General features: G+C 73.6%; 53 protein-coding genes and 1 tRNA gene (2 of these 54 only partly in view). 28 read left to right on the top strand and 26 right to left on the bottom strand.

What is annotated here, in order from left to right:
• Both treY and G5V58_RS21420 read right to left on the bottom strand, forming a co-directional pair.
• Positions 1-1,046, bottom strand: partial view of a malto-oligosyltrehalose synthase gene (treY, locus tag G5V58_RS21425; protein ID WP_165237100.1) — the beginning only. The gene continues 1,189 nt to the left of window position 1, outside the view; 1,046 of the gene's 2,235 nt are visible here — the first part of the coding sequence; it begins with the start codon at positions 1,044-1,046; the stop codon falls past the left edge of the window.
• A gap of 503 nt (positions 1,047-1,549) precedes the next feature.
• Entirely contained in the window at positions 1,550-3,250 is a 1,701-nt protein-coding gene (locus tag G5V58_RS21420) for a glycogen debranching protein (RefSeq protein ID WP_456237793.1), read from the bottom strand.
• A gap of 162 nt (positions 3,251-3,412) precedes the next feature.
• Here G5V58_RS21420 and G5V58_RS21415 point away from each other — a divergent pair, with 162 nt between their 5' ends.
• The 9 genes from G5V58_RS21415 to G5V58_RS21375 all read left to right on the top strand — a co-directional run bounded on the left by G5V58_RS21415 (position 3,413) and on the right by G5V58_RS21375 (position 11,070).
• Positions 3,413-3,847 (top strand): hypothetical protein, encoded by a 435-nt coding sequence (locus tag G5V58_RS21415; protein ID WP_165237098.1) that lies wholly within the window; start codon positions 3,413-3,415, stop codon positions 3,845-3,847.
• A gap of 63 nt (positions 3,848-3,910) precedes the next feature.
• Positions 3,911-5,356: an MDR family MFS transporter gene (locus tag G5V58_RS21410; RefSeq protein WP_230486821.1), complete on the top strand. Its 1,446-nt coding sequence runs from the start codon at positions 3,911-3,913 to the stop codon at positions 5,354-5,356.
• Positions 5,357-5,408: 52 nt separating this feature from the next.
• Positions 5,409-6,152 (top strand): VIT1/CCC1 transporter family protein, encoded by a 744-nt coding sequence (locus G5V58_RS21405; RefSeq protein WP_165237094.1) that lies wholly within the window; start codon positions 5,409-5,411, stop codon positions 6,150-6,152.
• Positions 6,153-6,725, top strand: a complete 573-nt coding sequence (gene thpR, locus G5V58_RS21400; RefSeq protein ID WP_165237092.1) for an RNA 2',3'-cyclic phosphodiesterase — start codon at positions 6,153-6,155, stop codon at positions 6,723-6,725.
• Between the two features lie 4 nt (positions 6,726-6,729).
• Positions 6,730-7,848, top strand: coding sequence for an MFS transporter (locus G5V58_RS21395; RefSeq protein ID WP_165237090.1), 1,119 nt, complete (start codon positions 6,730-6,732; stop codon positions 7,846-7,848).
• Between the two features lie 42 nt (positions 7,849-7,890).
• Positions 7,891-9,021, top strand: coding sequence for an NAD(P) transhydrogenase subunit alpha (locus G5V58_RS21390; RefSeq protein ID WP_165237088.1), 1,131 nt, complete (start codon positions 7,891-7,893; stop codon positions 9,019-9,021).
• Positions 9,018-9,332: an NAD(P) transhydrogenase subunit alpha gene (locus G5V58_RS21385; RefSeq protein ID WP_165237086.1), complete on the top strand. Its 315-nt coding sequence runs from the start codon at positions 9,018-9,020 to the stop codon at positions 9,330-9,332. Before G5V58_RS21390 ends, G5V58_RS21385 begins: the two co-directional genes overlap by 4 nt.
• A complete protein-coding gene (locus tag G5V58_RS21380) occupies positions 9,329-10,720 on the top strand; it encodes an NAD(P)(+) transhydrogenase (Re/Si-specific) subunit beta (RefSeq protein WP_165237084.1) in 1,392 nt (463 codons plus the stop codon). Before G5V58_RS21385 ends, G5V58_RS21380 begins: the two co-directional genes overlap by 4 nt.
• 137 nt (positions 10,721-10,857) lie before the next feature.
• The gene (locus G5V58_RS21375; RefSeq protein ID WP_165237082.1) at positions 10,858-11,070 is read left to right on the top strand and encodes a Flp family type IVb pilin; all 213 of its coding nucleotides are present in this window, start codon (positions 10,858-10,860) and stop codon (positions 11,068-11,070) included.
• Between the two features lies 1 nt (position 11,071).
• On the opposite strand, the gene upp is transcribed toward G5V58_RS21375, so the two are convergent.
• Both upp and G5V58_RS21365 read right to left on the bottom strand, forming a co-directional pair.
• Positions 11,072-11,713 (bottom strand): uracil phosphoribosyltransferase, encoded by a 642-nt coding sequence (gene upp, locus G5V58_RS21370; protein WP_165237080.1) that lies wholly within the window; start codon positions 11,711-11,713, stop codon positions 11,072-11,074.
• A gap of 10 nt (positions 11,714-11,723) precedes the next feature.
• Positions 11,724-12,572, bottom strand: a complete 849-nt coding sequence (locus G5V58_RS21365; protein WP_165237078.1) for a family 16 glycosylhydrolase — start codon at positions 12,570-12,572, stop codon at positions 11,724-11,726.
• Positions 12,573-12,653: 81 nt separating this feature from the next.
• Between G5V58_RS21365 and G5V58_RS21360 the strand changes: the two genes are divergently transcribed.
• The 4 genes from G5V58_RS21360 (at position 12,654) to G5V58_RS21345 (ending at position 14,366) form a co-directional block, all read left to right on the top strand.
• Positions 12,654-13,139, top strand: coding sequence for a tRNA adenosine deaminase-associated protein (locus tag G5V58_RS21360; protein WP_165237076.1), 486 nt, complete (start codon positions 12,654-12,656; stop codon positions 13,137-13,139).
• A gap of 34 nt (positions 13,140-13,173) precedes the next feature.
• Positions 13,174-13,605: a nucleoside deaminase gene (locus tag G5V58_RS21355; RefSeq protein WP_165239442.1), complete on the top strand. Its 432-nt coding sequence runs from the start codon at positions 13,174-13,176 to the stop codon at positions 13,603-13,605.
• A 29-nt stretch (positions 13,606-13,634) separates the two neighbouring features.
• A complete protein-coding gene (locus G5V58_RS21350) occupies positions 13,635-14,117 on the top strand; it encodes a TIGR03086 family metal-binding protein (RefSeq protein WP_230486820.1) in 483 nt (160 codons plus the stop codon).
• A 159-nt stretch (positions 14,118-14,276) separates the two neighbouring features.
• Positions 14,277-14,366: transfer RNA gene (locus G5V58_RS21345), tRNA-Ser, on the top strand.
• A 373-nt stretch (positions 14,367-14,739) separates the two neighbouring features.
• On the opposite strand, the gene G5V58_RS21340 is transcribed toward G5V58_RS21345, so the two are convergent.
• The 5 genes from G5V58_RS21340 to G5V58_RS21325 form a co-directional block, all read right to left on the bottom strand.
• Complete coding sequence (locus G5V58_RS21340; protein WP_165237074.1) at positions 14,740-15,756, bottom strand: hypothetical protein; 1,017 nt, start codon at positions 15,754-15,756, stop codon at positions 14,740-14,742.
• Positions 15,757-15,903: 147 nt separating this feature from the next.
• Positions 15,904-16,305 (bottom strand): MFS transporter, encoded by a 402-nt coding sequence (locus tag G5V58_RS21335; RefSeq protein WP_165237072.1) that lies wholly within the window; start codon positions 16,303-16,305, stop codon positions 15,904-15,906.
• A gap of 611 nt (positions 16,306-16,916) precedes the next feature.
• Positions 16,917-17,045 (bottom strand): hypothetical protein, encoded by a 129-nt coding sequence (locus G5V58_RS26480; RefSeq protein ID WP_268991242.1) that lies wholly within the window; start codon positions 17,043-17,045, stop codon positions 16,917-16,919.
• The gene (locus G5V58_RS21330) at positions 17,042-17,308 is read right to left on the bottom strand and encodes a GlsB/YeaQ/YmgE family stress response membrane protein (protein WP_165237070.1); all 267 of its coding nucleotides are present in this window, start codon (positions 17,306-17,308) and stop codon (positions 17,042-17,044) included. Before G5V58_RS21330 ends, G5V58_RS26480 begins: the two co-directional genes overlap by 4 nt.
• Complete coding sequence (locus tag G5V58_RS21325) at positions 17,305-17,859, bottom strand: hypothetical protein (protein ID WP_165237068.1); 555 nt, start codon at positions 17,857-17,859, stop codon at positions 17,305-17,307. Before G5V58_RS21325 ends, G5V58_RS21330 begins: the two co-directional genes overlap by 4 nt.
• A 197-nt stretch (positions 17,860-18,056) precedes the next feature.
• On the opposite strand from G5V58_RS21325, the gene G5V58_RS21320 reads away from it, so the two are divergent.
• On the top strand, positions 18,057-19,187 hold the full coding sequence (locus G5V58_RS21320) for a fatty acid desaturase family protein (RefSeq protein WP_230486819.1): 1,131 nt from the start codon (positions 18,057-18,059) through the stop codon (positions 19,185-19,187).
• 3 nt (positions 19,188-19,190) lie between these two features.
• Here G5V58_RS21320 and G5V58_RS21315 read toward each other — a convergent pair whose 3' ends face one another.
• Together G5V58_RS21315 and G5V58_RS21310 are read right to left on the bottom strand one after the other, a co-directional pair.
• Entirely contained in the window at positions 19,191-22,928 is a 3,738-nt protein-coding gene (locus tag G5V58_RS21315; RefSeq protein ID WP_165237066.1) for a SpoIIE family protein phosphatase, read from the bottom strand.
• An 82-nt stretch (positions 22,929-23,010) separates the two neighbouring features.
• Entirely contained in the window at positions 23,011-23,265 is a 255-nt protein-coding gene (locus G5V58_RS21310; protein WP_165237064.1) for a hypothetical protein, read from the bottom strand.
• Between the two features lie 92 nt (positions 23,266-23,357).
• On the opposite strand from G5V58_RS21310, the gene G5V58_RS21305 reads away from it, so the two are divergent.
• On the top strand, positions 23,358-24,110 hold the full coding sequence (locus tag G5V58_RS21305; RefSeq protein ID WP_230486818.1) for a crotonase/enoyl-CoA hydratase family protein: 753 nt from the start codon (positions 23,358-23,360) through the stop codon (positions 24,108-24,110).
• Positions 24,111-24,113: 3 nt separating this feature from the next.
• Here G5V58_RS21305 and G5V58_RS21300 read toward each other — a convergent pair whose 3' ends face one another.
• Positions 24,114-24,434: a hypothetical protein gene (locus G5V58_RS21300; RefSeq protein WP_165237060.1), complete on the bottom strand. Its 321-nt coding sequence runs from the start codon at positions 24,432-24,434 to the stop codon at positions 24,114-24,116.
• A gap of 58 nt (positions 24,435-24,492) precedes the next feature.
• Here G5V58_RS21300 and G5V58_RS21295 point away from each other — a divergent pair, with 58 nt between their 5' ends.
• Both G5V58_RS21295 and G5V58_RS21290 read left to right on the top strand, forming a co-directional pair.
• The gene (locus G5V58_RS21295; RefSeq protein WP_230486817.1) at positions 24,493-25,359 is read left to right on the top strand and encodes an AAA family ATPase; all 867 of its coding nucleotides are present in this window, start codon (positions 24,493-24,495) and stop codon (positions 25,357-25,359) included.
• Entirely contained in the window at positions 25,328-26,749 is a 1,422-nt protein-coding gene (locus G5V58_RS21290) for a vWA domain-containing protein (RefSeq protein WP_230486816.1), read from the top strand. The genes G5V58_RS21295 and G5V58_RS21290 overlap by 32 nt, the downstream gene beginning before the upstream one ends.
• Here the strand turns inward: G5V58_RS21290 and G5V58_RS21285 are convergent.
• From G5V58_RS21285 to G5V58_RS21275, 3 genes are read right to left on the bottom strand one after another with little or no spacing between them, the layout of a single operon-like run.
• The gene (locus G5V58_RS21285; protein WP_165237056.1) at positions 26,746-28,032 is read right to left on the bottom strand and encodes a hypothetical protein; all 1,287 of its coding nucleotides are present in this window, start codon (positions 28,030-28,032) and stop codon (positions 26,746-26,748) included. The two genes, G5V58_RS21290 and G5V58_RS21285, sit on opposite strands and share 4 nt — an antisense overlap.
• Positions 28,029-28,967 (bottom strand): hypothetical protein, encoded by a 939-nt coding sequence (locus G5V58_RS21280; protein WP_165237054.1) that lies wholly within the window; start codon positions 28,965-28,967, stop codon positions 28,029-28,031. Before G5V58_RS21280 ends, G5V58_RS21285 begins: the two co-directional genes overlap by 4 nt.
• Entirely contained in the window at positions 28,967-29,347 is a 381-nt protein-coding gene (locus G5V58_RS21275) for a WXG100 family type VII secretion target (RefSeq protein WP_165237052.1), read from the bottom strand. Before G5V58_RS21275 ends, G5V58_RS21280 begins: the two co-directional genes overlap by 1 nt.
• A 70-nt stretch (positions 29,348-29,417) precedes the next feature.
• Between G5V58_RS21275 and G5V58_RS21270 the strand changes: the two genes are divergently transcribed.
• The gene (locus G5V58_RS21270; RefSeq protein ID WP_165237050.1) at positions 29,418-30,248 is read left to right on the top strand and encodes an aldo/keto reductase; all 831 of its coding nucleotides are present in this window, start codon (positions 29,418-29,420) and stop codon (positions 30,246-30,248) included.
• 5 nt (positions 30,249-30,253) lie between these two features.
• Here G5V58_RS21270 and G5V58_RS21265 read toward each other — a convergent pair whose 3' ends face one another.
• Genes G5V58_RS21265 through G5V58_RS21245 form a run of 5 tightly spaced genes read right to left on the bottom strand, consistent with a single transcriptional unit; the run spans position 30,254 to position 35,161 of the window.
• Complete coding sequence (locus tag G5V58_RS21265) at positions 30,254-31,510, bottom strand: lipase family protein (protein WP_165237048.1); 1,257 nt, start codon at positions 31,508-31,510, stop codon at positions 30,254-30,256.
• Complete coding sequence (locus G5V58_RS21260; protein WP_165237046.1) at positions 31,507-31,788, bottom strand: WXG100 family type VII secretion target; 282 nt, start codon at positions 31,786-31,788, stop codon at positions 31,507-31,509. Before G5V58_RS21260 ends, G5V58_RS21265 begins: the two co-directional genes overlap by 4 nt.
• Before the next feature lie 43 nt (positions 31,789-31,831).
• Entirely contained in the window at positions 31,832-33,028 is a 1,197-nt protein-coding gene (locus tag G5V58_RS21255) for a pyridoxal phosphate-dependent aminotransferase (protein ID WP_165237044.1), read from the bottom strand.
• Complete coding sequence (locus G5V58_RS21250) at positions 33,025-33,702, bottom strand: DinB family protein (protein ID WP_165237042.1); 678 nt, start codon at positions 33,700-33,702, stop codon at positions 33,025-33,027. Before G5V58_RS21250 ends, G5V58_RS21255 begins: the two co-directional genes overlap by 4 nt.
• 4 nt (positions 33,703-33,706) lie before the next feature.
• Positions 33,707-35,161, bottom strand: a complete 1,455-nt coding sequence (locus tag G5V58_RS21245) for an FAD-binding protein (protein ID WP_165237040.1) — start codon at positions 35,159-35,161, stop codon at positions 33,707-33,709.
• Between the two features lie 37 nt (positions 35,162-35,198).
• Between G5V58_RS21245 and G5V58_RS21240 the strand changes: the two genes are divergently transcribed.
• Complete coding sequence (locus G5V58_RS21240; RefSeq protein ID WP_407939761.1) at positions 35,199-36,176, top strand: redoxin domain-containing protein; 978 nt, start codon at positions 35,199-35,201, stop codon at positions 36,174-36,176.
• Here G5V58_RS21240 and G5V58_RS21235 read toward each other — a convergent pair.
• Positions 36,158-36,604 carry a hypothetical protein gene (locus G5V58_RS21235; protein WP_165237036.1) on the bottom strand — a complete coding sequence of 149 codons (447 nt, stop codon included), beginning with the start codon at positions 36,602-36,604 and terminating at the stop codon, positions 36,158-36,160. The genes G5V58_RS21240 and G5V58_RS21235 overlap by 19 nt on opposite strands.
• Before the next feature lie 122 nt (positions 36,605-36,726).
• On the opposite strand from G5V58_RS21235, the gene G5V58_RS21230 reads away from it, so the two are divergent.
• A complete protein-coding gene (locus tag G5V58_RS21230) occupies positions 36,727-38,217 on the top strand; it encodes a potassium/proton antiporter (RefSeq protein WP_165237034.1) in 1,491 nt (496 codons plus the stop codon).
• Here the strand turns inward: G5V58_RS21230 and G5V58_RS21225 are convergent, their stop codons facing one another.
• Together G5V58_RS21225 and G5V58_RS21220 are read right to left on the bottom strand one after the other, a co-directional pair.
• The gene (locus tag G5V58_RS21225) at positions 38,218-38,745 is read right to left on the bottom strand and encodes a LytR C-terminal domain-containing protein (RefSeq protein WP_165237032.1); all 528 of its coding nucleotides are present in this window, start codon (positions 38,743-38,745) and stop codon (positions 38,218-38,220) included.
• A 10-nt stretch (positions 38,746-38,755) separates the two neighbouring features.
• Positions 38,756-39,052: a type II toxin-antitoxin system VapB family antitoxin gene (locus tag G5V58_RS21220; RefSeq protein ID WP_165237030.1), complete on the bottom strand. Its 297-nt coding sequence runs from the start codon at positions 39,050-39,052 to the stop codon at positions 38,756-38,758.
• A gap of 62 nt (positions 39,053-39,114) precedes the next feature.
• On the opposite strand from G5V58_RS21220, the gene G5V58_RS21215 reads away from it, so the two are divergent.
• On the top strand, positions 39,115-40,815 hold the full coding sequence (locus G5V58_RS21215; protein ID WP_165237028.1) for a helicase HerA-like domain-containing protein: 1,701 nt from the start codon (positions 39,115-39,117) through the stop codon (positions 40,813-40,815).
• Positions 40,816-40,877: 62 nt separating this feature from the next.
• On the opposite strand, the gene G5V58_RS21210 is transcribed toward G5V58_RS21215, so the two are convergent.
• Both G5V58_RS21210 and G5V58_RS21205 read right to left on the bottom strand, forming a co-directional pair.
• A complete protein-coding gene (locus G5V58_RS21210; RefSeq protein ID WP_165237026.1) occupies positions 40,878-45,056 on the bottom strand; it encodes a S8 family serine peptidase in 4,179 nt (1,392 codons plus the stop codon).
• Positions 45,057-45,190: 134 nt separating this feature from the next.
• A complete protein-coding gene (locus tag G5V58_RS21205; protein WP_165227624.1) occupies positions 45,191-45,391 on the bottom strand; it encodes a hypothetical protein in 201 nt (66 codons plus the stop codon).
• Positions 45,392-45,545: 154 nt separating this feature from the next.
• On the opposite strand from G5V58_RS21205, the gene G5V58_RS21200 reads away from it, so the two are divergent.
• Positions 45,546-46,046 carry a nuclear transport factor 2 family protein gene (locus tag G5V58_RS21200; protein ID WP_165237024.1) on the top strand — a complete coding sequence of 167 codons (501 nt, stop codon included), beginning with the start codon at positions 45,546-45,548 and terminating at the stop codon, positions 46,044-46,046.
• 164 nt (positions 46,047-46,210) lie between these two features.
• Here G5V58_RS21200 and eccCa read toward each other — a convergent pair whose 3' ends face one another.
• Complete coding sequence (eccCa, locus tag G5V58_RS21195; RefSeq protein WP_165237022.1) at positions 46,211-50,305, bottom strand: type VII secretion protein EccCa; 4,095 nt, start codon at positions 50,303-50,305, stop codon at positions 46,211-46,213.
• Positions 50,306-50,475: 170 nt separating this feature from the next.
• Between eccCa and G5V58_RS21190 the strand changes: the two genes are divergently transcribed.
• The 6 genes from G5V58_RS21190 to G5V58_RS21165 form a co-directional block, all read left to right on the top strand.
• Positions 50,476-51,849 (top strand): hypothetical protein, encoded by a 1,374-nt coding sequence (locus tag G5V58_RS21190; RefSeq protein ID WP_165237020.1) that lies wholly within the window; start codon positions 50,476-50,478, stop codon positions 51,847-51,849.
• 126 nt (positions 51,850-51,975) lie between these two features.
• Positions 51,976-52,305 carry a WXG100 family type VII secretion target gene (locus tag G5V58_RS21185; protein ID WP_165237018.1) on the top strand — a complete coding sequence of 110 codons (330 nt, stop codon included), beginning with the start codon at positions 51,976-51,978 and terminating at the stop codon, positions 52,303-52,305.
• A 31-nt stretch (positions 52,306-52,336) separates the two neighbouring features.
• The gene (locus tag G5V58_RS21180; protein WP_165237016.1) at positions 52,337-52,645 is read left to right on the top strand and encodes a WXG100 family type VII secretion target; all 309 of its coding nucleotides are present in this window, start codon (positions 52,337-52,339) and stop codon (positions 52,643-52,645) included.
• A gap of 104 nt (positions 52,646-52,749) precedes the next feature.
• Complete coding sequence (gene eccD, locus G5V58_RS21175; RefSeq protein WP_165237014.1) at positions 52,750-54,108, top strand: type VII secretion integral membrane protein EccD; 1,359 nt, start codon at positions 52,750-52,752, stop codon at positions 54,106-54,108.
• Positions 54,109-54,111: 3 nt separating this feature from the next.
• Entirely contained in the window at positions 54,112-55,569 is a 1,458-nt protein-coding gene (locus G5V58_RS21170; protein ID WP_165237012.1) for a type VII secretion protein EccB, read from the top strand.
• A gap of 7 nt (positions 55,570-55,576) precedes the next feature.
• Positions 55,577-56,765, top strand: the 5' portion of a protein-coding gene (locus G5V58_RS21165) for a S8 family serine peptidase (protein ID WP_165237010.1). Its footprint extends 107 nt past the window's final position; 1,189 of the gene's 1,296 nt are visible here — the first part of the coding sequence; the start codon lies at positions 55,577-55,579; the stop codon falls past the right edge of the window.

Raw genomic sequence — 56,765 nt, 5'->3', positions numbered from 1 at the left:
TCGGCCACCGCGTCGCGCAGCTCGTCGGTGGACGGCTCGAGGGTCGGCAGCTCGCGCACGATGCGCCGGACCTCGGCCTGGAGCGAGCCGTCGGCCACCGCCCGCTTGGTGTCGTGGACCATCGCCACGTAGTCGGCGTCGTCCAGCGCCGCGAGCGGCGCCTCGCCGGCCGGGTCGGTGAGCACCCGGTCGACCAGCGCGAGCACGTCGTACCCCGTCGTGCCTGCGGTCGCCCAGGAGGCGGGCAGCGACTCGCCGGGCTCGAGGATCTTCTCGACCAGGACGTAGGACCCGTCGGTCAGCGTGGCCAGGTCGGCGAGGTAGCGACCGGGGTCGCGCAGCCCGTCGGGGTGGTCGACGCGCAAGCCGTCGACCAGCCCCTCGGAGAACCACCGGCCGATCTCGCGGTGCGAGGCGTCGAAGACCTCCCGCTCCTCCACGCGTACGCCGGCCAGGGTCGTCACGGTGAAGAAGCGGCGGTAGTTGAGGTCGGTGTCCCCGCGCCGCCAGTCCGCCAGCTCGTAGTGCTGCTCCTCCAGCGTCGAGGTGTCGGGCGCCATCGGCAGCCGCAGGTCGTGGTAGACCACCTCGCGCCGGGAGGCGTCGACGGAGATCGAGCCGAAGTCGTCCGAGCCCACGACCGGGAGCAGCACCTTGTCGCCGCCGGCCTCCCAGTCGATGTCGAAGTACGACGCGAAGCGGGACGAGCGGCCGTGCTCGAGCACGTCCCACCACCAGGTGCCGGGCGCCGGGGCGGCCACGCCGACGTGGTTGGGGACGATGTCGACCAGCACCCCCATCCCGAGCCGCCGCGCCTCCGCGGAGAGCGCGGCCAGCCCGTCGGCGCCCCCACGCGAGGCGTCGACGCTCTCGTGGGTGCGCACGTCGTAGCCGTGCTCGCTGCCGTCCTCGGCGGTCAGGATGGGCGAGAGGTAGACCCAGTCCACCCCCAGGTCGTGCAGGTAGGGCAGACGCCGGGCCGCCTCGTGCAGGTCGAACGACGAGGTGAGCTGGAGCCGGTAGGTGCTGCGTGGTGTGCGGGTCACGGCGGTGCAGGTACCCCGTCAGGTGCGCGCCGCCGCAGCGGCGACCGAGGCGGCCACGGAGTGGTCGGGCTCGACGGCCGGGGCGAGGTACTCGCGGAGCACGACCAGGCTGCGCGACTGCATCGGCAGCTGGGTCCCGGCGGCCAGCACCTCGACCTGGTCGGGCGTGCCGCCGGTGTCGATGACGACGTCCCACGACTCGGCGTACTCCGCCGGCGGCAGCGTGATGGTCGCGTCGCCGTCGGCGTTGAAGTAGATGAGGAAGTGGTCGTCGGTGACCTGGTCACCCCGCGCATCGGGACCAGCGATGCCGTGGCCGTTGAGGTACATCCCCAGCGCCTGCGTCTCGCCGCCCCAGTCGTCGTCCTCCATCGGCCGGCCGTCGAGGTGCAGCCACACGATGTCGTTGAGCCGGTCGCCGCCCCCGGGCTGCTCGGCCCGCACCGTGCGACCGTTGAAGAAGCGGCGCCGCCGGAACGTCGGGTGGTCGCGCCGCAGCTGGATCAGCGCCGCGGTGAACTCGATGAGCGGCTCGTCGGCGCGGTCCCAGTGCATCCAGGCGATCTCGGAGTCCTGGGCGTAGGTGTTGTTGTTGCCGTCCTGGGTGCGGCCCATCTCGTCGCCGTGCAGCAGCATCGGCGTGCCCTGGCTGAGCAGCAGCGTGGCCAGGAAGTTGCGCTGGGCGCGGGCCCGCATGGCCAGCACGTCGGGGTCGTCGGTCGGCCCCTCGACGCCGTAGTTGTAGGAGCGGTTGTGGCTCTCGCCGTCGTTGTTGTCCTCGCCGTTGGCCTCGTTGTGCTTCTCGTTGTAGGAGACCAGGTCGCGCAGGGTGAAGCCGTCGTGCGCGGTGACGAAGTTGATCGAGGCCACGGGGCGGCGCCCGGTGTGCTCGTAGAGGTCGGAGGAGCCGGCCAGCCGCGAGGCGAAGTCGCCCAGCGACGGCTCGCCGCGCCAGAAGTCGCGCACGGTGTCGCGGTAGGCGCCGTTCCACTCCGTCCACTGCGGGGGAAGCCGCCGACCTGGTAGCCGCCGGGGCCGATGTCCCACGGCTCGGCGATCAGCTTGACCTGCGACACGATCGGGTCCTGCTGCACGAGCTCGAAGAACGTCGCCAGGCGGTCGACGTCGTAGAACTCGCGGGCCAGGGTCGAGGCCAGGTCGAAGCGGAAGCCGTCGACGTGCATCTCGGTGACCCAGTAGCGCAGTGAGTCCATGATCAGCTGCAGCGAGTGCGGGTGCCGGACGTTGAGGGAGTTCCCCGTGCCGGTGTAGTCCATGTAGTAGCGCGGGTCGTCCTCGACCAGGCGGTAGTACGCCGCGTTGTCGATGCCCTTCATCGACAGCGTCGGGCCCATGTGGTTGCCCTCGGCGGTGTGGTTGTAGACCACGTCGAGGATCACCTCGACGCCCGCCTGGTGGAAGGTCTTCACCATGGTCTTGAACTCTTGGACCTGGTTGCCCGGGATGCCGTTGGGCGAGACGCCCGCGGCGGCGGCGTACTCGTTGTGCGGGGCGAAGAAGCCGAGGGTGTTGTAGCCCCAGTAGTTGCGCAGGCCCCGGTCGAGCAGCACCGAGTCCTGGATGAACTGGTGGACCGGCATCAGCTCGATCGCGGTGATGCCGATGCGCTGGAGGTGGCTGATGACCGAGGGGTGCGAGAGCCCGGCGTAGGTGCCGCGGATGTCCTCCGGTACGCCGTCGTGCAGCTGGGTCATGCCCTTGACGTGGGCCTCGTAGATGACCGACTCGTTGTAGGGCACGTCGAGGCGACGGTCGCCCTCCCAGTCGAAGAACGGGTTGATGACCACGCCCTTGGTCATCTGCTGGCCGGAGTCCTCGTCGTTGCGCGAGTCCTCCTCGCCGAAGGTGTAGCCGAACAGCGGCTGACCCCAGTCGATGTCGCCGGTCGTGGCCTTGGCGTAGGGGTCGAGGAGCAGCTTGTTGGGGTTGCAGCGCAGCCCCTGCTCGGGCTCCCACGGGCCGTGCACGCGGTAGCCGTAGCGCTGGCCGGGCTGGATGCGCGGCAGGTAGCCGTGCCAGACGTAGGCGTCGACCTCGGTGAGGGGCACCCGCGTCTCCGCGCCGGCCTCGTCGAACAGGCAGAGCTCGACCCGCTCGGCCACCTCGCTGAACAGGGCGAAGTTCGTGCCGCTGCCGTCGAACGTCGCGCCGAGGGGGTAGGGGCGTCCGGGCCAGATCTCCACAGCGCTCTCCCCGTCCGGTGCCGCCGGCGCCAGGGTCTCGGCTGGCGTTGGATCGATCAAAGCACACTCCTATGGGTGACGCAGCGGGCGGGGCAGGACCCGGGAGTACCCGATCCCTCGGCCTTCCAGCGGCGCCAGAAGAGATCGCATACCGTCTGCGGCGTGACCTCCCTCATGCCGCGTCTCGCGCTCGCCCTCGTCGGGCTCGCCGCCCCCGTCCTCCTGTCCGGCCCGACGTCCGCCGCGCCGGCCGACGACGCCGCGCCCACCGGGGTGCGGGCCCTGGAGCCGGCGCAGCGCTACCTCACCATCAAGTTCAGCAAGAAGGCGGTCCGCAAGGGCAAGAAGGTGGCCTTCTCCGGCGCCCTGGTCGCTCCGGACGCGCCGGCCTGCTCGGGGGGCGTCGAGGTCACCCTCGAGCGCTCGACCAAGGGCGCGGTCTACCACGCCCTGGACCAGGTCACGACCGACGGCAGCGGCAACTACAAGTTCAAGACGGTGGTCAACAAGAAGGCGCGCTACCAGGTCGCCGTCCCGGCGACCGACGCCTGCATCGCCGCCAAGTCCGCGTCGCTGTCGATCGTGCTGGCCGGCTGACGCCCCTCCCGGTCCCGCCCGCGGCGGGGAATGGATGACGACGGCAACGGGTTGGCGCCGTACGTGACCAGTACGACGCCTGCCGTCAGCCGTGCCGACGTGGGGCTGCGCAGCGAGCGCGGTCCGATCCTGCTCGCGGTGATGCTGAGCGTCGGTCTGGTGGCGATCGACTCCACGATCCTGGCCACCGCGGTGCCGTCGGTGGTCGACGACCTCGGCGGCTTCACGCAGTTCCCGTGGCTGTTCTCGGTCTACCTGCTCGGCCAGGCGGTGTCGGTGCCGCTCTACTCCAAGCTGGCCGACCAGTACGGCCGCAAGCCGATGATGCTCATCGGCGTCGGGCTCTTCCTCCTGGGCTCGCTGCTGTGCGGGTTCGGCTGGAGCATGCTCAGCCTGATCGTCTTCCGCGCCGTGCAGGGGCTGGGCGCCGGTGCGGTCATGCCGATCTCCATGACGATCGTCGGCGACATCTACTCCCTCGAGGAGCGGGCCAAGGTCCAGGGCTACCTGGCCAGCGTGTGGGCCATCGCCGCGGTGGTCGGGCCCACCCTCGGCGGCGTCTTCGCCGACTACGTCTCCTGGCGCTGGATCTTCTTCGTCAACCTGCCCATCGGGGCGGCGGCGGCGTTCATGCTGTGGCGCCGCTTCGAGGAGCGCGTCGAGCGGGCCCACCACCGCTTCGACCTCCTCGGCGCGACGATGCTGACGGGCGGCGGGGTGCTGCTCCTGCTGGCCCTGCTCGAGGGCGGGGTCGAGTGGGGGTGGACCTCCGGCACGAGCATCGTGCTCTTCGCGGTCGCGGTCGCCCTGCTGGCCGGCTTCGTGCTGGTGCAGACCCGCGCCGCCGAGCCGGTGCTGCCCCTGTGGGTCTTCCGGCAGCGCGTGATCCTGTCCGCGATCCTGGTCTCGCTGGTCATCGGCGTGCTGCTCATGGGGCTCACGACCTACATCCCGCTCTTCGCCCAGACCGTGCTCGGCCACGGCGCGGTCACCTCGGGCTTCGCCCTGGCCGCCCTGACCCTGGGCTGGCCGCTCGCGGCCTCCAACGCCGGACGGCTCTACCTGACCATCGGCTTCCGGGCCACGATCGTCATCGGCGCGGTCATCGCCTTGATCGGGACGCTGCTGCTGCTCCCGATCGACGCTCACAGCTCGCTCTGGTACGTCGCGGTGCCGTGCTTCGTCATGGGCTTCGGGTTCGGCTTCGCCGCCGCACCGGCCGTGATCCTCGCGCAGTCGGCCGTCGACTGGCAGTCGCGCGGCGTCACCACCGGCGCGACCATGTTCGCGCGCTCGGTGGGCAGCGCCGTCGGCGTCGCGGTCTTCGGCGCCCTGGTCAACGCTCAGATCACCGACCGGCTCGGCCACGCGACCCAGGACCTCGAGCACCTCTCGGCGAGCGTGCTGGAGCCGTCCATCCACACGACGTTCGTGTGGTCGGCCATCGTCGCGGTCGCCCTCGTCGCGGTCAGCCTCCTCGTGCCGCGGCGGGTCGAGCGGGCCGGATGAGCCCAGCCTGGCCTTCGTTGCGGCGTACCGCCGCGGCGGTCACCATGCGGCCATGACCCTGCCCGACGAGGTCGACGTGTCCGACCTGCACGCGCGCCCCCACGAGGACGAGCCCCACGCGGGCGGGCTCAACAACCGGCTCAACTGGCTGCGTGCCGGGGTGCTCGGCGCCAACGACGGCATCGTGTCCACCGCCGGCATCGTCATGGGCGTGGCCGGCGCCACCACCGACCGCGGCACGATCCTGGTGGCGGGCGTGGCCGGGCTCGCCGCGGGCGCGCTGAGCATGGCGGCCGGGGAGTACGTCTCGGTCAGCACCCAGAAGGACTCCGAGCTCGCCCTGCTCGACAAGGAGCGCCGCGAGCTGCGCGAGGAGCCCGAGGAGGAGCTCGAGGAGCTCGCGGGGCTGTACGTCGAGAAGGGGCTCACCGAGGACCTCGCCCTCGAGGTGGCCAGGCAGCTCACCGCACACGACGCGCTCGGCGCGCACGCCGAGGCCGAGCTGGGCATCGACCCCGACGACATCACCAGCCCCTGGAACGCCGCGCTCGCCTCGATGGTCGCCTTCACCGTCGGCGCCGTCCTGCCGCTGCTGACCATCACGCTGTTCGGCCCGACGCTGCGCATCGTGGTCACCGTGCTGTCGGTGACCGCCGCGCTCGGCGTCACCGGCTGGGCCAGCGCGCGCTTCGGCTACGGGCCGTGGGGCCGGGCCGTGACGCGCAACGTGCTCGGCGGGCTCTTCGCCATGGCCGTCACCTTCGCGATCGGCACCGCGCTGGGCACGCACATCTGAATGCGGGCGTTCGTCGCGCTGGTGCCGCCCGTCGAGGCGCTCGAGGACCTCGACACCTTCCTCGAGGTGCGCCGCGAGGTCGGCGACCTGCGCTGGGTCCAGGCCGACCAGGTGCACGCCACGCTGGCGTTCCTGGGTGACGTGCCGGACCGCAGGCTGGACGACCTCGTCGAGCGCCTCGGCCGGGCCGCGGCGAAGCGGACGGCGTTCCCGACCGCGATCGCCGGGGGCGGCGCCTTCCCCGACGCCGCGCGCGCCCGCGTGGTGTGGGCGGGCCTGCAGCTCGAGGAGGACGGGCGCACCGAGCTGGACCGGCTCGCGACCGGCTGCCGGGCGGCGGCCAACCGGGCCGGCGTACCGGTCGACGGGACGCGCTTCCGCCCGCACCTGACGGTCGCGCGGACGCGCGCGCCGCACGACGTGAGCGCCTGGGTCCGGCTGCTCGACACCTACCGCGGGCCGGCGTGGGTGGCCGAGGAGATGGCCCTCGTGGCGTCGTACCTCGGCGAGGGCGCCCGCGGTCGGCCGCGCCACCAGGTGGTCGAGACCTTCGCGCTGACGCCGGGTACCTGACCCGGTGCCCTACCGCCGCGACCGCACGACGTGGGTGGCGTTCGGCTGTCTGTTCGGCTTCGGGGTGCTCAACGCGGCGCTCGGTCCGGCGCTGCCCTACCTGCGCGCCGAGGAGGGCATCGGCTACCTGACCGCGTCGATCCACCAGGTGGGCTACGCCGTCGGGGGTGGCTGCGCCGGTCTGCTCACCGCGGCGACGAGCCGGCGGCTCTCGCGCCGCCGGGGCATCGCCGTGGGTCTGCTCGTGGCCGCGGTGGCCAGCCTCGGCATCGCGTACGGCGGGACGCCGGTGTTGACGGTGGCGGCGGCCTTCGTCGTCAGCCTGGCCGGCACGTCGGCGCTCATCCGGGTGTGGGCCCTCCTCGCCGACCTGCACCGTGAGCACCGCACGGTGGCGATGAGCGAGGGCGAGGTCTGGGTCAGCCTGGCCGGGATCCTCACCCCGCTGCTCATCGGGGCGGTCGCCGGGACCGCGCTGACCTGGCGGGGGATGTTCCTCGTCGGGGCGGTGCTGGTCGCCGCGACCGCGCTCACCGCGGCGCTCACGCCCCTGCCGGTCGAGGCCCGACCGGCCGCCCCGGCCGCCCGCGGGTGGCGCCAGGCAACGCTGCTGGTCGTCGTGGCCGTCGTGGCGCTGGAGTTCTCGCTGACCTTCTGGCTGGCCAGCTACCTCGACGACGAGGTCGGGCTGGGCCGCGACCTCGCGGCGACGATGGTCAGCCTGCTGTACGCCGCCGCGCTGCTCGGGCGGCTCCTGGTCAGCGCGCTGGCCCGGCGCTGGGGAGCGGCGCCGTTGCTGGTGGCGGCGCTCCTGCTGAGTGTGGCCGGGACGCCGCTCCTGCTCCTCGCGCCGGGGGCCCTGGTGGCCGGCCTCGGCATCGTCGTGGTTGGCGTCGGGATGGGCGCGACGTTCCCGCTGACGTCGTCGCTGCACGTGCAGGCGAGCCCGCTCAGGGCCGACGAGGCGGTGGGCCAGGTGCTCGCCGTGGCCGCGGTCGGTCAGGTGGTCGGACCGCTGACGGCCGGGGTCGTCGCCCAGGTGGCGGACCTGCGGACCGGGCTGCTCGTCGTACCGGTGCTGTGCCTGGTCGCGCTGGCCGGGACGCGGGCCGTTGTGAGATGAGCCTCAGCCGCCCGAGGGCCGGGAGTCGGTAGGGTCCGGCGCGTGAAGATCGCCGTGGTCCGGGAGACCCGCGAGGGCGAGACGCGGGTCGCGCTGGTGCCCGAGCTGGTGGGCAAGCTCACCGCGCTCGGCTACGAGGTCGCGGTCGAGCCCGACGCCGGGCGGCACGCGCTGCTCGCCGACGAGGAGTACGCCGAGGCCGGGGCCGCCGTCGACGCCGACGCGGTCTCGACCGCCGACGTCGTCCTGTCCGTCCAGCCGCTGGACCCCAGCACCGTGCGCCGGCTCCGGCGCGGGGCCGCGACCATCAGCTTCCTGCCGGTCAACCAGGAGCGGGGGCTGGTCGTCGACCTGCGTGACGTCGGCGCGACGGCGTTCGCCATGGAGCTGGTGCCGCGCATCTCCCGCGCGCAGTCGATGGACGCCCTGTCGTCGCAGGCGCTGGTCAGCGGCTACCGGTGCGCGGTCGTCGCCGCCGGGATGCTGCGCCGCTTCTTCCCCCTCAACATGACCGCGGCCGGCACCGTCCAGCCGGCCGAGGTCGTCGTGCTCGGCGCGGGCGTGGCCGGGCTGCAGACCATCGCGACGTGCAAGCGGCTCGGCGCCGTCGTCCGCGCCTACGACGTCCGCGCGGCCGCCGCCGAGGAGATCCGGTCGATGGGCGCCAAGGCCATCGAGCTTGAGCTGGAGACGCTCGAGGGCGCGGGCGGCTACGCCCGCGAGATGACCGAGGACCGCGCCGCCCGGCAGATGGAGCTGCTCGCGCCGTACGTCGCCGCCGCGGACGCGCTCATCACCACGGCCGCCGTGCCGGGCCGCACCGCACCCCGCCTGGTCACCGCCGCGATGGTCGAGGCGATGAAGCCCGGCTCGGTCGTGGTGGACCTGGCCGCGGAGTCCGGGGGCAACGTCGAGGGCGCGGTGGCCGGCGAGGTCGTGCGGATCGGCAACGCCTCGGTGTGGGGCGGCAAGAACGTGCCGTCGTCGATGCCCGGCCCGGCGTCCCGGCTCTACGCGCAGAACGTGGTCAACCTGCTCACGCTCATGACGAAGGACGGGGCGTTCGCGCCGGACTTCGAGGACGAGATCGTGGTCGGCTCGTGCGTGACGCACGACGGCGCGATCCGGCACGAACCCACCAGAGCCGCGATCGAGGGAGGGGCCACGGCATGAGCGAGGGCGTCGTCTGGCTGACGATCTTCATCCTCAGCGTCTTCGTCGGCATCGAGGTGATCTCCAAGGTGTCCTCGACGCTGCACACGCCGCTGATGTCCGGCGCCAACGCGATCCACGGCGTGATCCTGCTCGGCGCGATCCTGGTGACCGGCAGCACCGACAACGACCTCGCGCTCGTCGTCGGGCTGATCGCGATCGTGCTGGCCGCGGTCAACATGGTCGGCGGCTTCGTGGTCACCGACCGGATGCTGCAGATGTTCGTGCGCAAGAAGCCCGCGACCGCTCCCGAGAAGGGCCGCGACGCGTGATCCCCACCTGGGCGCAGCTGCTCTACCTCTTCGGCGCGGTCTGCTTCATCCTGGCGCTCAAGGGGCTCTCCGGGCCCAAGACGGCTCGCAACGGCAACCTGATCGGTGCGTTCGCCGCCGTGCTGGCCTGCGTGATCCCGTTCTTCTACGCCGACCTCGACCACGTCCCGCTCATCGTCGCGGCGATCGCGGTCGGCACGGTCGGCGGCGTGTACGGCGCCCGCCGGGTCCAGATGACCCAGATGCCGCAGATGGTCGCCCTGTTCAACGGCGTCGGCGGCGGCGCGGCCGCGCTGGTGGCCCTGCTCGAGCTGCACGAGCTCGTCGAGCTGCACGACGCCGGCTTCGACACCGAGAAGTTCGTGCTGGTGGCGACGGCCTTCACCGTGCTGGTCGGCTCGGTGTCCTTCGCGGGCTCGGTCATCACCTTCGCCAAGCTCCAGGAGCTGATGACCTCGCGGCCGGTCATCATCCCCGGCTTCCCCGTGCTCTTCGGCGGCGGCTTCCTCGCCGCCCTGGTCCTCGCCGTGCTGCTGGTCCGCGAGCCGACCATGTGGGCCGGGATCGTGATCGCTCTGCTCGGCCTCCTGGTCGGCGTCCTCCTCGTGCTGCCGGTCGGCGGCGCCGACGTGCCGATCGTCATCTCGCTGCTCAACGCCTTCACCGGACTGACCGTCGCCGCGGGCGGCTACGTGCTGTCCAACACGCTGCTGCTCGTCGCCGGCACCCTGGTCGGCGCGTCCGGCACGTTCCTGACCCTGCTCATGGCCAGCGCCATGGGCCGCTCGGTGAGCAACATCCTCTTCGGCGCCCTCAAGGGCGGCTCCACCCTCGGGTCCGGCGAGGCCTCGGACCGACCGGTGAAGTCCGCCGGCCCCGAGGACGTCGGCATCATGCTGGCCTACGCCGAGCGCGTGATCATCGTGCCCGGCTACGGCCTCGCCGTCGCCCAGGCCCAGCACACGCTGCGCGAGCTCGTCGACCTGCTCATCTCCCGCGGCGTCGAGGTCGACTACGCCATCCACCCCGTCGCCGGCCGGATGCCCGGACACATGAACGTGCTGCTCGCCGAGGCCCAGGTCCCCTACGAGCAGCTGGTCGAGATGGACGACATCAACGGCGAGTTCAAGGACGCCGACGTCGTCCTGGTCGTCGGCGCCAACGACGTGGTCAACCCCGCCGCCCGCGACACCCCTTCGGCCCCGATCTACGGCATGCCGATCCTCAACGCCGACGAGGCCAAGCAGGTCGTCTTCCTCAAGCGCTCCATGCGCCCGGGCTTCGCCGGCATCGAGAACGAGCTGCTCTTCAACCCCGAGACAACGCTGCTGTTCGGCGACGCCAAGGACTCGCTGGCCAAGGTGCTCTCGGCGGTCAAGGCGCTCTGAGGCGGACGGTCCACCGACCCCCCGACTGAGAGCGTTCTTGGGGATTAGCCCACACGGGTGGCCTCCTTCCGCGACCATGGTCTGCGACGGATCTGACCACGTGGCGACCACGCCGCAGACCTCTGGGAGCACACACCATGGCCGACCCCACCTGGATCCCCGCGCGCCCTCACGACCGGCGTGCGGACGACGAGCGAGGCGCCTCCGCCGTCGAGTACGGGCTGCTGATCGCGGGCATCGCCGCGCTCATCGTCGTCGTGGTGTTCGCCTTCGGCGGCAGCCTCAAGGGCATCTTCACCTCGACCTGCTCCAAGGTGACCGCCTCGGCGACGGTCAAGAGCTGCTCCTGAGCTAGCCCACCACGCCGTACAACCGGTCGCCGGCGTCGCCGAGGCCGGGGACGATGTAGCCCTTCTCGTTGAGCCGCTCGTCCATCGCCGCGGTCACGATCGTGACCGGCACGTCGACGCCCGCGAGGTCGTTCTCGAGCCGCTGGCACCCCTCGGGGGCCGCGAGCAGGCAGATGGCGGTGATGTGGTCGGCGCCGCGGTCGGTGAGGAAGCGGATCGCGGCGGCGAGCGTGCCGCCCGTGGCGAGCATGGGGTCGAGCACGTAGCACTGGCGGCCGGCGAGGTCCTCCGGCAGGCGCTCGGCGTACGTCGTGGCCTCGAGGGTCTCCTCGTTGCGCATCATCCCGAGGAAGCCGACCTCGGCCGTGGGCAGCAGGCGCATCATGCCGTCGAGCATGCCGAGGCCGGCGCGCAGGATGGGCACGACCAGCGGCTTGGGCGTGGCCAGCTTGACGCCGGTGGTCGGGGCGACGGGGGTGGTGATGTCGTGCGGGTCGACGCGCACCTCGCGGGTCGCCTCGTAGGCCAGCAGCGTGACCAGCTCGTCGGCCAGGCGTCGGAACGTCGGCGAGTCGGTGGTCTCGTCGCGCAGGGCGGTCAGCTTGTGGGCGACGAGCGGGTGGTCGACGACGTGGGTGCGCACGCGCAGAACCCTAGTCGTCGCCCTGGGTGCCGACGCAGGACTGCGTGTACGTCGTCATCTTCGTCTTGGGGGCCTTGGTCGAGCGCTCGTTCTTGGCCTGCAGCGTCCAGTAGCGCAGCCAGTCCATCTGCATGCGCGCCTTGTTCATCTGCTTGCCCTTCTCGGCCTGCATGGTGAACCGGACCTGGAACTTGCGGCCGGTCAGCGCGGCCGGACGGGTCTCGGAGCGGATGACGCGCGAGTCGACGAACCACGAGATCCGCGTGCGGGTGACCTCGACCGCGAAGGTGTGCCACTGGTCCTGGCCGAAGCCGCGCTTCATCGAGGCCTGGAACAGGTGGTCGGGGCGGCTGCGGATGTAGAAGTTGACCTTGTTCTTGCCCATCGTGAACTTGTTGAGCGCGATGTTCTGCTCGCCGCAGCCCTCGCCGGCCTTGGTCACGGGGACGAGCTCGGTGAGCACGCGGTACGGCGCGTGGCCGCGGCCGTACTGCCGCTGGCGCAGGCGGGTCTCCCAGCGGCCGTACGCGCGACCGGGGATCGTCATCTGGGCCGAGACGGTGCCCTTGCTCGCGGTGTTGAGCGTGAGCATGCCGTGCTGGGTGCGGACGTTGCCCGGGCCCTCGACGTGCCAGCGCTTGCGGTTGAGCGGGCCGACGAAGGTCTCGTCGTACACCAGGCCGCCGTGGCCGTACCAGCCGAAGGTGTTGCCGGCGTGGATCGGGCCGGGCGCCTGGCGGGCGGTCTCGGACCGCTCGGCGCCGGCCGGCGAGGCCAGGGGGACGGCCAGCGAGACGGCGGCCAGGACGGCGACGCCGGCGGCGGCGGAACGGGGCAGGGTGGAGAGCCGGTGGAACATGGCATTCGAACCTAGCGAACACCGGTGGAATGGTCGATTCCACGCTGGTGCGGCTCCCCCTCCCTCTGTCACTCTGGGGTCGTGGCCGTGGCGGAGGACGACATCGACTTCGCGGTCGCGGCCTACCGCGACGGCGCGGGGTGGAGCGTGCAGGAGCTCGTCCCCGACCACCTCGAGGACGTCGAGTCCATCGCCGCGGCACTGCGCCGGCTCCCCGGCGACGGCGCGGTGGCCATGGTCGGCGTCGACGAGGACTTCTTCCTCATCGTGCGCACCGTCGGCCCGACCACCCGTGTGCTCCTCTCCGACGCCAGTGCGGCCGACGACTGGGACCTGGCCGAGTCCGCGCTGGACTTCCTGGGCCTGACCGACCTCGAGGTCGACGACGACGAGGCCGTCCCCGCCGGCGACCTCGACCTGCTCGGCGACCTGGGCCTGTCCGACCTGGACCTGACCGAGCTGCTCGAGGACACCGACGCCTACCCGGACGAGCTGCTCTCCGACGTCGCCGCCCGGCTCGGGTTCGGCGAGCAGTTCGACGACGTCGTCGGCTTCACCACCGCCTGATGCCCTGCCGATGACCCGACCCTGGGACGCGGCCATGGGGGCCGCGCTCGACGAGGCGCGCGCCGCGCTGGCCACCGGCGACGTGCCGATCGGCGCGGTGGTCCTCGGACCCGACGGCGCGGTGCTGGCCACCGGTCGCAACGTCCGCGAGGCCGTCGCCGACCCCACCGGGCACGCCGAGGTCGTCGCCCTGCGCGCCGCGGCTGCCGCTCGCGGCGAGTGGCGCCTGGACGGCTGCACGCTCGTGGTCACCCTCGAGCCCTGCACCATGTGCGCGGGCGCCGCCGTCCTGGCCCGCGTGGCCCGGGTGGTGTACGCCGCGCACGACCCCAAGGCCGGTGCCGTCGGCTCGCTCTGGGACGTGGTCCGCGACCGCCGCCTCAACCACCGGCCCGAGGTGGTCACCGGCGTGCGCGCGGAGGAGTCCACCGCGCTGCTCGAGGAGTTCTTCGCCGCCCACCGATGAGTCCGCCCCGTCGCCGGGGTCGGTCCGCCATGGCACACGTCGACTTGCGACCCACCACCGCGGCCCTGGCCGACCTGGTCCGCGGTGTCCGCGACGACCAGCTCGGTGACCCGACCCCCTGCCCGGCGTACTCCGTCGGCGACCTGGTCGACCACATCGGCGGTCTCGCCGTGGCCTTCACCTCGGCCGCCCGCAAGGACTCCCGCGAGGGGCACGCCCCCTCCGCCGACGGTGCCCGCCTCGAGGACGGCTTCCGCGACCGGATCGCCGCCGCGCTCACCGAGCTCGGCGAGGCCTGGCAGGACCGCGCGGCGTACGGCGGGACCACGATGGCCGGTCCCGTCGAGCTCCCCGCCGTCCAGGCCGCCCTCGTCGCCCTGGACGAGGTGACCGTGCACGCCTGGGACCTGGCCGTCGCGACGGGCCAGCCCTACCCGGCCGACCCCGTCGCCGTCGACGCCTGCCGCGCCTTCGTCGCCTCGTTCGAGCCCCCCGCCCGGCGGCGCCGCTGACGACGGCGGCCTGTTCGGCCCGCCCGTCGCCGTCCCGGCCGGCGCGTCGTCCCTCGACCGGCTGATCGGCGCCACCGGCCGCGACCCTGCCTGGACGCCCTGAGCCGCACCCCGCCGCCGGTTTCCGCGGTGCGCCGGCGCTCGGGTACATTCTCCGGCGGTGGCGTGTCCGAGCGGCCTAAGGAGCACGCCTCGAAAGCGTGTGTGGGTGCAAGCCCACCGTGGGTTCAAATCCCACCGCCACCGCCAAGGGCCTTCGACAGATTGTTGGCCAACCGATCGACAGAAAGACATCCGAGGAACGGGTGGCTTTCTGTCGATCCACCCCGGACGGCGTCGTCAGCGCCGGCCGTTGTGTTCTACGTTCGCCATTCGGCGATCCCAAGCCGTGGAGGCCGTCTTGGACCGTGCCGCACCTGGGTCGAGTGCGCGCTCGCTGTTGGCTAGCTCCGCGCTGCGGAGGTCGTCGTCGCGTGACTGGCCGATCCTGAAGGAGATGGACGCCGACGGCGACTTCTCCGAGGTCGTGTGGGACTACGCCGACGCCATGGCGAAGGGGCAGCTGCCGACGGGCTACCGCGAGGGTCTGGGCTGCTAGCCAGGCCCTGTCACCGGCCGGCGCTCAGCAGACCGACACCTTGCTCGAGCCGCCGGCCGACGTGACGTGCAGTGTGCCGTCGACGACGCTGCCGGTCTTCGGGGCCGGCGTGCATCCGTTGGGACCGCCGAGCCGCACCGTGGCTCCGTTGAGGATCGTGGCGGCGCTGGACTCCATCGAGAGGTTGCCGCCGATCTGGGCGGTGAGCGCGGCCTGGACCGTCAGGGCGAACGACTTGGTGATGTCCTGGACGAGGCCGCCGCCGATGGACTGGCTGTAGTCCTTGCCGATCGACACGCTGGCGTTGTTGCCGACCGTCTGGGTGTAGTTGGTACCGATCGACTCGGTGAGACCGGCACCGACGGTCTGGCTCATCGCCGCGCCGACGGTCTGGTTCATCGTCGCGCCGACGGTCTGGGTCATGGCGGCTCCGACGTTCTGCTCCAGCGCGGCGCCCACGGACTCGGTGGAGTTGACTCCGGTCGTCACGGTGCTGTTGAGGCCAGTGGTCTGCGCGAACGAGGCGTCGGTGGTGACCGTCAGGTTGCCACCGCTGTGGACCGTCATCCCCGCGTCGGCCGAGATGGCCAGGCCCTGGTCCGCGGTCAGGTGGGTGCCGTCGAACGTGAGCTGGCCGCTGGGGCCGGTCATGACGATGCCCGCGTTGGTCGCCGTGACCGTGAACTTCCCGTCGGGGCTGGTGACGATCCCGGACGCGCCGGGGTCGCCCTTCGGCCCGGGGTCACCCTCAGGCCCGGGGTCGCCCTTCGGACCGGGCGCACCCTGCGCCGCGACGTTCACGAGCCGCTCGCCCTTGGCGCAGGACCCCTTGGTGAGCAGCCGGAGCTCGCCGGTCCGCTTGGCGGCGCACATCGAGACCTGGTCGGAGCCGGCGCCCCTGTCCCGACCGGTCGTGGCGTACGCCGTCGCGCCACCGAGCACGAGCACGAGCACGAGGGTGGCGACGACGTTGGCGTACGTCAGCCGGGTGGCGACGGTGGCGAGGCTGCGGCGGGCGAGGCTGCGGCGGACGAGAGGCATGGCGGGATCCGTTCGGGAAGGTGGACGCGGGTCGGAGGACAGGAACGTCCCACACGGGTCCACGCGTGCCAATGAGCCGTCCGGGCCAGGGATGACTACGCCGACCCGTCGTTACCGATGAGCAGTAGCGACGGGTCGGCGTACCGGTCAGCGGGCGGAGCGGACCGCGAAGGGCATCAGCAGGAGGCCGGTGCGGAGTGCGGAGTAGCCGAGCCCCTCCTGGAGGTAGACCACGTGCACCAGCCCGGTGTAGCCGGTGAAGTAGAGCGTGCTGACCAGCAGCCCGTTGACGTAGCCGGGCAGCCCGCGCAGGAGGGTGAGGTCGAGCAGTGGCGGGTGCTCGCGGCGTACGAGCCGGTGCTCCCACCGGACGAAGGCGAGCGCGAAGAGAGGCACGCCGACGAGCAGCACGAGCGGCAGCCTGGCGCCGCTCTCGACCCGCACGACGGGATAGAGCAGGCACAGCACCGCGAGGCCCAGCAGCAGGGCACCGACGACGTCGATGCGGGCGTCGGTTTCGCGGTTCTCGATCGCCCGTCGCGGGACCACCCGCCAGACCCGGCGAAGGCGACGACCCCGATCGGCAGGTTGAGGAGGAAGAGCCAGCGCCACTCGTCCTCCGCCCCGGCCGCGGCGACGATCAGTCCGCCGAGCACCGGCCCGAGCGCGGACGCGGCAGGGCTACATGATGAACCACATCCAGACGCTCAACGCTGGCTCGCTGTGGGTCGAGATCACCGCAGGCCGCCCGGCGTGACGCGGCCCGAGCTGCGGCTCCTGATTGGGTATGCACGCAGAAACCAACGTGCATTGGATCAACTCTCTTGCGAGTGAACTCCAACGGACCTCGCCTGGCCCGCACACAGCGCTCTGACCTGCGGAAACGTTGGGATCACGGCTGCACACGCTCAACGGTGTGCACGCGACCGCGCGTTTCGGGTGCACGCATTCCGGACGGTCGAGTGTCGAGCACCTTGCTGACCTGCGCGTTCGTCGAATCTGTCGAAGGCTCGCCACAGCTCAGCCGGCTGCCCGCCGGCGCTCAGCCAGCACGACGCCCCGGACCGTTGCGGTCCGGGGCGTCGCGGTCTGTGGTCAGGAGCCGTCGGTCGTGACCTGTCGGGGCGAGGGTCGGTCCTCACCACCCGCCCCGGCAGGCGTCACGGGGCGACGGCGAGGCCGGCGCTGCCCGACGGGTTGTCCGGCGGGGGCTCGTCGGGACCGTTCGGTCCCGGGTTGTTCGGGGTGCCGCCGCCACCGCGGGCGTCGGGGGTCGTCAGCGCGTTCACGTGCGGGCCCGGGAAGGGTAGAGGCGGGCCGCGATGACCACGCCGACCGCGGCGAGCACGAGCTGCACCACGAGCTCGACCCAGTCGATGCCGTCGGTGTCGCGCAGCGAGCCGACGACGGCCGTGCCGACCAGAGCGGCCACGATGCCGACCACGACGGTGAGCCAGATCGGGATGTGCTGCTCCCCGGGGGCGAGGAGCCGGCCGAGGACGCCGAGGACGGCGCCGATGACGATCGCGGTCAGGATGCCGGCGACGGTCACAGGTTCAGGCCCCGGGTGAGCCGGCCGACGAGCTGCTGGGTCGGGCGCTGCTGCTCGCCCTGCTGAGCGCCGAGGACGACGACCACACCGGTCAGGACCGGGATCGCGAGCTGGATCACCTTGAGCTGGCGCTGGGCCGCGGCGACCTCGTGCGGGGTGGACTCGCCGGGCGTGGTGGCGCCGTCGGCGCCCTCGGGAGCGCCCGACTCGACCTTGCGGCCCAGCACGCCGGCGTACAGCGTCAACCCGGCGGCAGCGATCGTGAGCCCCGCCTTGCTGTAGGTGTTCACGCGCGTCCCGGAGTCCTGGTCCACCCGGCGACGGTTCGCGGCGATCAGGCCGAGCCCGCCGACGCCGTGGGCGGCGATCGCTCCGGCAACCACCGGTGACCACAGCTTCCAGCCGAGGGAGGACAGGCGCAGCCGTTCGCTCGGCTCGTTCGCCTGGCCGGTCGCCCCGTTGAGGCCGACCGCGCCCATGAGGGCGCCGCCGAACCAGGTGGCCAGACCGACGTCGTGGAGGCTGCGCAGGACGGTGTTGCGTTCAGACATGGGGTTCCTCGTGGAAGGGGCCCGTGGCGGGCCGGTGCCGCTGGAGCGGCGGGAGGCGGACGGACGTCCTGCCTCGGTGCGGGGGGCGGCTGGTCCTCGCCAGCGAGGTCGCCCGACCCGAGGACGTCCGGTACCCAGCGGCCCCCGATCCACCCAGAGGGGGCACTCGGGTGGGCGGTGCCGCGCGGGGTACCTGCGTGGTACGTGTCGTCCCGGACCTCGACGGCGTCCTTCCCCGCCTCCCGGAGGTCATCGTGACCGAGATCGTCGACGCCCCGCGCCCCTCCGCACGCTCGAGGCGGGGCTCCAGCAGCTACACCGACCTGGTCCGCGTGGTGCGCGAGTCCGGGCTGATGGCGCGGTGCTACGGCTACTACTGGTCCCGCATCACCATGGCGCTGCTCGCCCTCGCCGCCGTGGTCGTCGCGCTGGTTCTGGTCGGCGACTCGTGGTTCCAGCTGCTGGTCGCCGCCGGGCTGGGGGTCGTGCTGACCCAGCTCGGCTTCCTCGGCCACGACGCGGCGCACCGCCAGGTCTTCCGGAGCGCGGAGTGGAACGAGTGGACGGCCCGCCTGCTGTCGGCCGGCGTCGGGCTCAGCTACGGCTGGTGGCGGGGCAAGCACAACCGGCACCACGCCGGTCCCAACCAGGTCGGCCGTGACCCGGACATCGCCCCCGGCGTGCTGGCCCTGACCCCCGAGGTCGCCGACGCACGGACCGAGGGCGCACGGGGCTGGTTCACCCGGCACCAGGGCTGGCTCCTGCTGCCCCTGCTCACCCTCGAGGGCCTCAACCTGCAGGTGGCCGGGACCCGGAGCCTGCTGGTGCCCGGTGAGCGGCACCGCCTGCTGGAGCTGGGCCTGATCCTGCTGCGGACCGCCGGCTACGTGGTCCTCCTGCTCGTCCTGCTCCCCACGGGCAAAGCCGCGGCCTTCTTCGGTCTCCAGACCGCGGTCTTCGGGCTGCTGCTCGGAGGTGCCTTCGCGCCCAACCACATCGGCATGCCGATCGTGCCGCGCGCGAGCCGCCTGGACTTCCTGCACCGTCAGGTGCTCACCTCGCGCAACATCACCGGCGGGCGGTTCGTGGACGCCGTCATGGGCGGGCTGAACCACCAGGTCGAGCACCACCTGTTCCCGAGCATGCCGCGCCCGCGCCTGCGCCGGGTCCGGCCCGTCGTGCGCGACTACTGCGCGGAGCAGGGAGTGCCCTACACCGAGATGGGCCTCCTCGCGGCGTACGCCGTCGTCATCGACCACCTCAACCACGTGGGCGTGGGCGCCCGCGCGACCTTCGACTGCCCCCTCGCGGCCCGGCTGCGCGGCTGAGCGTCAGCCGCGGTCGGCGTCGAGCACCGCCCACACGACCTTGCCGGAGCCACTCGGACGGGTGCCCCAGTGCGTGGAGAGGGCGGCCACGATGGTCAGGCCGCGGCCGTGCTCGTCGTCGAGGTCGGGGCTGCGGCGCAGCGGCTGGCTGGCCTCGCGGTCGTGGACCTCGATGCGCAGCTCGGTCCGACTGCTGACCAGGCGGAGCTCGACCGGGGCCTCGGCGTGCAGCACGGCGTTGGTGACGAGCTCGCTGGTGACGAGGAGGGCGTCCTCCACGACCTCGCGGGTGGTGACGCCGACGTCCTCGAGGTGGCGCCGCACGGCGTCCCGGGCCTGGGTGGGAGCGGTGTCGGCGTCCTCGAGGACGAGCTCGCGGACGGCCTGGACGCCGGTCTCGGCGACGCGCGCCGCCAGGACGGCGACGTCGTCGTCCGGGCCGTCGGGCAGGCGGAGGCGGACGAGCTCCTCGGGCAGCAGCTCGAGGGGTACGTCGAGGGTGCCGCACAGGTCGCGGAGGGCGGCGATGCCCTCCTCGAGGTCCTCGCCGCGGCGCTCGACGAGGCCGTCGGTGTAGAGCACGACCGTGCTGCCGAGCGGCACGGTCAGCTCGACCTGGGTGAGGCGCCCGGCGCCGGCGCCCAGGGGCGGGTCCTGGGCGAGCGGGGCGAGGCTGGTGGTCCCGTCCGGGGCGACGAGGACGGCGGGCAGGTGGCCGGCGTTGGCCAGGCGGAGCACCTGGTCGGCGGGGTCGAAGATCGCGTAGACGCAGGTGACGATCTGGTCGCCGCCCAGCCAGCGCACCAGCCCGTCGAGGTGCTCCAGGAGGTCGGCGGGAGCCAGGTCGAGGCGGGCGTACGCGCGGGTGGCCGCGCGCAGCTGCCCCATGACGGCGGCGGCGCGCACGCCGCGGCCCATGACGTCGCCGATGACCAGGGCCGTGCGCCCGCCGCCGAGCTCGATCACGTCGTACCAGTCGCCGCCGACCTGGGTGCCCTCGACGCCGGCGCGGTAGTAGGTCGCGACCTCGAGGTCCTCGAGGTCGAAGACGCGGGTGGGGAGCAGGCTCTGCTGGAGCTCCTCGGCGATGAGGTGCTCACGGGTCGCGGCCTCGCGGGCGGCGGTGGCCTCGGCCAGCATCCGCTCGGCCTCGACGCGCTCGGTGACGTCCTGCAGCGAGCCGCGCAGCAGCCCGGGCTCGCCGCCGGGGTGGCGCACGACCTCGGCGTGCACGGTCGCGGTCACCTCGGCGCCGTCGGGGCGGACGATGCGCGCCTCGTAGCGGATGTCGTCGGGGTCGTCGGCGGCCTCCAGCGCGTGCAGCACGGTCGCGCGGTCGTCGGGGTGCACCAGCTCCTCGACCAGGGCGGGGTAGCGCAGCCCGTCGAGCTGGTCGCGGTCGATGCCGACGATGCGGAGGAACTCGTCGGTGGCGCGGACCCGCCCGGTCGGCAGGTCGACCTCCCAGCTGCCGACACTGGCCAGGCGCTGGGCCTGGTCGAGCAGGGCGCGACTGCGCTCGAGCTGCTCGCGGGCCCGCCGGGCGCGGTCGAGCTCGAGGTTGGAGCGGACCCGGGCCATCAGCTCGCGGGCGGTGAACGGCTTGGCCAGGTAGTCGTCGGCCCCGGCCTCCAGCCCCTCGAGCGTGCCGTCCTCGCCGGCCCGCGCGGACAGCATGACCACGGGCACGTCCTGGGTCACCTCGTCGTCGCGCAGCGCCTGGAGCAGCCCGAAGCCGTCCAGCCTCGGCATCATCACGTCGGTCAGGACCAGGTCGGGTACGTCGGCCCGTGCGCGGTCGAGCCCGTCCTCGCCGTCCACCGCGGTGGTCACGTCGTACTGCTCGGCCAGCAGCTCGCTCACGTAGTCGCGCACGTCGGGGTTGTCGTCGACCACGAGCACGCGCGGCCGGCCGCCGACCAGTGCGGGAGCGGTCGACGCGGCGGGGACGCCCAGGGCCTGGGCCTCGTCGAGGAAGCCGGCCACGACCTGGGCGGTCGGGCCGCGGTCGGCCTCGGCCGCCAGGCGAGCCGGGTCGAGGTGGGCGCTGCCGAAGGGGAGGCGGACGGTGAAGGTGCTGCCCTCGCCCGGGGCGCTCGTGACGCCGACGTCGCCGCCGTGGCTCTGGACCAGCTCCGCGACGAGGGCGAGGCCGATCCCCGAGCCCTCGTGGGTCCGGGAGCGCGCGCTCGAGGCGCGCTGGAAGCGCTCGAAGAGCCGCGGCTGCTCGGCCGCCGGGATCCCGGCGCCGGTGTCGCTGACCCGCAGTACGGCGTACCCGTCCTCGGCCCGCAGCGCGATGCGGACCTCGCCGTGGAGGGTGAACTTCAGGGCGTTGGAGAGCAGGTTGAGCACGACCTTGCTCCAGGCGTCGAGGTCGACGTGGACCGGCTCCGGCAGCGGCGGGCAGTCGACGACGAGCGCGAGGTCGAGCCGCGCTGCGGCGGACTCGAACATCCCGACCAGCTCGCGGGTGTGCGCGGCCAGGTCGACCGGCGCGTAGCTCAGGTCCGCGCGGCCGGCCTCGAGCCGGGAGAAGTCCAGCAGGGTGTTGACCAGCTTGAGCAGCCGCTGGGCGTTGCGGTGCACGACCTCGAGCCGGTGCGCCTGGACCTCGGGCAGGGGTGCGCTCGCGTCGGCCAGCGCGTCCTCCGTCGGGCCGAGGAGCAGGGTCAGCGGCGTGCGGAACTCGTGGCTGATGTTGGTAAAGAACTCGGTCTTGGCGCGGTCGAGCTCAGCGAGACCCTCGGCACGCACCTTCTCCAGCTCGAACGCGCGGGCGTCGGTCACGTCGGCCGCGATCTGGCCGGCCACGAGCTCGAGGAAGTCGGCGTACCCCTGGTCCCAGGGCCGGAACGGGTTCACGCCGACGACCAGGAAGCCGTACGGCGCGCCGGGGGTCGTCGACGGCAGCGGGACGACGGCGCCGAGGGCCGGCTCCTGCTCCCAGGCCCCGGAGGGCAGGTCACCGAACCGCTCGTGCAGGTCCTCGACCGTGACGACCCCGCCGTCGCCGTCGGGGAGCGGCCAGACCCGGTCGGGGTCGGCCCGGTGCAGCCGCGCCGGCGCGGCGGGGTGCGGGCCGGTGAACCCGGCGCTCCCGGCCAGCCGCGCGCTGGTGCCGTCCGGGTCGAACAGGTAGCACAGGACGAACGGCAGGTCCTGGCCGTTGCCGCCGAGCGCGGTGCAGGCCGAGGCGATCGTCTCGGCCTCGCTGAGGTCGACCGTCGTGCGGGCGCCGAGGTCGCGCAGGGTGCGCATCCGGCGGCTGGCGACGACCGCCTCGGTGTCCTCGCTGACCACGCACAGCATCCCGGACACCGCGCCGTCGTCGTCGGCCAGCGGGCTGTAGGAGAACGTGTGGTAGGTCTCCTCGGTGAAGCCGCTGCGCTGCAGGAACAGCATCAGCTGCTCGTCCCAGGTGGCCTCCCCGGTGGTCAGCACCGAGTCGATGCGCGGGGCGATGTCGTGCCAGATCTCCGACCAGACCTCACGCGCGGGACGGCCGAGGGCCCAGGGGTACTTCTCGCCGAGCGTGTCGCGGCGGTAGGCGTCGTTGCAGAAGAACGTGAGGTCCGGCCCCCAGGCCATCCACATCGCGAAGCGGGAGGCCAGGACCAGCCGGACCACGGCGCGCAGGCTGTCGGGCCACTGCTCGGGCGGGCCCACCGCGGTCGCGGCCCAGTCGACGTCGAGCATGTCGCGGCCGACCTCGCCGCTGTGCTCGAAGGTCGTGCGCACCTCTGCCCCTCGTCGTGCCGGCCCTCCGGCGGAGCCGCGTGCACGCATCGTAGAGGCCGCGCCGGGGCGCAGGAGCCAGGTGTCACCTCAGCGGCGGCGGCCCATCCTCGCGACGCAGCACGCCGACCGCGAGCACGCCGACGCCGCACGTCAGCACCAGCGCCGTGAGGGCCAGGCCGACGGTGCGGGGCGCGTGGTCGTCGCCCCCGGCGAGCGCCGGCGCGTGGGCGCCGGTGAGCACGAACAGCGCGCCGAGCACGAACACCGCCCAGACCAGGCCGACCCGGGCGAGCGCCCGGACCACCGACTCGCGCATCCCCCGAGATGTCGTCGTCATGCCCTCCAGTGTCCGTCGGCGCGCCGCGCCGCAGATCGGCCTTTCGGACATTTGCCGCGTCGGTGCCCGGTGCGACGCCTAGCGTGCGGTGCGTGGTGGAGGTCGAGCACGACGGTCCGGTCACGACGGTGGTCCTGCACCGCCCCGAGGCGCGCAACGCGGTCGACGGGCCGACGGCGGCGGCCCTGGCCGACGCCTTCCGCGCGTTCGACGCCGACGCGTCGGCGAGCGTCGCGGTCCTGTACGGCGCAGGCGGGACGTTCTGCGCCGGCGCCGACCTCAAGGCGATCGGCACCGAGCGCGGCAACCGGGTCGAGCCCGACGGCGACGGTCCGATGGGGCCGACCCGGATGCGGCTGGGCAAGCCGGTCGTCGCGGCCGTCGAGGGCTACGCCGTCGCGGGCGGCCTCGAGCTGGCCCTGTGGTGCGACCTGAGGGTGAGCGCCGCCGACGCGACGTACGGCGTGTTCTGCCGGCGCTGGGGCGTCCCGCTCGTCGACGGCGGCACGGTCCGGCTGCCGCGGCTGGTCGGTCACGGCCGGGCGATGGACCTGGTCCTCACCGGTCGTGAGGTGGACGCCGAGGAGGCGCTGCGCATCGGCCTGGTCGACCGGGTGGTCGCGCCCGGGACGGCCCGCGCCGAGGCCGAGGCCCTGGCGCACCGGCTGGCCGCGCTGCCGCAGACCTGCCTGCGCGAGGACCGCCTCTCGCTGCTCGAGCAGGAGGGGCTCAGCGAGGACGAGGCCCTGGCCCTCGAGCTGCGGCACGGCCTGACCAGCCTGGCCGCGGGTGCGGTCGAGGGCGCTCGGCGCTTCGCCGCGGGCGAGGGGCGCCACGGCGCCTGAACCTCAGCGCTCGGTGCAGACCGCCAGCAGGCTGCCGGGTCGCCGGCCGTTGTAGACGTCCCACCCGACCGCGAACGGCACCTCGCGGACCTGCCCGCGCGGGGTGCGGATGAGCGCGGTGGGCGGGCTGTCGCCGGCGGCGGCGCCGCGGAACGAGCAGTCGCTCCCGGCGGGCCCGGCCGGCCCGGCCGGCTCGGGCGCCGCGCCGGTCGGCGTACCGGCGGAGGCCGCGGACAGGGCGACCACGACGGCGCAGGCGGCCGAGGCCTTCAGCCCCGCCGCCAGCAGGCGGGTGCGGAGCCGACGCTCACCTAGTAGGGCCACGACTGCCCAACGAGCGGGCGCGCCGGAGGTCCCGCCCCTCGTGCGCGAGACTGTCGAGGTGCCCTGGTTCAGCTCGCCCGACGACGTCGCCGCGCGGCTGTCCGCCACCGGCTACCTGACCGACCCGGCCACGGCCACGACGGCGTACCTCGCCGGCGCGCTCGAGAAGCCGCTGCTGGTCGAGGGACCGGCGGGCGTCGGCAAGACCGAGCTGGCCAAGGCGGTGGCCCGCGCCACCGGCGCCGACCTGGTCCGGCTGCAGTGCTACGAGGGGCTCGACGAGGCCCGGGCCCTGTACGAGTGGAACTACAAGAAGCAGCTGCTGCGCATCCAGGCCTCGCAGGGCCACGACACCTCGTGGGCCGAGACCCACGACGACATCTTCACCGACGAGTTCCTGCTCACCCGGCCGCTGCTGACCGCGATCCGGCGCGACGAGCCGACCGTGCTGCTCATCGACGAGGTGGACAAGACCGACGTCGAGGTCGAGGGGCTGCTGCTCGAGGTGCTCTCCGACTTCCAGGTGACGATCCCCGAGCTCGGGACGGTCACCGCGGTGCGGCGTCCGTTCGTCGTGCTCACCTCCAACGCCAGCCGCGAGCTGTCCGAGGCGCTCAAGCGGCGCTGCCTCTACCTGCACTTGGACTACCCCGACGCCGAGCGCGAGCGGGAGATCGTGCTGTCGCAGGTGCCCGAGCTGGAGGCGCTGGTCGCCGAGCAGCTCGTGGCCACCGTCGGCCGGCTGCGCGACCTGGAGCTGAAGAAGGCGCCGTCGATCGCCGAGTCCGTCGACTGGGCCCGCACGCTGGTCGCGCTCGAGATCCGCGAGCTCGACGACAAGGCCGTCGACGACACGCTCGGCGTCGTGCTCAAGCACGCCTCCGACCAGGAGCGTGCGGTGCGAGAGCTGCGGCTGCGCAAGTGAGCCCGTCCTGAGCAGCGGCCTGGTCGATCGCCACATCGCCTTCCTCGAGGCGCTGCGGTCGGCCGGCCTGCCGGTGAGCCTGGCCGAGGACCTGGACGCCGTGGCCGCGCTGAGCGCGCTGCCGTGGGACTCGCGCCCGACCGTCCGGGCGGCGTACGCCGCGACGCTGGTCAAGAAGCAGAGCCAGCGGCCGACGTTCGACGCGCTCTTCGACGTCTACTTCCCGCGCCTGGTCGGCGAGGGCGCCCGCCGGGAGGTGACCGACGAGGCCGGCGACGGGCCGACGCCGAGCGGGGACGGCGGGGACGCGCTGGCCGAGTTCCGCGAGCGCCTGGCCGAGGCGCTGGCCGCGGGCGACCAGGAGCGGCTGGCCCAGCTGGCGGTGGAGATGGTCGGGCGGTTCGGGGCGATGCCGGGGCGCGGGCCGGGTCTGTCCAGCTGGTCGGCGTACACCGCCCTCCAGCGGGTGGCTCCGAGCGAGCTGGTGGACCGGATCGTCCGGGCGCTGCTCGCCGACGGCCGCACCGAGGAGGAGGCCGACCGGGTGGCCGGGCGCCGGGTCGGCGCGTTCACGCGGCAGGTCGAGGACGACGCGCGCCGCCGGATCGCGGAGGAGAAGGGCCCCGACCACGTCGCCGACGTCGCGGTGAAGCCGAGCATCGACCGCCTCGACTTCACCTCCGCGCGGCGCGCCGACCTGGAGGAGATGCGCCGCCAGATCTACCCGCTGGCCCGGCGGCTCGCCACCCGGCTGACCCAGGAGCACCACGCGCGGCGGCGCGGCCCGCTCGACTTCCGCCGCACGGTCCGGGCGAGCATCTCCACCGGCGGCGTGCCGCTCACCACCCACCACCGCCCCAAGCGGCCGCACCGCAACGAGCTGGTCGTGCTCTGCGACGTGAGCGGGTCGGTGGCCAACTTCGCGCAGTTCACGCTGCTGCTGGTCTTCGCGCTGCGCGACCAGTTCCAGAAGGTGCGCGCCTTCACCTTCATCGACCACGTGCACGAGGTCTCCCACCACTTCCGTCCGGGCGCCGACGTCGCCGACGTGATGGCCGACCTCGCGGCCAGTGCCTCGCACGCGGCGCTGTGGGGGCGGACCAACTACGGCCGCGCGTTCACCACGTTCCTGGACAAGCACGGCGATGCGCTCGGGCCGAAGACCTCGCTGCTGGTCCTGGGCGACGCGCGCTCCAACTACTCCGACCTCGCGCTCGACGCCCTGGTCGAGATCGAGCGCAACACCCGGCACGCCTGGTGGCTCAACCCCGAGGCGCGCCGGCACTGGGACACCGGGGACTCCGTCGCCGGCCGGTACGCCGACGTGGTGCCGATGGTCGAGTGCCGCAACCTGACCCAGCTCGGCGCCTTCGTGACCGATCGGCTCTAGGCGAGGTAACCCAGCCCCCGGAGCCGGTCGAGCTCGGCCACCACGTCGGGCGAGGCGTCGGCGGTGCGGGCGCCGGCGACGTACACGCTCTCCGAGGACGAGCCGGCCGCGTCGAAGACCACCGTGACGCGATTGTCGTCGCCGGCGGCGATGAGCGAGCCGAGCAGCGCGACCGGGTCGGCGCGGTCCTCGAGCGCGAGCATCCGCGTGGTGCTCGGCAGGCGCGGGACCTGGGCCGCGGGGGCGCCGGCGGTGATGACCTGGTCGACGGTGAACGGCAGCGGCTGGCGCTGGGCGCCGAGCTCGGCGGCGACGGCGCCGCCGGCACCCGTCCCGACGGTCATGACGTGCGGCTGCTCGTCGCCCGCGACCGCGGCAGCGACGGTGCGGGCGACCTCGGCGGCGTACGGCGAGAGGTCGCCGGTGCTCAGCCGCAGGCCGTCCTCGCTCACGGCGGGCGGGCGGCCGACGTACGCCACGTAGCGGCCGGGCGCCGTACGGTGCACCAGCACCTTGCCGTCGAGCTCGTCGAGCCTGGTCATCAGGTCGACCAGAGAGGTCGGCACGCATGGTGGCTCGACCCCGGTGGCGGGCTCGGGGGCGGGCCGCGGGTCGGTGAGCAGGCCGGCGGCGACGTCGCGCAGCGCGGCGGAGGAGTCCTGGCGCAGCGGCTGGACGCCGACCGCGCGCAGGCCGCCGCGGGCCACCTGGCGAGCGGCCTCGCCGGCCGCGGACGGCACGGTGAGGGCCGAGCGCATCTGCAGGCCGTCGAGGAGCCCGCCGCCGCCGGAGACCACGTGGTCCATCAGCTCGGGGTTGGCCTCGGCCAGCTCGGAGAGGTACGTCGAGACGCCGTCGCGGTCCAGCGCGTCGGTCTCGATCAGCCCGGCGGTGACGATGGCGCCGCCCAGCGCGACGTTGGGTGCGAGGTAGCCGATGGCCCGGCCGGCCACCGCGCCGAGGGTCTCGTACGCCGCGTCACGCAGCTCGTCGATCCACTGGTAGGTCAGCACCGTCGCACGCACCACCAGGGCGTCGGCGTCCAGCTCGATCGAGCGCGACAGCAGGCCGTGCTTGCCGGTGGTCGCCGCCCGGATGTCCTCCTCCGCCAGGGCGTGGGTGGAGGCGGACAGCTCGGCGGAGTCGGCCACCGCGTCGTCGCGCAGGATCTCGGCGCCCAGCCCGGCCATCGACCGCAGCCGGTCGCCGGAGCTGTCGAAGAGGTCGGCAAGCTGGAGCAGGTGGTCGTACTTGTCGGACCGCTCCGCCACGCGCACGCTCACGACGCCACCTCCGCCAGCACCGGGGCCAGGTCCGCGGCCAGGCCCTCGGGGATCACCCGCCGCAGCTCGAGCCGCAGCCCGTCCTCGGCCTGGTGGGTCCGCAGGGAGCGCCACCCGTCGGCCACCAGCGTCCAGGCCACGACGCCCACGGTCGAGGTCTCGTCGCCCGACACGTCGGCGACCAGCGCCCGCAGCCGGCCGCGCGGCTCGGTGGCCAGCGCGGTCAGCACCGCCGCGGCCTCGGCGTCGGCCAGCTCGCCGCGCTCGTCGGAGACCGAGCCGGGCTGCTGGGCCAGCAGCACCGGCACCAGGTCGGCCCGGTGCGAGCGGGCCGCCTCGAGCGCGGCGTCGGCCAGCGCGTGCGGCAGCGCGAGCCGGTCGGGGACGCGGGAGTCCTGGAGCGGCAGGTCCTCGGGCACCACGGCCGCCCGGGCCAGCTCCGCCGCCCACGCCCACGTCGGGAACCAGGCCAGCTCGAAGACCAGCCCGTCCTGCGTCGACAGCGCGGCCACCGCGCCGCCGTGTTGGCGGTGCCAGGCCTTGACCTGCACCGCGCCGGCCGCGACGTCGAGGTCGATGGCCACCCGCGGCGTGGCCAGCAGGCCCACGGCGCCGAGCAGCCCGTCGTCGACGGCGCCCTCGTCCGGTCCGCCCACCAGCAGCCCGCGTCGCGACAGCGACGTGGCCGGGTCGTGCAGCCGGGCCAGCGCCTCGGCGTACGCCGCGTGCTCGGTCGAACCGCGACTGCGCCCGAGCCGGTCGTCCAGGCCGCCCGCGCTCACCGGCGCACCGGCCACGTCGAACGGCAGCGGCGCCCCGTTGGCCCGTTCGGCCACGAACCGCAGCTCCGGCAGGGTCAGCGCCACCCGCCGCGGCAGCCCGTCGAGCAGGTCGCCCGGCGACGGCGGCGGTGGCCCGAGGTCGATGGTGCCCATCAGCCACGCTCCTCGACGCGCGGCAGGGTGACCGCGAGCCAGTCCTTGTGTCCCGGCGCCGGCGACTCGAAGGCCGGCAGCGTCCCGTCGTCGACCAGCGCGGTCGCCCGGCGCTCGGCCGCGGCGATGGTGTCCTTGAGGTCGTCGACGGTCTGGGTGTGGTCCTCGAGGCTGTCGGCCGCGACCTCGTGCCGCTCCGCCGCCTCCCGCAGCCGCGCCGCCCGCTCCCTGATCCGCTCGCGCATCGAGTCGCCGGCCCGCCCCGCCCACGTCACCGCCTCGGCCTGGGAGACCAGCTGGTCCGCGAGCGCGCGGATGTCCGCACCCTGCTCGCGCAGCCGGTCGGCGTGCTTGCGCATCACGTCCGTGTCGCCGTACATCCCGAGACCTCCTCCCAGCCCCCGCCACCTACCCGCCCCGCGGAGGGTGAAAACCGCCTAGGGTCCTCCGGTGGACGTGCGGCGGATCGGTCTCGGGGCCAAGCGGCTGCTGCGAGAGGGCTACGCGCCCGCCGACCGGGACGCCGCCGTCCGGCTCGTGCGTCGTGCGGTCGAGCTCGGCGTCGACCACATCGACACGGCCGCGTTCTACCCGAGCGTGGCCGACGCGTCCCAGGGGCCGGGCGGCTTCACCTCGCTCGGCGTGGCCAACGCGATCATCCGCGAGGCGCTGGAGGGGTACGCCGGGCGCGTGGTCGTCGCGACCAAGGTCGGGCCGACCGACGCCGGGCTCGCGGCGCCCGGGGACCTGCGGTCCCTCGTCGAGGCGGACCTGCGCGCGCTCGGGCGCGAGCGGCTTGACCTGGTGTACCTGCGCCAGGCCGGGCTGGCCGATGTCCGCGAGCACTTCTCGGTCCTGGCGGCCCTGCGCGAGGAGGGGCTCGTCGAGCACCTCGGGCTCTCCAACGTCCGGCCCGAGCACCTCGACCAGGCGCTCTCGGTCGCGCCGGTGACGGCGCTGTCGAACCGCTACGCGCCGGACTTCGGGCGGCTCAACGACTCCCTGCTCTGCCGGTGCGGCGACCTGGGCATCGCCTTCGTGCCGTTCTTCACGCTGGCGGCCGAGGGGCGGGAGGTCGGTGGGGTGGCGGACAACGCGGTCGTCACGCGGATCGCCGAGGCGCACGGGGCGACGCCGGCGCAGGTGCGGCTGGCGTGGTTGCTGAGCCGGGGGCCGCACGTGCTGGCCATCCCCGGGACCAGCAGTGAGGCGCACCTGGTGGAGAACCTGGCCGCGGCCTCGCTGAAGTTGTCGGTCGAGGACCTCGAGGCCCTGGGCTGAGCGCCTCACCAGGTCGAGGCGCCGACGCCCGGCGCGCGCGTGATCTGGAAGACCTGGCTGCTCGTCGGCCCGTCTCCGGCCAAGAAGCCGTCGATCGACGCCACGCTCTCGTGCACCGAGGGGTCCGCGCTCGCATCAGCCAGCGCGGCGCCCGCCTCGTACGCGTCGTAGCCGTGGTGCGCCAGCACCCCTTGCTCGGGGTGGGCGTCGAACAGCACCGTCGTCTGCTCGACCGAGTCGGGGTTGGGGGCGCCGTCGAGCTCGGGGACGATGTCGCCGACCTGCTCCAGCGACAGCACGTGGGTGCCGGCGGGGAAGCCGGGCACCTGGGCCGTCGGCGCGCCGGCGGTCACCGCGTGGGTCACGGCGAAGCCGCCGCTGGAGGCGACCAGCGCGGCCGCCGCCATGCCGCCGGCGGAGTGGCCGACGAGGAGGACGGGCTCGTCGGGTCTGGCGCCGGCACGGTGCAGGGCCTCGAGGATGCCGGCGCGGTAGGCGTCGGGGCGGCCGCCGGCGAGGTCCAGGTCGGTCTCCAGGTCGCGGACGTCGGCGCCCTGTTCCCACGGGGCGTTGAAGTCGTCGGTGCCGGGCAGGTAGACCACGTGCCGGCGCCCGTCGGGCCCGTCGAGGGTCTGCACCTCGATCGTGCCGTTGGCCGGTGAGTCGGGGCGGCCCGAGAGCTCGGCCACGGCGCGCAGGTGGGCGAGCAGGTCGCGGACCGACCTCGGGCGCCCGCGCGGGAGGGTGGCGGCGTACGGCGTGACGACCGGCCCGCCGGGCTCGCCGTAGAGCAGGCCGGCGACGACGGCGCCGAGCGGGCCGCCGAGGGCGGCGATTGCGTGGGAGGTCAGGCCGGGGTGGTCGCTCAGCACGTCGGGGTCGACGGCGACGAGCGGGAGGAGCGGCGGCAGGGCGTAGGGCCCGAGCTGGCGGTCCAGGGCGGTGCGGACGGCGCCGTCGGTGGCCTCGAGCCCACCGACGGCCAAGCGGACGGCGGCGGCCGTGCCCTCCCAGGACAGGGCGGCCGAGGACACGCTGGTCGCGGTGGCCAGGACGGCGGCCTCGGCGACGGCGCAGGTGGTGGGGGAGAGGGCGGCCGAGGTCAGCAGGTCGCCGTCGCGGGCCACGCCGAGGGCGGTCGCGGCCACCGCGCGGAGGTCGTCGCCGGCGGCGTCGAAGGCGGCGGCGAGGGCGCGGGCGTCGGCGTACGACGCCGCGAGGCCGGCCGCGCCGCCGGTGACCTGGATGATCTCGTCGCTCACGAGACCAGCCCCAGCAGGTCGCCGACCAGGTCGCCGCGCTCCTCGACGGCTCGGGCGTGCCGACCGAGCGCGTCGGCGGCCTCGTCGGCCAGGACCGCCGCCCAGTGCAGCCCGGTCACCTGCTCGCGCACGCGCTGGCGCATGGCGTCGGCGGCGAGCCCCTCCCACGTCACCGTCTCGGCGCGGGCGAGCAGCCGCCCCGCCTCGTCGCGCAGGGTCGTGCCCTGCTCGCCCATGGTCCGGGCCAGTCGCCTGATCGCGTCCGCGTCGCCGTGCATGAGCAGGCCCTGCCCGGGCCGCGCTGTGGAGCAAACGCCGGCGTCAGAGGACTGTGGAGAGCCGCTCCAGCGCTGCCTCGATGGTCGCCGCGTCGCCCGGGAACGAGATCCGCACGAAGCGCTGGCCGACCTCGGTGTCGAAGTCCACGCCGGGCGCGACCGCGACGCCGGTGCGGGCGAGCAGGTCGTGGCAGAAGGCCATCGTGTCCTGGCTGACGTGACCGACGTCGGCGTAGGCGTAGAACGCACCGTCGGCCGGCGCGAGGCCGGTGATCCCGAGCCGGGGCAGCCCCTCCAGGAGCAGGCGCCGGTTGTCGGCGTAGCGGCGGACGTGACCGTCGAGCTCGGCGTACGACGCGTCGTCGAACGCCGCGAGCGCGGCGCGCTGGGCGAGCACCGGCGGGCAGATGGTGAAGTTGCCGGTGAGCACGTCGCAGGCGCGGCGCAGCCGCTCGGGGACGAGCATCCAGCCGATGCGCCAGCCGGTCATGGAGAAGTACTTCGAGAAGCTCGCGAAGACCACGGCCTCGCGGCTGGTCTCCCACGCCGAGCGCGCCATCCGGTCGCCGCCGTCGAGGGGGGCGTACTCGATGCCGTGGTAGATCTCGTCGCTGATCAGCTGCACCTGCTCGGCCTCGCACCACTGGGAGAGCGCGGCCAGCTCGGAGGGCAGCAGCATGGTGCCGGTCGGGTTGGCCGGGCTGGCCACGACCAGGCCGCTGAGCCCGTGCTGCGCGTGCAGCTCGGCGACCTGCTCGACGGTCGGCTGGAAGCGGGTCTCCGGACCGGTCGGCACCTCGACCACCTCGACGCCCAGCGCGTTGAGCACGTTGCGGTAGCAGGGGTAGCCGGGCCGGGCCATCGCGACCTTGTCGCCCACGTCGAACGCCGCCAGGAAGGCCAGCAGGAAGCCGCCGCTGCTGCCGGTGGTGACGATGACCTCGTCGGGGTCGACCTCGATGCCGTAGGTGCGCCGGTGGTGACCGGCGATGGCCTCGCGCAGCTCGAGGATGCCGACCGCGGGCGTGTAGCCGAGCGGGTCGCCGCTCTGCAGCAGTCGCACCGCCTCGTCGCGCACCGGTGCCGGCGCGCCGGTCGCGGGCTGGCCGGCCAGCAGGTCGAGCAGGTCGCCGTGCGTGCGCCGGCGGACCGCCGCCGCCGCGAGCAGGTCCATCACGTGGAACGGCGGCACGTCGGCCCGGCGGGCCACCTGCCAGCGGTCCCCGGTCGGCAGGGTCATGCCCGCTCGAGCGCGTCGAGGTCGCGCACCGCGAAGCGCAGGTGCTCCCAGCTCTCCTCCATGACCACCTGCACGCAGTGGCACACGGTCACGGTGCGCTCGGGCTCGTGCGGCTGGGGGCGCGGCTCGACGAGGACCTCGGGCGTGACGTCGGCCAGGAACTCCCTGACCAGCGCGACGCGGCTCGCTCGGGCGGCCAGCACGTCGGCGTACGGCGCGGGCTCGGCGACCTGGCCGTAGCCGACGCCGAGCGGGTGGAACTCCTCGCGCGACCAGCCCAGCACGCTCTGGCCGAGCCACAGGTCGGTCGCGTGCACCAGGTGGCGCAGCGTCGTGGCGAAGGACCACTCGCCGTCGACCTCCTCGTCGACCAGGGCCTCCGGTGCGCGCCCGATCACGGCGTCCCAGGCGGCGACCGCCGCGCGCCAGGCCTCGCGGAGCCCTTCGGGGTCGGTGGCCCGCCACAGCTCGCGCCCGGGGAAGCGGCGGTTGAGCTCGCCCTCGACGTAGCCGGTGATGTCGACGCCGTTGACCGTCACCGGGTCGCCGTCGAGCAGCCAGGGCGAGTCGATGGCCAGCCCCGAGACCTCGCTGCCGCGGATCACCACGCCGGACAGGTCGGACTCCACGAACCGCGCCCCGCGCAGGTCCCGCTCCCTGAACTCCTCGGCCATGCGCTCACCCTAGGGCGGCGCGCCGACCAGCCCTCCGCCCGAAGAACGACCCCTCGCCCAGCTGGGTGCCGGAGCAGTAGCCGGCGCCGTCCTGGGCGAGGTTGGACGCGCACGCACCGGCGGCGTACAGCCCGGGGACGAGGGACCCGTCCGCGCGCCGGACCTCGCCGTCCACACTCACCCGCAGCCCGCCGAGGGTGAAGCCGGCGTACAGCGCCTTCCCGAGCGACAGGTCGTAGGCGCCCCACGGCCCCTGGTCCTGGGGCGCGAGCCAGTCGGGGTGCTTGTGGAAGTCGGGGTCCTCGCCGCGCGCGGCGTGCTCGTTGTAGCGGTCGAGGGTCTTGGCCAGCGCACCCGTCGCGATCCCGAGCCCCTCCTCCATCTCCTCGACCGTCTCCCAGCCGTCCACGAGCGGGCACAGCGACATGCGCTGCTCCTCCATGTGGGCGCTGTCGACGATGAGCCAGGCGACCTGGTCGGGCTGCTGCATGACGTGGTACGACGTCCGCGCGTGGTAGCTGTCCTCGGCCACGAACCGCTCGCCGTCCCGGTTGACGACCAGTCCCGTGACCAGCACCGAGGGCGGGTAGAACGGCGCGGTGATGAACGGCTCGTCCATGTGCTCCAGCGCGCCGCCGACGCTGGCACCGAGGCGGATGCCCAGCCCGTCGTCGTACGTCGAGCCGAGGGTGAACAGCTTCGAGCCGAGCGCCGGCGTGTGGGTGGCGACCATGTCCGGATTCATCACGAAGCCGCCGGCGGCCAGCACCACCGCCGGGGCCAGGACCGCCCCGGTCCGCTCGAACGAGCGCCACTCGACGCCGACCACGGCGCCGGTGTCGTCGGCGACCAGGTGGGTCACGCCGGTCTCGTAGCGGACCTCGACGCCCGCCTCCACGACCCGGTCGCGCAGCAGGTCCATCACCAGCCTGGTGCCGTCGGTGTCACCCGGGACCGGCACCTTGTGGCCGCGCGGGGCCGGCCGCGCCTGCTCCAGGAACGGCCAGACCTTCTCGTTGCCGGTGAACATCAGGCCCTGGGTGCCGGGCTGGATCACCGCCTTCTCCGGGTAGTAGGAGCGCTCGAAGGCGAAGCCCAGCGCCTCCAGCCACCCGAAGTGCTCGACCGAGCCCTCGCAGTAGGCGCGGATCTTCTCCGCGTCCGGGTCCTTGCTGGTGAGGGTGAGGTAGCGCGCCATCGCCTCGACGTCGTCGGCGTGCCCGGTCGCCTCCTGCACCGGCGTCCCGGCGCCGAGGTAGAAGTGGCCTCCGCTCAGCGCGCTCGTCCCCCCGTGGACCGCCGCCCTCTCCAGCAGCAGCACGCGCGCTCCGGCCCGGGCCGCCTCGAGGGCCGCGCACCCGCCGGCGATCCCGAACCCGACCACCACCACGTCGTACGCCGGCGCGCCGGCGGGCACCTCCGCGGCCGAGCGGACGTCGGGGAGGTCGGTGCCGGACACCGGCTCAGACTAGAACAAGTTCTAGTTCCGTGGAATCCTGTCCCGCGTGATCCTCATCGACGCCGAGGGGCACCCGCACGAGCTCCCCGGCGGGCTGGACGACGCGGCCGCCCTGGCCGACGCCCTCGGCTGGGCGCTCAAGCCCGAGGGGCTGTGCCGCGACGAGACGTGCGTGCCGTTGCTCGGTCGGCCCGTGCTCGACGCCCTCGGCCTCCTCGGTGTCGTCGACGAGGCCGCGGACGTCGCCGCGGTCGTGCCGTCGGCCGAGACCCACCACCGCGAGCTGGACGGCGGCCGTGCGCCGCGGCTCGACCTGCGGGACGTGGACGGCCGGCCGGTGTCCTTCGACGACCTCTCCGGCCACAAGCGGGTCCTGGTCACCTGGGCCTCGTGGTGCGGCTGCCGGCACGAGCTGGCCGGCTGGCAGCGGCTCCAGGACGAGCTGGCCGCGGACGGGCTGCGGCTGTTCTCGGTCGCCCTCGACGACGACCCCGAGGACTCGCGGCCCTGGATCGAGGCCGGCGTCCCGACGTACCCGGTCGCCGTGGACACCGCGCACGTGACCGCCGAGCGCTACGGGATCACCAACGTCCCCTCGGTGGTCTGGGTCGACGAGGACGACCGGGTCGTGAAGCCGCCGACCATCGCCCCGGGCGACGACCAGTTCATCGACTTCACCAAGATCGACAGCGAGCAGCACCACGAGGCGCTGCGGCGCTGGGTGCGCGAGGGCGTGCTGCCCGCCAGCGCCGAGGCCGAGGCGCACCAGCGCACCGACGCCGAGCAGCTCGCGCTCGCCCACCGTCGGGTCGCGTCGTACCTCCAGCGGACCGGCGACGCGGACGCCGCGAAGCGGCACCTCGCCGAGGCCCAGGACCTCGCGCCGTGGGACTGGACCGTGCGCCGCGGCGGCATCGCCATGACCGGTGGCGACCCGTTCCTCGGCGAGGAGTTCCTGGCCTTCTGGCAGGAGTGGGACGGCTCGGGTCGTCCGGGCTACACGCCGACGACCTGACCCTCGCGCACGCCTGGCACGCCGAGCAGAGCCGCTCGGACGCGCGCCAGGACGTGGGCCTCGGTCGGGCCGCTGAGCTGGACCTGTGTGCCCGCCGGGGTCGCGTAGACCCACACGTCCAGCGGGACGTCCTCGCGGTGCAGCAGGGCGACCAGCCCGACCGGGAAGGCGAGCACGGCGACGGCCACCGTCCACGCCGGAGCGCGCCGCAGGACGACGCGTACGTGGCCCGGCTCGAGCGGCGCCACTGTCGCGCCGGGAACGCCGACCAGCACCGCCCGGACGTCGTCGTCGACGGCGGCGGCGTCGCGGTCGGCGAGGAGGACCTCGGCGGCCAGGACCGAGCGGGTGGCACGGATGCGCCGGAACAGCGCCACCAGACCGACGACCAGCACCAGGCCGACCACACATGCGAGGAACGTCTCCACGCGGTCAGTGTGAGGGGGACCTTGGCGCCCCGGGCGTTGGAATGCGCGAACCCGTGCGCCGACGAGGTGCGGCAAGCGGACCGATAGGGTGAGGTCCCGCCACCCCGACCGCCCGAGGTGACATGTCGATCGATGTCCACCAGCTCGACGTGTTCGTGCTGTGGGGCTCGGCGGTCATCTTCGTGGCGATCCTCGCCGTCCGCGTCTCCAGCCGGACCCGGCTGCCGTCGCTGCTGCTCTACCTGCTCATGGGCGTGGCCATCGGCGAGGCGGGGCTCGGGATCGGCTTCGAGGACGCCGAGCTCGCGCACTCGTTGGGGTTCGCGGCCCTCATCGTGATCCTGGCCGAGGGCGGTCTGACCACCACCTGGCGTGACCTGCGGCCGTCGATGAAGCTCGGACTCTCACTCGCCACGGTCGGCGTGGTGGTGAGCGTGGCGATCGTGGCGGTGGCCGGGCACTACCTGCTGGGGCTCCGCTGGGAGCTGGCGGTGCTGCTGGGTGCGGTCACGTCGCCGACCGACGCGGCGGCGGTGTTCTCGGTGCTGCGCGTCGTACCCCTGCCCAAGCGGCTCACCGGCGCGCTGGAGGCCGAGTCCGGGTTGAACGACGCCCCGACGATCGTGCTGGTCACCATCATCTCGACGGGTGCGCTGGCCGAGCACGGGCTGCCCTACAACGTCGGGCTCGTCCTCTACGAGCTGCTGGCCGGCCTGCTGCTCGGCCTGGCCGTGGGGTTCGCCGGCGCCTGGGTGATGCGCCGCGCGGCGCTGCCGTCGTCCGGGCTCTACCCGCTGGCGGTCATGGCGCTGTGCTTCCTGTCCTACGGCGTCGCGGCGGGGGTGCACGCGTCGGGCTTCGCGGCGGTGTACGTCGCGGCGCTGGTCCTCGGCAACTCCGAGCTGCCGCACCGCGCGGCCACCCGCTCCTTCGGCGAGGGGCTGGCCTGGCTGGCCCAGATCGGGCTCTTCGTGATGCTCGGGCTGCTGCTGTCGCCGGGGCGGATCGAGCTGTCGACGGTGGGGTACGCCGTCGTGGCCGGTCTCGTCCTGACCTTCCTGGCCCGCCCGGTCTCGGTGGCCGTGAGCGCGGTCGTGCAACCGATGCCGTGGCGGGAGCTGTCCTTCATCTCCTGGGCCGGGCTGCGCGGCGCCGTACCGATCGTGCTCACCACGATCCCCCTGGCCGAGGGCGTGGACGGCTCGGAGCGGCTCTTCGACATCGTCTTCGTGATGGTCGTGATCTACACGCTGCTGACCGGACCGACGCTGCCCGCGGTGGCGCGGACCCTGCGGGTGGCCCGGCGCTCGGAGCCTCGCGGGCTCGACATCGAGGCGGCGCCGCTCGAGCGGGTCGCTGCCGACCTGCTCCAGGTCAGCATCAGCCCGGTCTCGAAGATGCACGGCGTGGAGGTCGGTGAGCTGCGGCTGCCCCGCGGCGCCTCGATCTCGATGATCGTGCGCGACGACGAGACGCTGGTCCCCGAGCGGCGCACGGTCCTGCGCCACGGCGACGACCTGCTCGTCGTCACCCCGCGCCGGCTGCGCGACAAGACCGAGGAGCGGCTGCGCCAGGTCAGCGCGCGCGGGCGGCTCGCGCAGTGGCTGGGCTGATCAGCCGACGGGCGGGCTGCACACCACTGCGTCGTCCTTGACCTTGAGGGCGTCGGGACCGTCGGCCTTGACGTCGCCGAACGCGTCGCCGACCACCAGGGTCACCCCCGGCACCGGGCTGGTCACGTCGTCGCGGACCGGGACCTTGCCGACCCGCCGCCGCACCAGCGTGGCCGCCGGGCTGTCGGCGTCGGTGACCCAGATCTCGGCCGGGTCGGTGAGCGACGTGCCGGACGGGGCGTTGCCGGCCTTGCCCGCCGCGAACCCCGCGTCCTCCAGCTGCTGCATGGTGCGCGCCGCCAGTCCCTCACGACCGCTGGCGTTGAGCACGCTGACCGTCACGTCCTGGACCGCCAGCTCGGCGCCGGCCTGGTAGGAGGTGTCGACGCACACCGGCGCGTCCACCTTGCCCGGGAACGGCTCGGTCACCTGTGCCCACCCCCACGTGACCCCGCCCAGCAGCAGGACCAGCAGGAACGCGAGCGTGATGAGGGTGCGCACCTTCGCCGTCAGCGTCGACCACCACATCGCGGGCGCCTCAGCCGGCCATCGTGTGGACGCGGGCGTGCAGGACGTTGCGCTGCTGCAGCGCCGCGCGCAGGGCGCGGTGGAGGCCGTCCTCGAGGTAGTACTCGCCGTGCCACTCGACCACGTGCGCGAACAGGTCGCCGTAGAACGTCGAGTCCTCGTCGAGCAGCGCCGCGAGCTGGAGCGTGTCCTTGGTCGTCACCAGCTCGTCGAGCCGGACCTGCCGCGGCGGCACCGCCGCCCACCCGCGCGACGACAAGCCGTGGTCGGGGTACGGGCGCCCCTCACCCACGCGCTTGAAGATCACGCGCGCGATACTACGAGACCGTCCGCTCGGCGAGCCTCGGCCGCGGTCCTAGGGTGGAGCGCATGAGCGAGACGCCGGCCCAGCCAGCTCCCGAGCCCGCCGCCGAGCCTCTCGAGCCGGCGGCACCCGCGGCACCCGCGGCACCGCCGACTCCCGCTCCGGTGGCGCCCGCACCCGAGGCACACGCCGACAGCCCGATCGTGCAGGCGGTGGCGCCGGGGTACGCGTTCAGCGGCGCCGCGCTCGAGCTGGGCGGGCTGATGCTCGACGCGACCACGCTCACCGACACCCACATCCGGATCCCGCTCGGCATGCTCAACCGGCACGGGCTGGTGGCCGGCGCGACCGGCACGGGCAAGACCAAGACGCTCCAGCTGATGGCGGAGCAGCTGAGCGCGGCCGGGGTGCCGGTCTTCGCCGCCGACATCAAGGGCGACCTCTCCGGCCTGGCCACGCCCGGTACGCCGAGCGACAAGCTCTCCGCGCGGACCGCGAGCGTCGGGCAGCAGTGGACGGCGACCGGCTTCCCGGTGGAGTACTACGCGCTCGGCGGCCAGGGCACCGGCGTACCGGTCCGGGTGACCATGTCGGCGTTCGGACCGGTGCTGCTGAGCAAGGTCCTCGGTCTCAACGACACCCAGGAGTCCAGCCTCGGGCTGGTGTTCCACTACGCCGACCAGGCCGGGCTGCCGCTGCTGGACCTGGCCGACCTGCGCGAGGTGCTGAAGTACCTCACCAGCGACGACGGCAAGGCCGAGCTCAAGGAGCTGGGCGGGCTGTCGTCGGCCACCGCTGGGGTGATCCTGCGTGAGCTCATCACGTTCTCCGACCAGGGTGCGGACGCGTTCTTCGGCGAGCCGGAGTTCGAGTCCAGCGACCTGCTGCAGGCGGCCCCGGACGGTCGCGGCCTGATCTCCCTGGTGGAGCTGCCGAACCTCCAGGACCGGCCGGCGGTCTTCTCGACGTTCCTCATGTGGCTGCTCGCCGACCTGTTCCACGACCTGCCCGAGGTCGGCGACGTGGACAAGCCCAAGCTGGTCTTCTTCTTCGACGAGGCGCACCTGCTCTTCAACGACGCGTCCAAGGCGTTCCTCGACCAGATCGCGCAGACCGTGCGGCTGATCCGCTCCAAGGGCGTCGGCGTCTTCTTCGTGACCCAGAGCCCGACCGACGTGCCCGACGCCGTGCTCGCCCAGCTCGGCTCGCGCGTCCAGCACCAGCTCCGCGCGCACACCCCGAACGACGCCAAGGCCCTCAAGGCGACGGTCAACACCTACCCGAAGTCGGCGTACGACGACCTCGGCGAGGTCATCACCGGCCTCGGCATCGGCGAGGCCGTCGTCACGGTCATGGACGAGCGCGGCGCCCCGACCCCGGTCGCCTGGACCCGCCTGCGCGCCCCCGAGTCGCTCATGGGCCCGAGCGACCCCGCGGCCATGCAGGCCACGGTGGCCGCGAGCCCCCGCAACGCCAAGTACGCCGCCGTCATCGACCGCGAGTCCGCCCGCGAGCTGCTCGCCGCCAAGCTCGAGGCCGGCGCCCAGCAGGCCGCCGCCGACCGGGCGGCCGCCGACCAGGCCAAGGCCGACGCCAAGGCGGCCAAGGAGGCGGCCAAGCGGAAGCCGACCTCCACGCGGCGGGCGCCCGAGCCCGAGGAGGGCGTGGTCACCCAGGTCGTGAAGTCCAGCGCCTTCAAGCAGTTCATGCGGACCGCCGCCGCCGAGATCGCCCGCGGCATGTTCGGCACCGGCCGCCGCCGGTAGGTGAGGACGACGAAGGGCCCCGCGGGGGACCGGCGGGGCCCTTCGTCGTCCGGCTCTCGGGATCAGTCGTCGTCGACGATCTTCCCCTTCACCGTGGTCGGCCCGGCGAAGGTGCCGTGCGCGATCGCGAACAGCAGGAGCGAGAGCTTCTCGTTCCGCTCCGCCCGCCTGTCGCCCTTGACCAGGACGGTGATGGTGGCCGTGGTCGCGCCCGGGGCGACGGTGACGGTGCCGGAGGCCTTCTTGTAGTCCGAGCCCGCCTTGGCCGTCAGGTCCTGGGTCGCCCAGGTGAAGGTCACCGGGACCGACGTCGGACCGCTGAGTGAGACCGCGAAGGTCAGCTTCTGCTTCCCCTTGTCGCCCTCGGTCACCTTGGCCTTCTTGACCGTCACCGACGGGACCGCCGGAGCCGGCGGCGTCGGGGGTACGACGGCGTCCTTGACCGTGCCGGTGGCCGTGGCCTTCCCGAGCACCGGGGCCACGGGCGTGCCGCCCGGTCCGGAGAGGATGACCACGACCGTCTCGTCGGGCTCGACCGCCGTGTCGTTCGCGGTGGCGACTGTGACCACCTGGGTGGCGGGGTCACCGGGCGCCCAGGTGAGGGTCCGGTCGACGGCGGTGTAGTCGCCGCCCGCGCTCGCCGTGCCGCCGCCGGTGGCGATGTGCACGCTCACCGGGCCGGCGCGGTCCGGACCGGAGAGGGTCACGGGGAACGACAGCGTGCCGCCCTCGGAGACCGCTGGGGCGTCCGCCACCGCCACGGTCAGCGGCTGACCGCCGTCGGTGATGCGCGCCGTCACGGCCGCCGACACCGGGATCGTCGATGCGCTCGCAGCGACCGTGAAGGTCTCCTCGCTCTCGGCGATCCCGTCGTCGACGAGCGGGATCGCGACGTGCTTCGTGGCCGGGTCGCCGGGCGCCCAGGTCACGGTCACCGGCGCCGGGTCGAAGTCCGCCGTCGCCGTCGCCGTGCCCGCCGTCGGCGTGAAGGTCACGCTGTGCGGCGCGGCGTCGGGGTGCAGGAGGGTGACGGGGACCAGGACCGATCCGTCCTTCTCGCCGGTGACCAGCGGCGGCAGGACCTGGACCGACGGGCCGGGCGCGGAGCAGGCCGGCTGCACCAGCGGCGCCACGTCCAGAGACCACCCGGTGATCGACCCTGCGTCCGGCGCCTCGACGTCGGTGGCGTGCAGCTTCCAGACCCCGCCCGAAGACTCGCCGGTCAGCGCCGACAACGGCTGCTCGGGGCGGATCGACCCGGTGAACGGGGCGACCCCCGCCGAGATCGCCGCCGCCGCGGCGTCGTCGAGGACGGTGCCGGAGAAGTTGTCGCCGTTGCCACCACGGCGGCTGACGAGCAGCACCGAGTGGCCCGATGGAGCGACGAGCGTCAGCACGAGGTCGCGGTCGTAGGCGTGGGTGATGGTGGGCTTGACCCGAACCCCGCCCACCGGCGCACCGCCGGCGACCGTGACGATGGAGTCGACCCCTGCCGCGCTGGCGTCCGGGATGCTCTTCGGCACGTCGGTCGAGGGTGTCGTCGTCGCTGCGGCCCAGTCGGGCACCATCGCCGGCCCGACCCGCAGCGTCGTGTCCTCGACGCTGGTCCGGCCACCGGCGGTCCACGTGTGCCGCAGCGTCACCGTGCCGCCGCAGGTCGCGTCGTCGGCGAGCTGCACGACGTACTGCTGCGTGTTGGTCCCGGTGGCCTCCGGAGCGACCGCACCGTAGGGCGAGGTGCCGCGGACCACCGTGGCGCTCCCACCCACGACGGTGAGGGTGCCCGTGCCCGCGGCCGACGCGGCGTCCCCGCCGTTGAAGACCGACGCGTCGACGGTCACCGTCTCGCCGCGCTCGAAGGTGGTGTTGGCGTCGAAGTCGGAGTCGTGCACGACGACTCCCGCTGCCGCGGGGTTGGCGGCGGGCGTCGGGGCGGGGTCGACGTTGCTCGCGGTGAGGGCGAAGTCCTGGTCCAGGGCCGAGCCGTTGCCGGGCACACCGTCGCCCGCGATGTTCGCGGCGCGGACGCTGACGGAGACCCGACCGGTCGTGCCGGCGGGGAGGAAGACGTTCTCCACGTTGTTCTTGGCGTCCGCGGTGCCCCCGGTGGTCGACAGCCCACCGGCGAACACGTTGCCGCGGTAGAGGTGACCGTCGACGGTGACCCGCAGGTCCAGGTCGTTGACGTACGCCGCACCCGTGGTCGGCCCGGCGGCGTCGGTCCAGGCCAGGGTGACCCGCACCGGCTTGGTCGGGTCCGTCACCGTGAGCTGGACGCCCTGCTGCTGACCCGAGGCGGTGAGGACGGTCGACTGGTCGGCGACGTAGCGGTGCGTCGCGCCGCCGAACAGCTCGCCCAGGTTCGGCACGCCCCAGCCCTGGTTGTTGCTGGGCAGGGTGTCGCCGGTGTCCTCGCCGTCGAGGTAGCGCGGGGCGTTGACGAGCAGCGCCTTCAGCATGGCCGGGCTGGCGGTCGCGCCGGGCTGGAGCACGCGCCCGTAGTAGTTCTGGACCAACGAGGCCGCGCCGGCGATGGCCGGCGTCGAGTGCGAGGTGCCCGAGGACCAGGTGTACAGCGTCTGGCCGACCGGGTGGTAGCGGTTGTTCGCGCCCCCGTCGCCGCACACCCCGCCGCCGGTGTACCCGGTCGCCTGCGACGCCGGCCCCATGACGTGGGTGCCGGCCGCGACGACGTCCGGCTTGGAGCGGCCGTCGCTCGTCGGCCCGCGGCTGGAGAAGGTCGCCATGTCCGAGTCGTCGTCGGCGTTGCCCTCGGCGCAGCCGTCGAGCGTCCCGTCCTCCCGGACGTTCTCGGTGGCGCCGACGACCAGGACGTTCTTGGCCGTCCCGGGTGAGCCGATCGTCGTGGGGCCCGCACCGTCGTTGCCGGCTGAGAAGACGTGCAGCATCTGCTGGTTGCCGCCGGCGGTGCTGGAGGCGTCCCGGGTCAGCAGGTCGTAGGCCCGGGCCGACGCGTCGTAGGCGCCGTTGACGCTGGCCCCCCAGGAGTTCGAGGTGAGCCCGGCCCCGGCGGCGTACGCCTTGGCCACGACGCCGGCGTCGGAGTTCCCGCAGGCGCTGATGCTGTAGCTGCCGCTGTTGCGGAAGATCTTCACGCCCGAGACCCGGCCGAACGGCGAGACGCCGAGGCCGTACTTGTAGCCGCGTGCGTCCTGGTAGGGGTCGGCGTCGGTGTCGTTGTAGCCACCGACGATCCCGGCGTTGAGGTTGCCGTGGCCGGCGCCTCCGTCGGCGCTCGCGTCGGCCGTGCAGTTGTCGTTGCCGGTCAGCCGCGAGCCGTTGGCCTTGACGCCGGTGCGGTAGAAGTCCGCGTGCAGCGGCGCCACCGAGCCGTTGTCGATGCCGTCGTCGACGACCGCGACCTTCGGGTACGCCGCCGGGTCGTTCACGAAGCCGTGACTCGCCAGCCAGGTCAGGTAGCCGGGCCCGGACGGGACGGTGACGCCGCTGCTGGACGTGGTGACCATGCCGGCGAGGAGCTGGTCCTGCGCCTCGTCGGTCAGGTGGGGGGCGACGTACGGCTCGACGTTGACGACCGCCGGGAGCTGCGCGATGTCGTCGACCTGGTCGCTCGGGACGGTGAGCGAGACCGTGCGCAGGCCGCCGAGTGCGTACTCGTCGCGCAGCACCGTGCGGCCCGCGGTGACCGCGTCGAGCTCGCTCGCGCCCGCCGGGACGTCGACGGTCTGCACGGTGACGTCGACGGTCGCGTCCTTGGCCACCAGATCGGGCGAGACGCGGTAGGCCGGGTCGAAGGGCGCGCTGTACACCACCGACTTCCCCGCGCGGGCCTGTCGGTCGAGCTTGCTGACACCGGCGTCGGACGTCCAGATCAGGTAGGCGTGGTCGGGGATGTAGGTGACGACGCGGCCGGTGGCCGCCAGGTCGTCGTACCAGGCGGGTCGGGTGGGGCCGGCGAGCTGGACCAGGCGCAGCTGCTGCCCGCCGTCGGTCGCGATGGCCGGCGTGTGCGTCGCCGGCACGGGGACGCTGGTGTCGACGTCGACGCCGCGCAGGTGGATGTGGCCGTCGGCGGCGCGGGAGGGGTCCTCCGGCGCGGGCGCGGGCTCGTCCGCGCGTGCGCCGGTCGTGCTCACCGGTGCGGCGGCGGCCGCCGCACCGGTGGTGGTGCTGGGTCCGAGCGCGAGGACGGCAGCGGGCAGGCTCAGGGCGAGCCCGGCCACCCCCCACCGCAGCGTGGACGTGGGCGTGCTCGACACGTAGAGGTCCCCCCTGGCCGACCCGGGCCGGCGTCGCTCGTCGAGGCCGGTCAGACGGGTGTGCCGTCACCCTCGCAGGGGATGAGAGGGGTGACTAGACCCCATCGGGGCGGTGCTACCCCAGTCCGAACGGACTATGCGGACCAGCGCAGCGAGTCGCTGACCAGGTCGGCGAGGGGGTGCACGCCCTTGAGGTCCTCGCGCTCGGCCATGAGCCGGGCCAGGGCCTGCGCGTGGCGGTCCTTGAGGGTCTCCCGCTGGGCGCGGATCCGCTCCAGCTGGGAGTCGACGTCGGTGCGAGCACTGGCACGGTGGGTCGTCGTGGGGTCTGCCACTGCGGCCTCCTGTGGTCGGGCCGGGCACCCGAGTCGCGCCGGCTGATCGTGTGTGGGTGGCTCTAGTTTTAACGATCCAGAATGCCGCGAGGTTGACGCCGGGTTACGAGACATTTTCACCGTGCCCCGGACGAATTGCACTACGTTGCCGCAGGTGACCGACTCCGGCATCGACGACGTCCTGGCCCTGCGGGCCCTGCTGCAGCAGGAGCGCGAGGTGCGCGCGGTCTGCGAGCTGAAGTACCGCTACCTGCGCACGCTCGACACCAAGGACTGGGACGGCTTCGAGTCCTGCTTCCTGCCCGAGGCGACCGGCGACTACAACGGCCTGGTCTTCGGCGACCGCAGCGCGCTGGTCGGCTACATGCGCGAGAACCTCGGCGAGGGGCTCATCACCCTGCACCAGGCCCACCACCCCGAGATCGAGGTGGACGGCGACACCGCCACCGGCAGCTGGTACCTCTACGACCGCGTGATCGTCGAGGCCTTCTCCTTCATGCTCGAGGGTGCGGCGATCTACTCCGACCGCTACGTGCGCACCCCGGAGGGCTGGCGGGTCGCGCACACCGGCTACCACCGGACCTTCGAGGCGACGTACAACCTGGGCGACCTCCCGGGCTTCAAGCTCAGCGGACCAGGAACCCACACCCACTGATCATCGGCGGCGACTCCGTCGCCGCGTGCTCGGCGCGCTCTCACCGAACCGTCCCGAGCACCGCCTCCTCGCGGGCGCGCCGCGCTGCGCGCGTCTGGCCGCGAGGACGCGGCACTCGGGACGGTCCGGCGCGCCGAGCCTGCCTGTCGGCTCGGCGTGGGCAGTCAGAGCGTGGGCTCGGAGTACGCCATCTGGACGACCTCGACGCCGCGCTCGCGGGTGATGAGCCGGCCGCGGCCGGGAGGCGCCGGCTGGGCGCGCAGGTTGCCGAGCAGCGGGCCCTCGTCCGGGCTGCCGGAGAGCATGAGCCCGGGCATGGCCAGGTCGCGCATGGTCTGGATGACCGGCTCGTACAGCGCGCGCGAGGCCCCGCCGGAGCGGCGGGCGACGGCGACGTGCAGGCCGACGTCGCGGGCCTGGGCCAGCAGCGGCTGGAGGGCGGCGACGGGCGAGCTCTGCTGGGTGGCGACCAGGTCGTAGTCGTCGACGAGCACGAACACCTCGGCGCCGGTCCACCACGAGCGGCTGCGCAGCTGGTCGGGGGTGACGTCGGGGCCGGGGATGCGGTTCTCGAGGTACGTCGCGAGGTCGCGCAGGGCGGGCTGGGCCTGGTTGGCGGCGGTGAGGTAGTTGAGGAGGTACTCGTCGGGGACCTCGCCCAGCAGCGCGCGGCGGTAGTCGACGACGACGAGCTGCGCCTGCTGCGGGGTGCGGGTGCGCATGATCTCCCGGGCCAGCCCACGCAGGATCGAGCTCTTGCCGGACTGGCCGTCGCCGAGGACGAGCAGGTGGGGCTCGGCGTCGGGGTCGAGGGCGACCGGGGCGAGCTCCTTCTCGTTGATGCCGAGCAGCAGCGGGTGGGCGCCCTTCTCCTCCTCCGGGAGCGTGTCCGGCGCCCCGGCCTGGGCGCGCACCTGCTCGAGCATGATCCGCTCGGGCAGCAGCCGCAGCTTGGGGCCGGCGGGGCCGGTCCAGGCCTCGGTGACGCGGCGCACCAGGTCCTCGACGCCCTCGCCGAGGTCGTCGGCGGAGGCGCCCCCGTCGATGCGGGGCAGCGCGGAGAGGAAGTGCAGCTTGCTCTGCACCAGGCCGCGTCCGGGCCGGCCGGTGGGCACCAGCGAGGCGATGCGGCGGTCGATCTCGGAGTCGAGCGGGTCGCCGAGGCGCAGCTCGAGGCGGCTGCCGAACATGTCGCGCATCGCGGCGCGGAAGTCGGCCCAGCGGCTGGTCGCGGCCACGATGTGCAGGCCGAAGGTGAGCCCGCGGGTGGCGAGCTGCTGGATCTCCATCTCGAGGTCGTCGAAGTCGGCGCGCAGCGTGCTCCAGCCGTCGACGACGAGGAACACGTCGCCGTACCCGTCGTCGGCGCGGCCCTGTGCGCGCCGCGAGCGGTAGGTCTCGATGGAGTCGATGCCGTTGGCCCGGAAGTAGGCCTCGCGGCGGTCGACCACGCCTGTCACCTCGGCCACGATCCGGCTGACCACGTCGGGCTCGGAGCGGGTGGCCACGCCCGCCATGTGCGGCAGCCCGGCCAGGCCGGTGAACGTGCCGCCGCCGAAGTCGAGGACGAAGAACTGGCTCTCCAGCGGCGTGGTGGTCAGCGCCATGCCGGTGACGATCGAGCGCAGCACGGTGCTCTTGCCGCTGCGCGGACCGCCGACGACGGCGACGTGGCCGGCCGCGCCGGACAGGTCGATGGAGAGGGTGTCGCGGCGCTGCTCGCGCGGGCGGTCGACGGTGCCGAGCGGCACGACCAGGCCGCCGAGCGCACGCCACTCCTGCGAGACCAGGCCGAGCTGCGGGTGCGGTGCGAGGTCGGCCATCAGCTCGTCGAGGCTGTCCGGCACGTCGAGCGGCGGCAGCCACACCTGGTGGGCCTCGGGGCCGTGGCCGAGCATGTGCTCGACGGCGATGTCGAGCAGCGACTCCTGGCTGTCGTCGTTGACCGGCGTGGGCTCCGGCTCGGGCTCGTCGACGGGTACGTCGAGCTGGAGCACCTCGGAGATCGTGAACGGCAGGATGCCCTGGAGCTTGCCGCCCTCGTCGCGGCGTACGCGCACCCGGCCGGAGGGCGGGCCGGAGACGTAGGCCGCCTTGAACCGGACCATCGTGGTCGGGTCGGGCTTGAGGTAGGCCAGGCCGGGGATCGGGGGGAGCTCGTAGGCGTCGGGCACGCCGAGCACCGCGCGCGACTCCTGGGCGGAGAAGGTGCGCAGGCCGACGCGGTACGACAGGTGCGACTCGAGGCCGCGCAGGCGGCCCTCCTCGAGCCGCTGCGAGGCGAGCAGCAGGTGCAGGCCGAGCGAGCGGCCGAGGCGGCCGATGGCCACGAAGAGGTCGATGAACTCGGGCTTGGCGGCGAGCATCTCGGAGAACTCGTCGACCACGATGAACAGCGACGGCAGCGGCTCGAGGTCCTCGCCGGCCGCGCGGGCCTTCTCGTAGTCGCGGATCGAGGCGAAGTTGCCGGCCGCGCGCAGCAGCTCCTGGCGCCGCACCATCTCCCCGGACAGCGCGTCCTGCATGCGGTCGACGAGCGTGAGCTCCTCGGCGAGGTTGGTGATGACCGCGGAGACGTGGGGCATCTCCGACATCCCGGCGAACGTCGCACCGCCCTTGAAGTCGACCAGGACCATGTTGAGGTGCTCGGGCGAGTGCGTCATGGCCAGCCCGAGCACGAGGGTGCGCAGGAACTCCGACTTGCCGGAGCCGGTCGCGCCGATGACCAGGCCGTGCGGACCCATGCCCTGCTGGGCGGACTCCTTGATGTCCAGGTGCACGAGCGCGCCGCCGTCGCCGGTGCCGATCGGCACGCGCAGCCGGTCGCGCGCGGGCCGCTGCTGCCAGGCCTGCTCGGGCTCGAAGTGGTGCACGTCGCCCAGCGCGAGCAGCTCCATGAAGTCGACGTCGCCGCCGGCCTCGGCGCTGGTGGTCTCCACCACGCCGCTGACCGTGTGCAGCGGCGTGAGCCGGCGGGCGAAGGCCTCGGCCGTGGCCAGCGGGCACTGGTCGACCTTGGCCCGGATCACCTCGTCGCGCAGCCGCAGCGCCTGGACCGGGCAGCGCCCGTCGACGGGCGCGCCGTCGAACTGGTCGTCGAAGAGCAGCCGCAGCCGGGTCGCGTCCTCCAGCTCGTCCCAGCGCACCGGCAGGTCGAGCACGGTCACCCCGTGCACGCCGTCGGGCGGCAGCACGTGGTTGCCGGGCGGGAGGGTCACACCGTCGACCACGAACAGGATGTGCGGGGAGGCCGGGCGCTCGTCGGCGCCGAAGCGGGGCCGTTCGGCCAGGTCCGAGGGCAGCAGTGCGGCCAGCTCGTCCAGCGACGTCGAGACCATCCGGCGCGGGCCGACCGCGTCGGTCTGCTGGGCGCTCTGCGCGTGCGGCAGCCACTTGACCCAGTCCCAGTGCGCGAGGTTCTGCTCGCTGGTGAGCACCGCGACCACGAGGTGGTCGGGGGAGTGGAACGACGCCGCGGAGCAGATCACGGCCCGGGCCAGCGAGCGCGCCGGCTCCTCGGGGCCGCAGACCTCCACACGGTCGAAGGCGCGCAGGTCGATGGAGGCCGGCAGGTCGGGCTGGAGCCGGTGCACGACGAGCAGCCGGTGCAGCGCCGAGGCGGCGGCCGGGTCGACCTGGTCGATGGGCGCGCTCTCCGGCGGGATCAGCTCGAGCGACAGCGGCTGGTGGCACACGCCGTACCGGACGTGGAGGAACTGCCCGTCCGAGGCGTTGTGCTCCCACACCCGGGTGCGGTCCTCGGCGATGGCGGGCAGGGCGGCCGGATCGGGGTGGTGCCAGGTGAGCGCCCGGCGCTGCTGGTCGGCGGCCTCGCGGGCCAGCTGGCGCACGTTGCTGAGGTAGCGGAGGTACTCCGTGCGGGTGCCGGTCACCTGCTGGATCCGCTGCTTGCGCTGGCGGTCGATCTGGACGATGACGAAGCCGAGGGTCGCGAAGAGGAACATGCCGGCGGCGATGTACTGCTTGCCGCCGGTCGAGGCGCCGCTCATGGTCGCGACCAGCACGATCGAGCCCAGCGAGCCCAGCATCGGGATCGCGTTCATGAGCACGCCGCTGGCGCCCTCGGACTGCTCGATCTGCGGCGGCGGCTGGAGCTGGAGCTGGCCCTGGGGCAGCTCGGGCTCGTCGAGCCGGCCGCCGCGCAGCAGGCTGCCGGTCGCGCCGGGCTGGGCGCCGGGGACTCCCGGGCCGTCCGGGGTGGTCGACGAGGTCCCGGTCGCCGAGACGGCGGGGGTCATCCCGCCGGGCTGCGGTGGTGCAGCGACGCGCGGCACCGGGGCCGGGCGGTCCGTCGTCGTCACAGCGCTCCCTCGTCAGCGGATCCCGACGATGATAGGTCTGCCCCTCTGCCGGGGAACTAGTCTCTGCGAAGTCCGCGGTCCCGGTCGGGGGCCCGAGGGAGGTGCGCATGAGCGTGGACGGCGGCCGTCGCCTCGCGCACACCACGCTGGCGCTCACCGTCCACGGTCCCGCGGGCGCGGTCGACCTCGTGGTGCCGCCGGCGGCCTCGGTCGACGACGTCGCCCGGGAGTACGCCGCGAAGGCGGGGCTGCAGTTCGCGCCGGCGCTGCACACCCGGCTGGGCGAGCTGCTCCCGGCGGACTCCTCCCTCACCGACCTGGGCGTGCGCAGCGGCGCGGTCCTGGCCGCGGGCGGGGCGATCCGGCGCCAGGCCGGCGACCACCGCCCCGAGCCCGAGGCGCCGCCGCCGCCGGGAGCGTTCTCGGTCGCCTGGTTCTCGGTGGCCGTGGGCGTGGCCGTGCTGGCCGGGTGGTTCGGCTCCCGCGTCGGCGGTCTGGACACCGTCGAGGGGCAGCGGACCGTCGGGCTGCTCGGCGTCTCGGCCCTCATCGGCGTGCTGCCGATCGGGCGGCTGAGCGCGCACCGGATGGTGGCCGCGCCCGCCTTCGCCGCGGCCGCGGCCTTCGCCGTCCTGTGGTCGCCCGAGCCCGAGCGGCTGCCCACGGTCGTGGGCGTCACGGCGCTGGTCGCGGCGGTCGCGGCCGGCGTGGCCCGCGCCCTGGACATCCAGGGCGACGAGGCGCTGCGGGTGTGGATCTTCGTCGGCGTCGGGCTGTTCCTGGTCACCGGCGCTGCGGCCCTGCTGCACGCCGACGGCCGGGTGGTGTGGAGCCTGCTGCTCGTCGCGGCGACGCTGGCCGCGCGCTTCGTGCCGGCGCTCGCGGTCGACGTGCCCGACCAGTACCTGCTCGACCTCGAGCGCCTCGCGGTCACCGCGTGGTCGGCGCGTGACCGGCCCTCCGGACGGCGCGGGCGGATGGTGGTCCCGCCGGCCGCCGTGGCCCACGTGGCCACCCGCGGCCAGCGCATCATCACCGCGTCCGCCGCCGGGGTGTGGGTCGTGGTCGCCGTCTCGGCGCCCGTCCTGCTCGCGACCGCGACGCTCCCGGTCGACCGGGTGGGTGCCCGCGTCCTCGTCGGGCTCGCCGGGGCCGCGCTGCTCCTGGCCGCGCGCAGCTACCGGCACGCCGCCGCGCGGACCATGCTGCGCGGGGCCGGCCTGACCTGCTGGGCGGCGCTGGCGGTCGTCGTGCTCCGGATGCTCGACACCCCTCAGAGCGTGGCCCTCGGGGTCGTCGGCGTGGTCCTCGCGGCGCTGCTCGTGGTCGTCGCGGTGGCCACCGGTCGGGGCTGGCGCTCGGCCTGGTGGTCGCGGCGCGCGGAGGTCGCCGAGGGGCTGGCCGGCGCCGGTGCCATCGCGGCCCTGGTGGTCTCGTCCGGTCTGTTCCGAGCCCTGTGGGAAATCAAGTTCCGCGTTTAGCGCCCCAGGCCCCGGGTAGACCGGTGGTTGTCCGGATCACAGTCGAGATCCGAGCCCCAAGCGCAAGACAACAACCACAACTCGGGTGGCTTCATCGTGCCGCTCAATTGAGAAGGGATGTGCGACATGGCGACGCCAGAGATGAAGGCAGGCGACAGGACACTCTCCCGCGCGGCGAGCATGGTCACGACGGCCAAGGCCGACTTCGACAAGCTCTCCGCCACGCTCTCGGACAACATCCTCGCCCAGCAGGGCAAGTGGCAGGGCCAGGGCGGCAAGGCGTTCTTCAACCTGCACCAGGCGTGGACCGAGAAGCAGAACAAGATCGTCCAGGCGCTCAACGAGTTCGAGAACTCGCTGACCACGACCGAGCGGGACAACATCAACACCGACCAGCAGCAGTCGGACTACATGGCCAAGAACCACAGCCGTCTCGACGGCGTGAAGCAGTACTGACCGAGACGACTGGACGAAGGAGACAGCTGACATGACCGGAACCGGCTTCGACGGACTCGTCGTCAACCACGGCGGCCTCAATGAGGTGACCGACCACCTGCACAAGATGGTCAAGGACATCGACGACCGCATGAACAACCTGGAGAAGGACCTGGCCCCGCTGCAGAGCGAGTGGTCCGGTAACGCCCAGCAGGCCTACACCACGGCGAAGAACAAGTGGGACACCGCGATCGCCGAGATGATGCAGCTCATGAACGACATGGGCACCACCGTGGGCACCTCCAACCAGGAGTACCACGCGGCCGACATGCGTGGGGCGAACTCGTTCCAGATCGGCTGACGCACGCACAGACTCGGGAGGACCGGCGCGGATGCGCCGGTCCTCCTGTCGCGTGCTCGCACTGCCATTAGAGTCACCGCCGTCCGCACGCCCCGGGAGGTCAGATGAGCCAAGCGCCCGTCAGCCAGTCGGGACTGGTGCGCGTCAGCGTGTCCTCGGGGACCCGGCGCGTCGACCTCGTCCTGCCCGGCGCGGTCCCCGTGGCCGAGCTGGTCCCCGAGCTGGCCCGCAGCGTCGGTCTGCTCGACGCCGCGACGGTGTACGGCGGCTACCGGGTCGTCACCGCCGACGGCCGCTCCCTGGCCCCGGAGGTCGGGCTCATCACCCAGGGCGTCGAGGACGGCGGCCTGCTCACCGTCTCGGCCGGCGTGGACGAGGCCGCCCCGCGCGTCTACGACGACGTGGTCGAGGCGATGACCGACGTCGTCGAGCGCGACCTGCAGCCGTGGGCCCCGGCCTCGGGCCGGCGTACCGCCCTGGTCGCGGCGGCCCTCCTCATGACCCTGGGCGCGGTCGCCCTGCTCATCCAGTACGAGTCGCTGCTCGCCGGCGTCGCGGCCACCGTGGTCGCCGTCGGGCTCGTCGCCGGGGCGATCGTCTTGTCGCGAGCCCAGGACGAGGCCGAGGCCGGCGTCGCGGTGACCTGGATGGGCTGCACGTACGCCGCCCTGGCCGGCCTGATGCTCGTGCTGCGGCAGGACGGCGACTTCTTCGGGCTGCCCGTCGCGGCCGCCGGCGCGGGCGCGCTGCTGGCCGGTCTGGTCTGCGTGGTCGGCCTCGGCGAGGGCCGCACCCTCGCGCTGCCGCCGGTGGTGGTCGGCGCGGTCTTCCTGGCCACCGGCCTGCTGACCCGGGCCGGCTCCTTCGACCCGGCCGTGGTGCTCACCACCGCGCTGGCCGTCGTCGTGCTGGCCGGCAGCGTCTTCCCGTGGCTGGCCCTCGGCGCCACGGGCACCAAGATCGACCAGCTCTTCGCGCCGGCGGACATCACCGCCGACCCCGAGGAGATCGACCCGGCCCGCGTCGCCGCGGACGCGCGGGTGGCCCACCAGATCCTGGTCGCGATCTCCTCGACCGTCGGGCTGCTGCTGGTGCTGGTCGCGCCGCTGGCGGTCAGCCTCGGTCTGTCCGGGACGCTGCTCGCGGTCGTCTCGTGCCTGGTCGTCATGCTCCGGACCCGGCAGTACCGCACCGGCCAGGAGGTGCTGGTCGGGCTCGGCTCGGGCATCGCCGGGCTGATCGCCGTCGGCGTCTCGCTGCTGTGGATGCACCCCGAGTGGCGACCGACGGTCGCGGTCACCCTGGCCGCCACCGGCGCCGTGCTCCTCGCGGCCACCCTGATCCCGGGCACGGCGTCGCTGCGCCGCGGCCGCCTCGGCGACGTGGCCGAGACCCTGTGCCTGCTGGCGGTGCTGCCCCTGGTCGTGCTGGCCACCGGCATCTTCGACGCGGTGCGGGGCTGAGCGTTGGCGACCAAGAAGGACCTCGTCGAGGCCTACTCGTTCTCCCGGCGCCGGCTGGTCACCGCGTTCCTCTCCGGCGCCCCCGGCGGCCGTGAGGTCGAGCCGTCCCGGCCCGGCCGCACCGTGGTCGGCGGCCTGGCCCTGGCCGTGCTGCTCGTGGCCGGCGCGGCCATCGCGTCGGTGCTGGCCACGCGGACCCCGGAGGACTGGAACAAGATCGGGATGATCTCCAGCCGGGAGCGGCCCGCGCCGTACGTCATCCTCCAGGAGAGCGAGCACCCGACCCTGATCCCGGTCATCAACCTGACCTCGGCCCAGCTCATCCTGGGCGCGGACGCCAAGGCGACCTTCGTCGACCAGGACGTCATCGAGGCCCAGACGCCGGGTGACCCGATCGGGATCGCGGGCGCCCCGCAGTCGCTGCCGGAGACCGACCAGTTCATCCAGTCCGGGTGGACGTCCTGCACCAGCGACGGCGCGGGCGTGACCACCGCCGTCTCGCCCGACAAGCTGGTCCGCACCGGCACCACGCTCGGCACGGTGGTGAGCAGCGGCGGGGAGTACTGGGTGCTGGCCACGTCCTCCGACGAGGACGACGACCGGCGCACCTACCGCTACCTGCTCCCGGCCTCGCCCCGTCCGAACAAGTTCGACCCCTCCGACGAGCTGCTCACCGGCATCGGCCTCAACGCCCGCAGCGAGGCGCCCGAGGTGCCGCTCCCGTGGCTCGACCTGTTCCCCGAGGGCGGGGAGCTCGGCGAGGGTGGCTTCGACCTCGAGGACGCCGGCCAGCCGCTCGACGACCCGGCGTACCCGCCCGAGGCGCGGGTCGGCGACTACATCGACGACGACCAGGGCGTCCCGCTGATGCTCACCAAGGACGGCCCGTCCGAGCTCAGCCCGTTCGCCTTCCAGGTCCTCCAGCACTCCCTGCTCGGCAAGCGCCACCTGCCGACCAAGGAGATCGAGATGCCGCGGCCCTCACAGAGCTCGCCGGGTCGGCTGTTCACCCGGTCGAACTGGCCCGAGGCCCCCGTCCAGCGCACCACCGGCGACCCGTGCGCGCGCCTGGTCGCCGAGCCCGGCACCCCGCCGCGGGTCCAGCTCGCCGAGGACCCCCAGGGGCTGGCCCAGCCGGACCCCGACCTGGAGCCGGACCAGCTCCAGGTGCACATCGACCCGGGCCACGGCGCGTTCTTCACCCTCGGCGACTGGGACGACGACAGCGGCAGCCAGGACTACGTCATGGACCCGCGCGGCAAGACGTTCCTGCTCATCGGGAACGACACCCTCGCGGCCGTCGGCTACGACCCCGACGACGCTCCCGTCGTGCCCGACTCCTGGCTCAAGCTGTTCGACAAGGGCGTGGAGCTCTCGACCAGCAAGGCGCTCTGCCCGCCGGAGCAGCCCGGCGAGGACGAGGCCACGCCGGAGAACTGCCAGAAGCCCCCGGGCTCGTGAGCGGCTCGTGAGTCGCGCCCGCACCGCGGCCGTTGCGGCCGGAGCCGGGCTGGTGGCGTCCTGCCTGGTCGTCGCGGGCCCCGCGCCGGCGTACGCCCAGAGCGTGGACTGCACCCAGATCACCCCGGACGCCGTGCCCGAGAGCCCGCTGCAGGCCACGACCGACAACAAGCCGTTCGAGGAGATGGACGTCCAGCGCGTCTGGGACCGGCTCGGCTCGCCGGACGCCGCCGGCAAGGACGTGACCGTCGCGGTGCTCGACTCGGGCGTCGTCACCGACGGCACCTCGATCCCGGTGCTGCCGGACCGGCCGCCGGCCGGGGCCAAGGCGCCGCCGTCGTACTACCACGGCACCGCGGTGGCCGGGCTCGTCGCGGGCGCCCCCGACGCCGAGGGCAACCCGGTCGGCATCGCGCCGGGCGCGAAGATCCTCGACGTGCAGGTGTACGACGACCCGACCCAGGACGCCTCCGACACCAACGCCCTGCTCGACCCGGCCAACGTGGTCGCCGGGCTCGACCAGGTCCTCCAACGCGTCGACCAGCTCAACGTCAAGGTCGTCACCATCGCCCTCCAGCTGCCCGACGACGCCGGGGTGGACGACCGGATCGCGCAGCTGTGGCAGCGCGGCGTCGTCGTCGTGGCCCCGACCGGCAACCGCCCGAGCGGGGAGAGCGACCTGCCCGAGCTCCTGGGGGAGGAGTACGAGGCGCACCGGCCCGGCGAGGACGTCGCCGGGCTCATCCACCCCGCCGACCAGCCCGACGTGGTCGGCGCCAACTCCACCGTCGCCGGCGCCGACGGAGACCCGGACCCGACGGCGCCGGTCCTGGAGAACTCCGACACCGACGTGGCCGTGCCGACGGCCTACGCCACGTCGTACTCCCTGCTCGGCGGCACCTGCTACCTCGCCGTCCCGGCCACGTCCTGGGCGACCGCGGAGGTGAGCGGCGTGCTGGCGATCCTGGCCTCGGCGCACCCCGACGACAACCCGGCCCAGCTCGTGGCCCGGCTGCGCTACACGGCGGCCGGCCGCACCGACCTGCCCAACACGCTCGTCGGCGCCGGCGTGGTGCAGCCCTACCAGGCGCTGACCCGGCCCATGGAGATCGACACCGACGGGACGGTGCTCTCGGCCGGCACCGTCGTGGACCAGCCGCAGGAGCTCTCCGTGCCCGAGGAGCCCGCGGACGTGC

The sequence above is a fragment of the Nocardioides anomalus genome (assembly GCF_011046535.1).
GTDB lineage: Bacteria > Actinomycetota > Actinomycetes > Propionibacteriales > Nocardioidaceae > Nocardioides > Nocardioides anomalus.
The sequence above is the reverse complement of the archived record's forward strand: the minus strand, read 5'-3'. Positions and strand labels throughout refer to the sequence as shown.

What these genes read in the sequence shown, in the direction of transcription:
- G5V58_RS21405 (WP_165237094.1), top strand. Translation starts at nt 5,409, where the DNA reads ATGACCCTGCCCGACGAGGTCGACGTGTCCGACCTGCACGCGCGCCCC.
- thpR (WP_165237092.1), top strand. Translation starts at nt 6,153, where the DNA reads ATGCGGGCGTTCGTCGCGCTGGTGCCGCCCGTCGAGGCGCTCGAGGAC.
- G5V58_RS21385 (WP_165237086.1), top strand. Translation starts at nt 9,018, where the DNA reads ATGAGCGAGGGCGTCGTCTGGCTGACGATCTTCATCCTCAGCGTCTTC.
- G5V58_RS21375 (WP_165237082.1), top strand. Translation starts at nt 10,858, where the DNA reads ATGGCCGACCCCACCTGGATCCCCGCGCGCCCTCACGACCGGCGTGCG.
- G5V58_RS21365 (WP_165237078.1), bottom strand. Translation starts at nt 12,572, where the DNA reads ATGTTCCACCGGCTCTCCACCCTGCCCCGTTCCGCCGCCGCCGGCGTC.
- G5V58_RS21355 (WP_165239442.1), top strand. Translation starts at nt 13,174, where the DNA reads ATGGGGGCCGCGCTCGACGAGGCGCGCGCCGCGCTGGCCACCGGCGAC.
- G5V58_RS21350 (WP_230486820.1), top strand. Translation starts at nt 13,635, where the DNA reads ATGGCACACGTCGACTTGCGACCCACCACCGCGGCCCTGGCCGACCTG.
- G5V58_RS21340 (WP_165237074.1), bottom strand. Translation starts at nt 15,756, where the DNA reads ATGCCTCTCGTCCGCCGCAGCCTCGCCCGCCGCAGCCTCGCCACCGTC.
- G5V58_RS21325 (WP_165237068.1), bottom strand. Translation starts at nt 17,859, where the DNA reads ATGTCTGAACGCAACACCGTCCTGCGCAGCCTCCACGACGTCGGTCTG.
- G5V58_RS21310 (WP_165237064.1), bottom strand. Translation starts at nt 23,265, where the DNA reads ATGACGACGACATCTCGGGGGATGCGCGAGTCGGTGGTCCGGGCGCTC.
- G5V58_RS21280 (WP_165237054.1), bottom strand. Translation starts at nt 28,967, where the DNA reads ATGGGCACCATCGACCTCGGGCCACCGCCGCCGTCGCCGGGCGACCTG.
- G5V58_RS21275 (WP_165237052.1), bottom strand. Translation starts at nt 29,347, where the DNA reads ATGTACGGCGACACGGACGTGATGCGCAAGCACGCCGACCGGCTGCGC.
- G5V58_RS21260 (WP_165237046.1), bottom strand. Translation starts at nt 31,788, where the DNA reads ATGCACGGCGACGCGGACGCGATCAGGCGACTGGCCCGGACCATGGGC.
- G5V58_RS21255 (WP_165237044.1), bottom strand. Translation starts at nt 33,028, where the DNA reads ATGACCCTGCCGACCGGGGACCGCTGGCAGGTGGCCCGCCGGGCCGAC.
- G5V58_RS21250 (WP_165237042.1), bottom strand. Translation starts at nt 33,702, where the DNA reads ATGGCCGAGGAGTTCAGGGAGCGGGACCTGCGCGGGGCGCGGTTCGTG.
- G5V58_RS21230 (WP_165237034.1), top strand. Translation starts at nt 36,727, where the DNA reads ATGTCGATCGATGTCCACCAGCTCGACGTGTTCGTGCTGTGGGGCTCG.
- G5V58_RS21225 (WP_165237032.1), bottom strand. Translation starts at nt 38,745, where the DNA reads ATGTGGTGGTCGACGCTGACGGCGAAGGTGCGCACCCTCATCACGCTC.
- G5V58_RS21215 (WP_165237028.1), top strand. Translation starts at nt 39,115, where the DNA reads ATGAGCGAGACGCCGGCCCAGCCAGCTCCCGAGCCCGCCGCCGAGCCT.
- eccCa (WP_165237022.1), bottom strand. Translation starts at nt 50,305, where the DNA reads ATGACCCCCGCCGTCTCGGCGACCGGGACCTCGTCGACCACCCCGGAC.
- G5V58_RS21190 (WP_165237020.1), top strand. Translation starts at nt 50,476, where the DNA reads ATGAGCGTGGACGGCGGCCGTCGCCTCGCGCACACCACGCTGGCGCTC.
- G5V58_RS21185 (WP_165237018.1), top strand. Translation starts at nt 51,976, where the DNA reads ATGGCGACGCCAGAGATGAAGGCAGGCGACAGGACACTCTCCCGCGCG.
- G5V58_RS21180 (WP_165237016.1), top strand. Translation starts at nt 52,337, where the DNA reads ATGACCGGAACCGGCTTCGACGGACTCGTCGTCAACCACGGCGGCCTC.
- eccD (WP_165237014.1), top strand. Translation starts at nt 52,750, where the DNA reads ATGAGCCAAGCGCCCGTCAGCCAGTCGGGACTGGTGCGCGTCAGCGTG.